We start from the raw sequence: 55,768 nt of genomic DNA, 5'->3' as shown, positions 1-55,768 counted from the left end.
GTTGCGCGCGAAGATCACCCGCCCGGTGACGCCGACCCGCTCGCCGGTCATGGTGTCCGGCTCGAGGTCGGGGTGGGCGGCACGGACCGCGGCCAGCGTCGTCGTCCGCGGGACGGTCACCGGGTAGGGATCGATCCCGGACTCGCGGAGGCGGTCGAGCTTGGCGCGGCGGACCCGCATCTGCTCGGGCAGCTCGTCGACGCCGCCGTCGGTCTCGTCGGGCTCGGAGGGGCCGTGGGGTCCGTCGGTCACGGGGTCCGAGCCTACGGGGAGGCGCCTACCGGCTGTGCTGCCGCTCGAAGGCCAGGCGCAGACCGTGCACGGTCAGGTCCGGCTCGCGCTCGGAGATCGTCCGGCAGTTGTCGGCCATCAGCGGCGCCAGCCCCCCGGTCGCGACGACGACCGGCGCGGTGCCGAACTGGGCGACGAGCTCGGCGGCGATCCGGCCGACCAGTCCGTCCACCAGGCCGGCGAACCCGAGCACGAGCCCGGACTGCAGCGCGGCGACGGTGTTCTTGCCGATGGCGTGCGCGGGCACGGTGAGCTCGACGGAGCGCAGCTGCGCGGCCCGGGAGGCCAGGGCGTCGTGGCTGACCTCGACCCCGGGGGCGAGCGCACCGCCCAGGAACTGCCCGTCGGGCCCCACGGCGTCGACGTTGGTGGAGGTGCCGAAGTCGACCACCACGACCGGCCGGCCGGAGCCGTCGGGCCGGCGGCCGAACATCTCGTGCGCGGCCAGCGCGGTGACCACGCGATCGGCCCCCACCTCGCGGGGGTTGTCGACGTGCAGCGGGACGCCGGTGCGCACTCCCGGGCCGATGAGGACCACCGGCACCTCGAGGGAGTCCAGCAGCTGGCGCAGCGCGGGCAGGAGCGCCGGCACCGCCGAGCAGACGGCCACGCCGGTGACCGTCGTGTCGCGGAGCAGGCCCCGCCACAGCATGCGCAGCTCGTCGGCCGTCGCCTTGGGCGCGGTGGTGACCCGCCAGCAGTCCCGGCGCCGCGGGCCGTCGAACGTGGCGAGGACGGTCTGGCTGTTGCCGACGTCGACCGTCAGCAGCGTCACCGGACGGGCATGCCCAGGTCGCTGCGCCGCTGCGGAAGGACCTCGTCCTCCCCTCCGCTCGCAAGCTCGCGAGGGGACCCGGGACGAGGCCGACTGCCAGTTGAGAGCGGGCTCCGCTCATGATCTTCCGCGCCCGGGACGGGGGCCGAGGGGTCGCCCCCGAGCTCGACGATCCGGTTGTCGGCGTCGACGTGGACGACGGTCGGGATGTAGCTCTTGGCCTCGGTCTCGTCCATCAGGCCGTAGCTGATCAGGATGACCAGGTCGCCGGGGTGCACCAGGTGCGCGGCGGCGCCGTTGATGCCAATGACGCCGGTGCCGCGCTCGCCGGGGATGACGTAGGTCTCCAGGCGGGCGCCGTTGGTGATGTCGACGATCGCGACCTGTTCGCCGGCGATGAGGTCGGCGGCGTCGAGGAGGTCCTCGTCGACGGTCACCGAGCCCACGTAGTGCAGGTCGGCCTGGGTGACCGTCGCGCGGTGGATCTTGGACTTGAGCATCGTGCGCATCATCGGGGCTCTCCCGTGGGCGTGGTCGGGTGGGCGAGTGTGATCGGGGCGTTGTCGAGGAGTCGGGTGCTGCCGGCGCGGACGGCGACCAGCAGGCGGGCGGGCCCGGCGGCGGGCGCCGGCCCCAGATCGGTATCGGTGAGTTCCAGGTAGTCCTGGAGCAGGTCGGGGCGGCCGTCGAGCACGGAGCGGGCGGCGGCCAGCACCGCATCGGCCCCCTGCGGTCCGGCCGCGGCGCCGGCACGCAGGGCGGCGGAGATCGCCGCGGCCGCGGCCCGCTGCTCCGGGTCGAGGTAGCGGTTGCGGCTGGACAGCGCCAGGCCGTCGTCCTCGCGGACGGTCGGGACGCCGACCACCTCGACGGGCAGCGCGAGCTCGCGGGCCATCGCCCGGACGAGGGTCAGCTGCTGGTAGTCCTTCTCCCCGAACAGCGCGACGTCGGGGCGGACCAGGCCGAACAGCTTGGCGACGACGGTCAGCACGCCGGCGAAGTGCCCCGGCCGGACGGCGCCTTCGAGGACAGAGCCCAGCGGGCCCGGGTCGACGGTCACCCCCACCGCACGCGGCGGGTAGACCTCGTCGACCGGCGGGTGGAAGACGACGTCGGCGCCCTCCTCCGCGAGCGCGGCGAGGTCGGCGTCCCAGGTGCGGGGGTACCGGTCGAAGTCCTCACCGGGCCCGAACTGGGTCGGGTTGACGAACACCGAGACGACGACGGTGGCCGCGCGCTCGCGGGCCGCGCGGACCAGCGTGCGGTGGCCCTCGTGCAGCGCACCCATGGTGGGCACCAGCGCGACCGGGCCGGGCAGGTCGGCGAGGACCTTCCGGAGGTCGGCGGCGGTGTCGGCGACGACCGGGCCGCCGGTCACAGCGAGCCCGCCTCGTCGCGGCTGGTGGCCAGCAGGTCCAGCAGCGGTGCACCTTCGTGCCGCTTCAGCCGCCCGGCGTCCAGGGCGCGCTCGGTGGTCCGGCGGGCCATCGCGACGTAGGCGGCCACCGACGCCGGCGCCCGCTCGGCGAGGGTCTCCAGGTGACGGCCGACGGTGCCGACGTCCCCGCGGCTCACCGGGCCGGTGAGGCCCCGGTCGCCGCGGCGCAGGCCGTTGTCCAGGGCGGCGGTGAGCAGCGGGGTGAGGATGCGGCCGGGCTCGGCGACGCCGGCGGTGCGCAGCAGGTCCGCGGCCTCCGCGACGAGGGTGACCAGGTGGTTGGCGCCGGTGACCAGCGCCGCGTGGTACAGCGTGCGGTCGGCCTCGGCGACGAAGAACGGCTCGCCGCCCATCTCCAGCACGAGGGTCTCGGCGACCGCCCGGTACGCCGGGGAGCTGGTCACCCCGAAGGGGCAGCCCACGAGGCGGTCGGCGTCCTCGGGTGCCCCGGTGAACGTCATGGCCGGGTGCAGCGCGAGCGGCAGGACACCGGCCCGCTCGGCCGGCGCCAGCACGGCCAGCCCGTGCGCACCGGAGGTGTGGAAGGTGAGCTGGCCGGCCCGCCAGGCGCCGGTCTCGGCCAGCCCCGCGACCAGTCCGGCCAGCGTGTCGTCCGGCACGGCGAGCACCACCAGGTCGGCTGCGGCGACCACCTGGTCGGCGGGCAGCAGGGGCACGCCCGGGAGCAGGCGGGCGGCGCGCTCGGCGGAGGCCGCGGAGAGGCCCGAGGCGGCGACGACGTCGTGACCTGCGGCGGAGAGTGCGGCGCCGAGGACGGCACCGACACGGCCGGCGCCGATGATCCCCACGCGCAGGCGGGCGGGCGCATCGGCGGCGACGGGGAGTCCGGCAGCGCGGACGGTCCTGCGGGCAGCAGGCATGGAGGGCACCTCTCGTTCCAGTCCCTGACGGGTACCGGACGTCGGTTCTCGGCTACCGGGTCGGGAGCCGGGGCGTGCGGGTCGTGCCGGTGGTGCGACGTGCTCCTGCTGCAACCGTCGGGTGTCGCGCAGGGAGAACGCCGAGGGCGAGTGTGGAACTCCCCCGACCGCCGTGCAACGCGCCGGCCGTGTGGCATGCCTCACCCGAGGTATGTGCCGACCGCGGGATAACCGCCCCTACCGTGACCGGGAACACCCCCGACATCGACAGGAGACGGCGTGGACAGCTTCGAGGGACGGACCGCACTGGTGACCGGCGGCAGCCGTGGGATCGGCCTCGGCATCGCCGAGAGCCTGGTGAAGCGGGGCGCCAAGGTGGTGCTGACGGCGCGGAAGCCCGAGGCGCTCGCCGAGGCGGTGGAGTCGCTGGGCGGCCCCGACGTCGCGGTCGCCGTCGCGGGCAACGCCGGCGACGCCGAGCACCGCGCCGAAGCGGTGCGCACCGCCGTGGAGACCTTCGGCAGCCTGGACGTGCTGGTCGGCAACGTCGGCATCAACCCGGTCTACGGGCCGATGATGGACCTCGACCTCGGCGCGTTCCGCAAGATCCTCGACACCAACGTCGTCTCCGCGCTGGACCTGGTCCAGCAGGCCTGGCGGGCCTGGATGTCCGAGCACGGCGGCTCGGTGCTGTTCGTGGCCTCGGTGGCCGGCCTGCGCTCCTCGCCGATGATCGGCGGCTACGGCGTGAGCAAGGCGGCCCTCATCAACCTGACGACGCAGCTCGCCGTGGAGATGGGCCCGAAGGTCCGGGTCAACGCCGTGGCGCCGGCCGTGGTGAAGACCCGCTTCGCCGAGGCGCTGTACGAGGGCCGCGAGGAGGAGGTCGCCGCCGGCTACCCGGCAGGCCGGCTCGGCGTCCCGGAGGACATCGGCGAGGCAGCGGCCTACCTGCTGGGCGACGGCGCCGGCTGGGTCACCGGCCAGACGCTGGTCCTCGACGGCGGGTCGGGCTCGCGCGGCCGCTAGTCCCGGCCGAGCACGCGGGAGAGGACGTCGTCGGACTCGTCGTCCTCCCGGTAGCGGCGGCGCCGACGGCCACCCGCCGCGGGGCTCACGCCGTTCTCGGCCAGGATCTCGGCCAGCCGGTCCCCGGTGGCCGGCGAGGCGGCGGGCGGGGGCGGCGGCGAGGGCGGCACGGCGGCCGGCGGGACCGGGGGCACCTCGGGCAGCGCGACCCGGTAGCCGCCGCGGTCCTCGATGCGGGTCCGCGGCGTCGGGCTCGGGCGCTCCGTCGTCCGAGCCTCCGCCGCGGGCACCGCAGGCGCCTCGGCGTTGTCCCCCCGGCGGCGGCGCGGCGCGGTCTGCGGCGGTTCCGGGGACGGCTCCCGGGACGGCGGGGCGACGGGGGCGTCCAGCAGCTCCCGGGCCACGAGCCAGTCCAGCGGGGACGGCGGCGGGGTGGGCGGCGGATCGGCTGGGGCAGGACCCGGCGCTGTGCCCGCCGGCGACGGGGGCGGCTCGAGGCGCGAGGGCTGAGGGCCGGTGAACGTCGTCGTCGGGGGCGCCGGCGGGGTCCACGACGCCGACGTGTGGGTCTCCCGCGGCTGGGGCGAAGGGCGGACGTCGGCCCGCTCCACCCGCACCTGCTCGACCTGGCGGGTTTCGCGGGGCTCGTCCAGGCGCACCGCCGGCCAGCCACCGGTGAGCTCGCGGGGCGTCTCGTCGTTCCAGACCGCGTCCAGGGTCCGGGTCGGCTCCCCCGGCACCCGGCTGGCCTGGGTGCGCATGACGATCCGCTCGATGAGCATCTCCGACGACAGCTGCTCGGTCAGCTCGGCGCGCAGCCGCCCCATGTCGTCGCGCAGGCCGTTCAGCTGGCCGAGCTCCTGGCGCAGCGACCCGAGCGCGGCGAGGTCCTCGCGCATCGCGGTCACGCGGGCCACCTCGTCGCGCAGCGTGGCCAGCGCCGCGATGTCGGAGCCCAGTGCCGCGACGCCGGCCACCTGCTCGCGCAGATCCGCCAGCGCGGCGAGCTCCGTGCGCAGGGCGTCGAGCTCCTCGCGCATGCCCTGCTCGGACTCGCGGCGCAGCTCGTTCTCCAGCTCCAGCTCGTACTCGCGCCGGGCGGCCACCTCGAGGTCGAGCTCGTGCTCGTAGGTACGGCGCAGCTGCGCCTCGCGGGCCGCGGCGGCTGCGCGGTCGCCGCCGCGGCGGCCCGCGGCGAAGGTCGCGAGCACGAACGCCCAAGCAACGGCGACGACGGCGACGCGGAGGTGCTGCGGGTTGTCGGTGAGGAACACCGCCAGGGTCGCGGCGGCGGCCAGCAGGAAGCCCGCCCCGGTCAGGAGGGAGCGCCGCGCGGGGACGTCGGGGCCGCCGGCGACGTCGTCGTCCTGGCGGCGGGGCATGCACCTAGCGTAGCCGCGCACAACCCCGTTGCTCATCCTCCGGCGGCGGTCATGCTTCTCGCGTTGCGCCCGGCTGCCACAGTGGGCCGGTGACCCTGACCCTGCTCGACTGGCGCCGCCGCACCGCCGCCCTGTACTCCGCCGCCCGCTCGGCGACCGACCCCGAGGCGGGCTGGCGGACGTGGCGGGACGGACGCGACGACCTGTTTGCCGGCCACCCCGACTCCCCGCTGGACGCGGCCGCGCGCGAGACGTTCCGCGGACTGCCGTTCGCGCCCTACGACCCCGCCCTGCGGTTCGAGCCCGTGCTGGAGCCGGCGGGGCCGGCGCGGCTGGAGGTGCCCACGGCCGCCGACGGGACCGTACCGCTGGAGCGGATCGGCGCCGTGACCCTGCCCGGCCTGGGCCGGCTGGACGTGTGGTGGGTCGCCCTCTACGGCGGCGGGGTGTTCCTGCCACTGCGCGACGGGACCGCTGGGCTCGGCACCTACGGCGGCGGCCGCTACCTGCTCGACACCGTCAAGGGCGCCGACCTCGGCGGCGGGGACGGCCGGCTGGTGGTCGACCTCAACCTCGCCTACCACCCGTCCTGCGCCTACGACCCGCGCTGGTCGTGCCCGCTGGCGCCCGAGGGCAACCGGCTCGAGGCGCCGGTCGCCGCCGGGGAGCAGGTGCCCCCCGGCGGCTGGTATTGACGCTCAGCCCTGCGCGAGGGCACCGTCGGAGCTGAACACCAGGCCGATCGAGACCTCGCCCTGCTGGATGGCGGCCTTGGTCAGCGGGCCGCCGGCGTCGTACTCCTGGAAGGAGTCGAACTCCAGCCCGTAGGTGTCCTCCAGCCCCGGCTGGCAGGCGGCGCGCGTCGGGCACTCGCCGGGCCCACCGAGGCTGAGCGAGCCGTCGCCGCACGCGTCGGCCAGCTCGGAGAGGGTGCTGACGCCGAGCTCGTCGGCGAACTCCTGGGTCACGGCGAAGGCGTTCTGGTCGGCGGCCTCGGCGGGCTCCCCGACCACCAGTCCGTAGCCCTCGGCCAGCGGCGTCAGCGCCTGGACCGTCTCGTCGACGTCGCCGGAGGCGACCTCCGTGTCCTCGTTGCCCTCGATGAACTCGGTGAGGGTCGCGAGGTACTCGGGGAAGGCCTGGATCTCGCCGCGCTGCAGCGCCGGCAGGTACAGCTCGCGGTTGCCGACCGTCTGCACGCTGGCGTCGAAGCCGGCCGCGGTGAGCACGTCGGCGTACACGTTCGCCAGCACCTGGGACTCGGTGAAGTCCGCGGCGCCGACGACGACCGCCCCGCTGCCGCCGCTGACCCCGGAGCCGAGGTCCTGCTCCTCGACGTAGGCCGACGCCACGTCCTCGGCCGGCTGGCGCTCGACGTCGACGGCGGCGTTCATCTCGATGAGGTCGTCGGTGGTGAGCACCTCGGAGACCGCGTTCAGCGTCTCCAGCAGCGCCGGGTTCGCCGCCGCGGCGTCGGCGTTGACCGCCGGGATGATGTTGTCCGCGTTCTGGAGCTGCTTGTCGTCCTCGAGGACGACGAGCTGGTCGCCCGCGACGGGCGCGCAGGCCTCGCCCGACGCCTGGGTGCTGTCGCCCTCGTCACCGCCCCCGGTGCCGGAGGAGCCGGACTCCCCGCAGGCCGTCGCCACCAGGGCAGCGAGGGCGAGGGGGAGGAGGAACGTGGTACGCGCGCGCATGCAGCCCGCCTTCTGTGTCCCGTGGTCTCTCTTCTGGACCACGCGTGTCTGGCGGGAGGACTCCCGCGTCCTCATCGAACTCTGCCGATCGGTGGTGCGCAATGCGTATGCGCGCCCGTCACCGAGTCGTGATCACCGGCTCAGAGCGGGACCCCCGCCGCCGTCGGTTCCGGCACCGGCGAGGCCCGCCGGGCGGTGAGGAACGGCAGCCGCTTCTGGCCCGGGGTCAGCGCCCACGACACCGCGACCAGCGCCACCTCGGTCAGCACGGCGAGGGCGGCCACGAGGATCGCCCCCGCGACGACGGCGCCGTAGTCCTGCTGGCGGAAGCCCAGCGTGATGATCCGGCCGAGCCCGCCGCCGGCCACGAGCGCGGCGAGGGTCGCCGTGGCGACCACCTGCACCGCCGCCGTCCGCACACCGGTCATGAGCAACGGCATCGCCAGCGGCAGCTCCACCCGCGTGGCCACCTGCCGCTCCGAGAAGCCCATGGCACGGGAGGCCTCGACGACGTCCCGGTCCACGCCGCGGAACCCGACGTAGGTGTTGGTCAGCATCGGCGGGACGGCGAAGACCGCGAGCGCGATCGTCGTCGCCGTGGGCCCGAAGCCGATGGGGGTGACCGCGAAGACGGTGAGCAGCGCCAGCGTCGGGACGGCGCGCGAGACGTTGGACAGCGCCACGGTGAACCCGCCGCCGCGCCCGGTGTGCCCGAGCAGCATGCCCACCGGGACGGCCACCACCATGGCCGCGAGCACCGCGAGCGCGGAGATCCGCAGGTGCTCGACGAGCAGGTCGAGGATGCCGTCCCGGCGGGTCCAGTTGAACGGGTCGTTGAGGTAGCGCAGAGCATCGCCGAGCCGGTTCACGCCCGCACCCCCCGTGCCCACGGCGTGAGCAGCCGTTCGATCCCGGACAGGAGCAGGTCGGCGAACAGGGCGAGGAGCACGCAGCCCAGGGCGCCGGTGACGATCTGCGCCCGGTAGAAGTTCGCGGCGAACCCTCCGGTGATGAGCTGCCCCAGCCCGCCGTGGCCGACGATCACCCCGACGGTGACCAGCGCGACGGTGGACACGGTCGCCACCCGGATGCCCGCCATGAACGCCGGCAGGGACAGCGGCAGGTCGACCTGCCAGAACAGCCGGGTCGGGCCGTAACCCATCCCGCGCGCGGCCTCGCGGACCTCGGCGGGCACCGCCTGGAGCCCGGCGAGGAAGTTCCGCACCAGGATCACCAGCGAGTAGAGCACCAGGCCGATCAGCACCGTCGTCGTGGTCAGCCCGGTGACCGGTGCGACGAAGGCGAACATGGCCAGGGAGGGGATCGTGTAGATCAGCGTCGAGGACACCAGGACCGGCCCGGCCAGCCACCGGCTGCGGCGGGCCAGCACGGCCAGCGGCAGGGCGATCAGCGCACCGAGGACGACCGCGCCCACCGTCAACCGGACGTGCTCGCCGAGGAGACGCAGGATGGACTCGCGGTTGTCGGTCACGTAGGAAAGGTCGAACCACGGATTCGGGGCTGCGTCCGCCGCCAGCACCGCACCGTCCACCGCGTTCAGCATCGAGCGCATGTCAGGAAGGCCACGTCGTGGACGCTACTGCTCCGAACCCACCCCTCGCAGCGTCCGGGGACGCGGAGGAGATCCGGCTCGAGGGCATCAGCAAGGTCTACGCCGACGGCACCGTCGGCGTCGCCGAGCTCGACCTCACCTTCGCGGCGGGCGAGCTGACGGTCCTGGTCGGGCCGTCGGGCTGCGGCAAGACGACGACCATGAAGATGATCAACCGGATCATCGAGCCCACCACCGGGCGGATCATGATCGGCGGGGAGGACGTCACCGGCGTGGACGCGGTGCAGCTCCGCCGCCGGATCGGCTACGTGATCCAGAACGTGGGGCTGTTCCCGCACCAGACGATCCGCGCCAACGTCGGCACGGTGCCGCGGCTGCTCGGCTGGGACCGCTCCCGCACCCGCGACCGGGTCGAGGAGCTGCTCTCCCTCGTCGGCCTCGACCCCGCCGTCCACGCCGACCGCTATCCCCACCAGCTCTCCGGCGGACAGCGGCAGCGGGCCGGTGTCGCCCGGGCCCTGGCCGCCGATCCCCCCGTCCTGCTCATGGACGAACCGTTCTCCGCCGTCGACCCGGTCGTGCGCGAGCGGCTGCAGTCGGAGTTCCTCCGCCTGCAGGAGCAGGTGCGCAAGACGATCGTCTTCGTCACCCACGACATCGAGGAGGCCGTCCGCCTCGGGGACCGCATCGCGGTCATGAGCACCGGCGGGACGGTCGAGCAGTTCGCCTCCCCCGCCGACCTCCTCGGCCGGCCGGCCAACGCCTTCGTCGCCGACTTCGTGGGCGCCGACCGGGGCCTCAAGCGGCTGGCCGTCACCGGCGTCGACGCCGCCGACCTCGAGCACCCGCCGGTCGTGCACGTCGAGGACGGGCTGGCCGACGCGCGCAGCGCCATGCAGCGGGCCGGAGCCCGGTGGGCCGTGGTGCTCGACGACGCGGACGCCCTGCACGGCTGGCTGTCGGTGGAGCGGGCCGCCGGCGCCGGCACGGTGGGCAGCGCGGCACGGCGGATGGAGGCCTGGGTGCCGGCGGACGCGAGCCTCAAGAGCGCGTTCGCCACGATGCTGCAGCACGAGGCCGGCTGGGTCGCGGTGCTCGACGGGGACCGGTTCCTCGGCGTCCTGACCCCGGAGTCGCTGCACGCCGCCCTGCGCCGGTCGGTGGAGGGCACCGTCCCCGAGACCGCGGGGGCCTCGCTGGTGTCGGGCGCGTCGCTCAGGCGCTGACGCCGGGTGCGGGCCCGTCCTCGTCGGGTGGGATGCGGCAGACGGACTCGAGCCAGAGCGCCGCAGCGACCAGGCCGATCGAGCAGACCACGCCGATCACCGCGGTGACGGTGTCGCCCCCGGCGGCCTGCACGCCGTCGGCGGCGGCGGGCCAGACGTGCGCCAGCACCCCGCCCCAGATGCCGGCGAAGACCGCGCCCACGTAGGCGCTGGCCTGGGCGAGCACCGCCAGCCGCGCGACCAGCAGGGGCTCGACCAGGCGCACCTCCCCGGCCTGCGGTGGCCGGCCGGCCCGCGCGGCGCGCTGGTCGGCCAGGCGCCCCCGCAGGGTGCGCGCGGCGAGCCCCTCGGCGACCGCCAGCACCGCCAGCGGCGCCGGCAGCCACCAGTCCAGCGACGGCAGCTCGCCGTACCAGGAACGGACCAGCAGCCAGGCGGCCAGGGCCAGGCCTGCGGCGAGGACGACGAGGTCGCGGCGGCGCACCGGGGTCATCGGCTCAGCCCACCGGGGCCCAGGGGACGACGGCGGCGACCTCCGCGGGGTCCAGGACGGCGACGAGGTCGCGCACCGGCCCGTGCCCGGGGAGCTCCGCGGCGGCGTCGACGGCCAGCCACGGCACCAGCACGAAGGCCCGCTCGTGCGCCCGCGGGTGCGGCAGCGTCAGCTCCGGATTCCCGGAGACGACGGGCCGGCCGTCGTCCCCGGTGACGGTGACGACGTCGACGTCGAGGGTGCGCGCACCCCAGCGGACCTCGCGGGTGCGCCCGGCTGCCTGTTCCAGCTCCCGCGCGCGGGCCAGCCAGCCCCGGGCGTCGCGGTCCCCGTCCAGCACCGCGACGGCGTTCAGGTACGGCGGCTGCTCGACCGGCCCCCACGGCGGGGTCTCGTACAGGCCGGAGGCGGTCACCGCGCCGTCCTCGGCCAGGGCGTCGAGGGCGGTGCGCAGGGTGCCCGCCCGGTCGCCCAGGTTGGCCCCCAGCGAGAGGACGACGCGGGTCACCGCTGGCGCCGGATGCTCACGGTGACGTCGTCGAACGGGACACCGAGCTCGGCCTGCGGCTTGTGCACGGTGATCTCGACGGCCTCCACCAGCGGGTCGGCCAGGCAGACGTCGGCCAGCCGCTGGCTCAGCGTCTCGAGCAGGTCGACGGGCTCCCCGGCGAGCACGGCGTGCAGCCGCTGGGCGAGATCGGCGTAGTTCACCGTCAGCGCGAGGTCGTCACCGGCCGCGGCGGGCGCGGTGTCCAGCTCCAGGACGGCGTCGACGGAGAAGATCTGCCCGCGCTCGCGCTCGAAGGCGTAGACGCCGTGGTGGGCGTGGGCGCGCACCCCGCGCAGCGCGATCCGGTCGGGCACCCGGCGCGGCTCAGCCACGACGCCCCCGCCCGGCCGCGCGGACGGCGTCCAGGGTGCGCAGGGCGTCCACCGAGGCGGCGGCGTCGTGCACCCGCACCCCCCAGGCGCCGGCCTGGGCGGCCAGCACCGTCGTCGCCAGGGTGGCGGCGTCGCGCTCCTCGGCGGGGCGCGGGGCCTCGTCGGGTCCGGCGAGCAGCCGGCCCAGGAAGGTCTTGCGGGAGGCGCCGACCAGGACGGGCAGGCCCAGCGCGGTCAGCCGGTCCAGGCCGGCCAGCAGCGCCCAGTTGTGCTCGGCGCGCTTGGCGAACCCCAGCCCGGGGTCCAGGACGAGCTGCTCGGGGGCCACCCCGGCGGCGACGACGTCCTCCACGCGGGCGGTGAGCTCGGCGCAGACCTCGGTGACCACGTCGCCGTACTGGGCCGCGGCGTACATCTCCCGGCTGTGGCCCCGCCAGTGCATGAGCACCCAGGGGACGCCGGCCTCGGCGACGAGGTCGGCCATGTTCTTGTCCGCGAGCCCGCCGCTGACGTCGTTGACCAGCTCGGCCCCGGCGCCCAGGGCCGCCTCGGCGACCTCGGCGCGGGTGGTGTCCACGCTGGTGCGCACCCCGGCGGCGGCCAGCTCGCGGATCACCGGGACCACCCGGCTGCACTCCTCCCCGGCGTCCACCCGGTCGGCGCCGGGCCGCGTAGACTCCCCGCCGACGTCGACGTAGTCGGCGCCGGCGGCGTGCATCGCGAGGCCGTGCGCGATCGCCGTCGCCGGGTCGGAGAAGCAGCCGCCGTCGGAGAAGGAGTCGGGGGTGACGTTGAGGACGCCCATCACCACGCAGTGACCCGGTCGCGGGAGGGCGGTGCTCACCTCGACGTCACCGACCGAGCACGAGGCTCATCGCCTCGCTGCGGGTCGCCGGGTTGTCCCGGAAGATGCCGCGCACCGCCGACGTGACGGTCGTCGCCCCCGGCTTGCGGATTCCGCGCATGGCCATGCACAGGTGCTCGGCCTCGATCACCACCAGCACCCCGCGGGGCCTGAGGATCTGGTCGAGGGAATCGGCGATCTGGCCGGTCATCCGCTCCTGCACCTGCGGACGGCGGGCGTAGACGTCGACCAACCGGGCCAGCTTCGAGAGCCCCGTGACCCGACCGTCCTCACCGGGGATGTAGCCGATGTGCGCGATGCCGTGGAACGGGACCAGGTGGTGCTCGCAGGTCGAGAACATCGAGATGTCCTTGACCAGCACGAGCTCGTCGTGGTTCTCGTCGAACGTCGTTGACAGGATCTCGCCGGGGTCCTGCCCGAGCCCGCCGAAGGTCTCGGCATAGGCACGGGCGACCCGATCGGGCGTCTCCTTCAGACCGGGCCGGTCGGGGTCCTCCCCCACCGCCAGCAGCAGTTCCCGCACGGCCGCGGCCGCGCGCGCCTGGTCGACCCGGCCGGGGCCGGGACGGAACGGGTCATCGGGCTCGGGCGGGTCCGGGGTCATCGCTGGGCCGGGGCCCCGACATCCCCGATCGGGTTCGGCCGGTCCTCGGTCAGGTGCCCGTTGCCGTTCTGCGCGGCGACCTCGGCCGGGGTGAGCACGGGAGGCTGGTCCGACGGCGTCCGCTTGCCGAAGCCGTTGTACGGGGCCAGCGAGGGACGCTTGGCGACCGGCGCGCAGATGCGGGCCATGTCCTCCTTGGACAGCGTCTCCTTCTCGATCAGCTCGAGCACGAGCTGGTCGAGGACGTGCCGGTACTCGACCAGGATCTCCCAGGCCTCGTCGTGCGCGGCCTCGATCAAGGCCCGGATCTCGGCGTCGATGTCGGCGGCCACGGCCTCGGAGTAGTCCGGACGGGAACCCATGTCGCGGCCCAGGAACGGCTCGGCGTCGGTGCTGCCGTACTTGACCGCGCCGAGCTTGGCGCTCATCCCGTACTGGGTGACCATCGCGCGGGCCATCGAGGTGGCCTTCTCGATGTCGTTGCCGGCGCCGGTGGTCGGCTCGTGGAAGACCAGCTCCTCGGCCGCCCGGCCCCCGAGGGCGTAGGCGAGGGTGTCGATCATCTCCGACCGGGTCTGGGTGTACTTGTCCTCGGTCGGCAGGACGAGGGTGTGCCCGAGCGACCGGCCGCGCGGCAGGATCGTCACCTTGTGCACCGGGTCGAGGTTCGGCAGCGCGTGCGCCACGAGAGCGTGCCCGCCCTCGTGGTAGGCGGTCACCTTCTTCTCCTTCTCGCTCATCGCCCGCGTCTTGCGCTCGGGGCCGGCGATGACGCGGTCGATCGCCTCCTCCAGCACGGCGTCGGTGATCAGCGAGTTGTTGGTCCGCGCGGTGAGCAGCGCGCCCTCGTTGAGCACGTTCGCGAGGTCGGCGCCGGTGAAGCCGGGGGTGCGGCGGGCGACGGTCTCCAGGTCGACGTCGGGGGCGAGCGGCTTGCCCTTGGCGTGGACGGCCAGGATCGCCTTGCGGCCGAGCAGGTCGGGCCGGTCGACGGCGATCTGGCGGTCGAAGCGGCCCGGCCGCAGCAGCGCCGGGTCGAGGATGTCGGGCCGGTTGGTCGCGGCGATCATGATGACGCCGCCCTTGACGTCGAAGCCGTCCATCTCGACCAGCATCTGGTTGAGGGTCTGCTCGCGCTCGTCGTGCCCGCCGCCCATGCCGGCGCCGCGGTGCCGGCCGACGGCGTCGATCTCGTCCACGAAGATGATCGCCGGGGCGTTCTCCTTGGCCTGGTTGAACAGGTCGCGGACGCGGCTGGCGCCGACGCCGACGAACATCTCGACGAAGTCCGAGCCGGAGATCGAGAAGAACGGGACGCCGGCCTCGCCGGCCACGGCGCGGGCCAGCAGCGTCTTGCCCGTCCCGGGCGGGCCGAACAGCAGCACGCCCTTGGGGATCTTCGCGCCGACGGCCTGGAACTTGACCGGGTTCTGCAGGAAGTCCTTGATCTCGTGCAGTTCCTCGATCGCCTCGTCGGCACCGGCGACGTCGGCGAACGTCGTCTTCGGGGTGTCCTTGGTGACCTGCTTGGCCTTGGACTTGCCGAAGGCCATGACCCCGCGGCCGCCGCCCTGCATGGAGTTGAACAGCCAGAACAGCAGCAGCAGGAGGATCAGGAACGGCAGGAAGCTCACCAGGAGGCTGACCAGCAGGCTGTCCTGGGTGACGTTGGTGTCGAAGTCCTCGGTGTCGTTCTCGCGCAGCAGCTCGACGATCGTGTCCTCGACCGCGAGCGGGTACGAGGCGGCCACCTCGGTGCTGCCGTCCACCTCGTCGCGGAGGACGAGGTCGAGGGTCTGCTCCTTGGTGTTGAGCGTCGCGGACTCGACGTTGCCGTCCTCGATCTGCGTCAGCGCCGTCGCGGTGGAGACCTCCTGGAGGTTCCCGCCGCCGCGGAACAGCGAGGAGAGCGTGAGGGCCAGGAGGACGACGATGACGACCCAGAACCACACGGAGCGGTAGAACTTCTTACGTTCCATACACCGATGCCGGGCACCGGCGGAGCCGGTCTGCCCGTCGACCCTCCTGCTCGTCCGGTGACACTGCCTGCGACCCGGGCAGGACCCCCGGCGCTCCGTGCAGCGTCGTCGGACCCGAAGGTACACCGGACGACCTGTGGAATCCCTGGCCGTGAGCCGGGATGCACCTATCGGGGGCACGCTGCCGCGAGCCGCCGGTCGATCATCGGCACATGGCTGTCGGACACGCCGACGGGCGCCGCCATCTGCCGATGATCACTGTCGCCTCAGGCGTAGACCTCGGGCTTGAGCGTGGCGATGTAGGGCAGGTCGCGGTAGCGCTCGGCGTAGTCGAGGCCGTAGCCGACGACGAACTCGTTGGGGATGTCGAAGCCGATGTACTTCACCGGCACGTCCACCTTGACCGCGTCGGGCTTGCGCAGCAGGGCGCACACCTCGAGCGAGGCCGGGGCGCGGCCGCCGAGGTTCTTCAGCAGCCAGGACAGGGTCAGCCCGGAGTCGATGATGTCCTCGAGCACGAGCACGTGCTTGTCGGTGATGTCGCGGTCGAGGTCCTTGAGGATGCGGACGACCCCGGAGGAGCTGGTGGCCGAGCCGTAGGAGGAGACGGCCATGAACTCCATCTGCGTCGGCAGCTGCAGCGCGCGGGCGAAGTCGCTCATGAACAGCACCGCGCCCTTGAGGACGCCGACGAGCAGCACTTCGCGGCCCGCGTAGTCACTGGCGATCTGGGCGGCCAGCTCAGCGATCTTGCCCTGGATCTGCTCCTCGCTGAGGAGCACGTGGTCGATGTCCGGTCCGTAGCCGTGGTCGGGGCCCAGGGCCCCGGGACTGGTCGCAGACTCGGTCACGCGTCGGGCTCCTCGCGGTCGTGTGGTGCTGGGGGCGGGCCGCCGCCGTCGCGCACGGGTTCCAGTCCCAGGGTGCCAGACGCCCGGACGACGCCTGCGCCACCGGGTAGGTCCACCCGGCCCTGCCCCCGCCAGCGCACGAGGAGGGCGTCGACGGCGTCCAGGTGCACCGCCTGCAGATCGGGCACCCCGGCGCCGCGCAGCCATCCGCGCAGCACCCGGGTGCGCAGTGCCGCGGGCAGCTCGGCCAGGGGCCGCACCGGCAGGCCGTCGTCGCAGCTCAGCGCGGCGAGGTGGCCCGCGGCGAGCTCGTCGAGGGCGTCCAGGTCGGCGCGCAGCAGGGCGGCGGTGCGGGCCAGGGCGGGCGCGACTCCGCCGCCGAGCACCTGCTCGAGCAGGGGCAGCACCTCGGTGCGCAGCCGCACGCGCGTGTAGGCGGGGTCGCCGTTCCACGGGTCGTCCCAGACGGGGAGGCCCTGGGCGGCGCAGGCGGCGCGCGTGGTCGTCCGGCGGATCCCCAGGAGCGGCCGCCACCATTCGGTGTCGCCCGTCGTCCGGTGCTCGACCATGCCGGCCACCGAGCGGGGGCCGGAGCCCCGTCCCAGGCCCAGCAGCACCGTCTCGGCCTGGTCGTCGAGGGTGTGCCCGAGGGCGACGCGCGCCCCGTGGTCGGCGGCGGCGCCGGACAGCGCCGCGTACCGGGCCGCGCGGGCCGCTCCCTCGGGGCCGCCGTCGGTGCCGACGGCCACCGGGACCACCAGCACCGGCGCCAGCCCGAGGTCCCGCAGCAGGACCGCGATGCGCTCCGCGCGGTCCCCCGACCCCGGCTGCAGGCCGTGGTCCACCGTGACGGCGCCGGCCCGGACGCCGGCTCGCGGGGCCTCGAAGGCGACCGCCGCGGCGAGCGCGAGGGAGTCCGCTCCCCCGCTGCAGGCGACGAGCACCGGCCGGTCGTCCCCGGTCAGCCCGGGCCGGACGGCGCTGCGGAGCTGCGCGACCGCCGGGTCGGGACCGGCCACGCTCAGGCGGGGATGGCCGGCCGGCCCAGCACCCGCTCGACCCAGCGCTCGGGGGCGGTGAGCTCCTCGATGAGCGGCAGGTTCTCCGGCTTGACCCACACCTGGTTGAAGCCCTCCATGCCGGCACGGTCGACGACGCCGCCGACGAACACCCGACCGTCGGCGTACTGCTTCATCTTCTGCTCCAGCCCGAGCAGGCGGCGCATCACGCGGTCGAACGGCCCGCGGCCCTTGCGGCGCTGCGCGAACCGCTTGCGCAGCGTGCGCACCGACGGGACGACGTCCGGCCCGACGCCGTCCATCACGTACTCGGCGTGCCCCTCGACCAGGCTCATCACCGCGGTGACCCGGTCGAGGACCTCGCGCTGGCGGGGGTCCTTGATCAGCGCCATGAGGCCCTCGGACCCGTCGTCGTCCCCGCGCACCGCACCGGCGACGCTGCGCAGGACGTCCTGCAGCCGCTCGCGCAGGACGTCGGCGGTCAGGTCGGTGGCGTCGACGAACTCGGCGATCTGGCTCTCGAGGTAGGGCCGCAGCCACGGCACCGCGGTGAACTGGAGCTGGTGGGTGACCTCGTGCAGGCACACCCAGAGCCGGAAATCCGACGGGTCCACGCCGAGCTTCTGCTCGGTGGCGACGATGTTCGGCGCGACCAGCAGCAGGCGGCCGCCGGTGCCGAAGACCTCGTACTGGCCCAGGACCCGGGAGCTGAGGAACGCCAGGATGCCGCCGGCCTGGACGCCGGTGGCGCGGGAGCCGATGGCCGTGGCCAGCGCACCCGGCCGGCTGCCGCTCCTCTCGGCCAGGGCGTCGACGAGCGGGTCGAGCAGCGCGGCCATGCCGCGGGCGTTGGCGTCGACCCAGCCCGGCCGGTCGACGACGGCGACCTCGGGGACCGGCCCGCCCGCGACGGGCGTCATGCCGGTGAGCTCCTCGACGTGGGCGACAGCGACCGCGGCGGCCTCGTGCAGCTCGCGGACGACGGCGGCGGCGTCCTCCCGGGTGGTCTGCGGGCCGGGTCCGACGAGCCGGCGGGCGGTGCGACCGGCGAGGTCCCAGTCCACCATCGAGGAGGCGCTGCTCATCGCCTCACCGTACCCGCGGCGGGGGAAGTGACCGGCTGTCGACTACCCGCAGCCGCAGGCGGCCAGGGCCGCGGCGACGTCGTCGAGGGCCGCCTCGGCGCTCGCCTCGCTGCCGGACTCGTCGGCGATGACGGCGAAGGCCAGCAGCCGCCCCTCGGCGGTGATCGCGGTCCCGGAGAGGGCGTGCACGCCCAGCAGCGTCCCGGTCTTGGCGCGGACGACGCCGGGTGCGGTGTCGGCGTCCCCGCGGTCGAAGAGGGTGCCGTCGTAGCCGGCCACGGGGAGACCGGACAGCAGCGCGGAGGCGCCCCGGAGGGAGCCGTCCGCCGCCCCGGCCACGATCTCGGCGAGCACGCTCGCGGGCACCTGGTCCAGCCGGGAGAGGCCGCTGCCGTCGGACAGCGTGACCCCGGTGGTGTCGATGCCGGCGTCGGCCAGGGCGCCGACGACCCCCTCGGCCGCCCCCTCGAAGGAGGCCGGCAGGTCGCGGCTGAGCGCCACCTGCCGGGCGAGGGCCTCGGCGAGCACGTTGTCCGACATGGACAGGGCCTGCTCCACCAGGCGGGCGATCGGCGCCGACCGGACCTCGGCCAGCTGCTCCGCGCCGGCGGGCGCCTCCCCGAGGGCGACGGTGGCGCCGGGTGCCCCGAGCGCGTCGGCGAGGGCGACGCCGGCGTCGATGCCGGGCTGGCCGCTGCGGGCTTGCGAGCGGGAGCTCACGCGGGCGCCGTCCACCGCGGTCGCGGTGACGGGAGCGGCGTAGCTGGACGGCGCGTCGGCCGGCCCCCAGCCCGGGGCGGTCAACGGACCGGTGAACAGCGAGCTGTCCACGACGACGCGGGTGACCGTGGTGCCGGGCAGCGCCGCGACGACCTGCGCGGCGAGGTCGGCCACGGTGGGCGCGCCGGGGTAGGTCTGCGACGGCGAGGTGCGGGACAGCGTCGGGTCGCCGCCGCCGACGAGCACCACCTCTCCGGGCGCGCTGCCGGCCACGACCGTCGTCGCCAGGGTCTGCGCGGGGTCCAGGGCGGTGAGCGCAGCGGCCGCGGTGAGGAGCTTGGCGGTGGACGCAGGGATGGCCGGCGAGTCGCCGTCGAGGTCGAGCAGGACCTCGCCGGTCTCGACGTCGACGACCTCGGCGGACACCCCGGACCCCAGGCCGGGTGCCTGCAGCAGCGGACCGACCGCGGCGGCGAGCGCGTCGGGGTCCGGCGCGGGGGCGGCGGAGTCGAGAGAGGCGAGCACGGGCGTGGCGTCGCCGAGGTCGGGCAGGACCGCGTCGGGGACGGTCACCGTCTCCGCGGACGCCGTGTCGTCGTCGCCGCCGAGCCCTCCGGCGAGGGCGACGCCCCCGCCGACCAGCAGCAGGACCAGGGCGATGACGGCCAGCGCGATACGCCTGCGGAAGCGCCCGGTCCTGGCTGTGACGATCGTCGAACCGCTCGACGCGATGGTGCCCACCCCCCAGAAATGGCGACCCGCCGATTGCTGCGGGCCGCCGTGGGTCACACTACGTCCGTGCAGTTCGACGTGACGGTAGAAATCCCGAAGGGCCAGCGGAACAAGTACGAGCTGGACCATGCCACCGGACGCATCCGCCTGGACCGGATGCTGTTCACCTCCACCCGCTACCCGGCGGACTACGGCTACATCGAGAGCACCCTGGGACAGGACGGCGACCCGCTCGACGCCCTGGTGCTGCTCGAGGAGCCGACGTTCCCCGGGTGCCTGATCACGTGCCGGGCGATCGGCATGTTCCGCATGACCGACGAGGCCGGCGGGGACGACAAGGTCCTCACCGTCCCGGCGACCGACCCGCGGATGTCCCACCTCAAGGACATCACCGACGTGTCGGAGTTCGACCGCCTGGAGATCCAGCACTTCTTCGAGACCTACAAGGACCTCGAGCCGGGCAAGTCGGTCGAGGGCGCCGAGTGGGTCGGCCGCGAAGAGGCCGAGGCGGAGATCCTCGCCTCGCTCGAGCGCGCCAAGAACGCGGCGCCGCACCACTAATCTTTGTCCCCGGCCCTCCGGGTCCCCGAGCGCACCGACGGCGGCTCACCTCTTCCGAGGTGGGCCGCCGTCAGCGTTCGTGGGGCGGCACGCGGCCGGGCCCGCACACGACCCCGGGAACGACGCAGCGGGCCCGTCCCTGAGGACGGACCCGCTGCGGTGAGGAGAGCCGCCTGTCGGAATCGAACCGACGACCTTCTCATTACGAGTGAGATGCTCTACCGACTGAGCTAAGGCGGCGGACGTGCCCGCACAGACTACGGCACCGCCCCAGCCGTCCGGCGCAGGGGCGGGGGTCGGCGAGGTGCGTCAGGCGGGCAGCCGCAGCGCCACGGTCAGCGCCTCCAGGGCGATCTGCGGCTTCACGTTCTGCTCCAGCGCCGTCCGGCAGTCGAGGATCGCGGTGATCCGCCGCAGCGCCCCCTCGGGGCCCAGCCGGCGGGACAGCTCGACGGCGTCGGTGCGCCGGTCGGGGTGGTTGAGCGGCAGCTCCGCCTCGGGCGCGGCGGCGAGCACCATCGCGTCCCGGTAGAGCCCGGCGAGGTCGACCAGCGCGCGGTCCAGGGCGTCCCGGCCGATGCGGGTGGCCCGCGACTTCTGCCGGCGCTCGAGCTCCTTGAGCTGGCCGGCGCTCCCCCGGCTGGCCGCGACGACCCCCGGACCCCGCGCGCCCACGCCGAGGCTGTTCTTCAGCGCATCCGTCTCCGCGCCGTCGAGCACCTCGGTGGCCGCCTCGGTCTCCTCCTTCGCCGCTCCGACGAGGTCGTCGGCGGCGTCCATGCACGCGGCCAGCGACACCAGCCGCAGCGGGACGTCGAGCACCGCCTTGCGGGCCAGCCGCGCCTCCTCGTCCCGCGCCAGGCGGCGGGCCCGGCCGACGTGCCCACCCGAGGCGGCGGCCGACCAGGCGGCCAGCGCCGGGTCCACGCCGTCGCCCACCAGCACGTCGGCGATCGCGGTGACCGCGGGCGTCCGCAGCGCGACCACCCGGCAGCGCGAGCGGATGGTGACCGGGACGTCGTCGGGGTGCAGGCTCGGCGCGCACAGCATCACGACGGTGCGCGGCGGGGGCTCCTCGATCATCTTGAGCACCGCGTTGGAGGCGGACTCGCTCATCCGGTCGGCGTCCTCGACGATGATCATCTGCCAGCGGCCCTGCGACGGTGAGCGGCCGGCGACCCGGACCAGCTCGCGCGCCTCGTTCACGCCGATCGAGAGACCGTCCGGGACGATCACGGTGACATCGGCGTGCGTGCCTGCCAGCACCGTCCGGCATTCGTGGCAGGTGCCGTCGCCGCCGTTCGGGCACTGCAACGCGGCCGCGAACGCCCGCGCGGCGACCGAGCGCCCCGACCCCGGCGGCCCGGTGAACAGCCACGCGTGAGTCATCGCGCCCGGGTCGTCGACGGCGGCGCGCAGCTCCTGCACCACCGCGGGCTGACCGATGACCCGCGCCCACACCCCGTCGTCCGCCGTGACCGTCATGGGTGCAGCTGGGGGGTCGCGCCGGTCTGGGCGTGCGGGTGGTGATGCTCCGGCGTCGTCGGCTCGGCGGCCGGTCCGGGCTGCTGCGGCAGCGTCTGCAGCGGCAGGCCGGAGAGCAGGTCGGTGATCCGCACCCGGATGGCGGCGGCGAGCTCGTCGGCCCCCTGCGTGGCGTCGAGCACCAGGTAGCGGTCGGGGTCGCTCTCGGCCAGCGCGCGGAAGGTCTGCCGCACCCGCTGGTGGAAGTCCAGGGACTCCGACTCCATCCGGTCGGCCACCGACCGGCCCCGGGCGCGGGCCAGCCCGGTCTCCGGTGGCAGGTCCAGCAGGATGGTGAGGTCGGGCTGCAGACCGCCGGTGGCCCACCGGGAGAGCATCCGGACGTCCTCGAGCGGGATCGTGCGGCCCGCGCCCTGGTAGGCCAGCGAACTGTCCACGAAGCGGTCCGTGATCACCACCTCGCCGGAGTCGAGGGCCGGCCGCAGGACGTCGTGCACGTGCTGGGCGCGGTCGGCGGCGTACAGCAGCGCCTCCGAGCGCGGGGAGATGGCCGTGTGCGAGCGGTCGAGCAGGATCGCCCGGATGCCCGCGCCCGACGGCGTCGCGCCGGGCTCGAACGTCGTCCGGGCGACCAGGCCCTCGTCGGTCAGCCACTCCTGCAGCCGCTTGACCTGGGTGGACTTGCCCGCGCCCTCGCCGCCCTCGAAGGCGATGAACACGCCGCCGCCGGCCAGCCGCCGCCGCGCCGTGGTGTCGCGGCGCAGCGCGGTGAGGACGTCGGCCAGCAGCGGGACGGGCCGGCCGTCGTCCATCTGCCGGTAGGCCAGCACGCCGACGCCCACCGCGAGCAGCCCGGCGGCGAGCAGCATGATCCGCTCGCCGGTGACCGGGACGGTCAGGCCGCCGACGTCGAACGAGTGCCGCCCGATGAGGCCCACCCCGAAGGGCACGACCGCCAGCGACAGGATCAGCGCCGCCCGGACCAGCGACTGCACGATGGCGAAGGTGCGGCCGCGCACCTCGTCCTGGACCTCGGTGCCCAGCAGCGTGAAGCCGGCCAGGTACGCGATGCCCGCGAAGAACCCCATGAGGACGACGAGGACCAGGGCGAACCACAGCGTGAGCGTCCAGGACATGATCACGACCATCACACCGGCGCCCACGATGGCCAGGCCGAAGATCCGCTCGCGGGCCAGGTCGTGGGCCACGCTCGGGCCCAGTGCGATGCCCAGGCCGAGGCCGATGAAGACGGCGCCGAACAGCAAGCCGTAGGCGGCCTCCCCGCCCCCGAGCGCGTTGGCGTACGCCTGCCCGGTCGCGATGATCACGCCCGCCGCGGCGAAGGCGCCGGTGATGCCGATGACCAGGCCGCGGACCAGCGGGGTGTGCCCGGCGAAGGAGAAGCCGTGCCGCAGCGAGCCGAGGAAGCTCTCGTGCCCGGCGCCGGCCCCCGGTGCCCGCCGGCCGCTGATCGAGGGCAGGGTCCAGATGACGGCCGCGGCCACGAGGAAGGTCAGGGCGTTCAGGTAGAGCGCGACGTCGACCTGGTCGACCGAGGGGAACAGCGACTGCAGGCGCCCGCCGGTGGAGTTGAGCAGTGCGAAGACGATCGCGGCCAGCACCGGGGTCAGGCCGTAGGTGGTGACCAGGGACAGCTGGTTGGCCGGTTCCAGCTGGTCCTTGCGCAGCATGTTGGGGACCGCGGCGTCCTTGGCCGGCATCCAGAACATGCTCAGTGCCTCGATGAGGAACTGGGCGACGAACAGCCAGATGAGGTTGTCGACGAGCGGGATCGAGGCGAAGAAGCCGAACCGCAGGACGTCGGTGACGACCATCGTCTTGCGCCGGTCGAACCGGTCGGCGAAGGCGCCGGCGAGCGGGCCCAGCACGATGGTGGGCAGCAGCCGGAACAGCAGGACGGCGCCCAGGGCGAAGTTCTTGCCCGCGAAGCTGTCGACCAGCGACGTCGCGGTCGCGGTGATGGCCAGCAGGCCCAGCCAGTCGCCGAAGCTGGACAGCGACATCGACAGCCACAGCTTGCGGAAGTCGCGCACCCGCAGCACGGCCCGCAGCTTGGCGCCCAGGCCCACCGACGCCATCCCGTCCGGCTGCGGGACGGCGCCGTCCCGCTCCGTGCCGGCGCCGTTCGGCGAGGGCCCGGGCCGGTCCGCGTCGACCTCGCCGAGCGGCACCGCGGCGTCCGCGGGCACCGGCGTGTTCGCCGGTGGCAGCCCGTCGGGCGGCGGCGTGGTCCGCTCGGCCGGTGCCGCCGGCTCCTCGCGCGGCGACACCGGAGGCGTCGGGTCGGACTGGATCTCGGCTCCCGGGGTCGTGGGAGGGGGACGGAGGCCGGTCCCCCAGCGGGCTCACGGTACCGGCCGGGGCCGACGATCCGGACCGGATTCCACCCGCAGGGCTACCGGTCGCCTCCACGTGGGATCGCGAGCCCCCGCCCGGCGACTAGCGTCCCGGTGATGAGCAGCAGCGGCGCCTGGGACCCAGCCGCGTACCTGCGGTTCGCCGGCGAGCGCGCCCGGCCCTTTCTCGACCTGGTGTCCCGGGTGGACGTGCCGTCGCCGGGCACGGTGGTCGACCTCGGGTGCGGGGACGGGTCGACCACGGCGCTGCTGGCCGACCGGTGGCCGGCGGCCCGCGTCACCGGCGTCGACTCCTCCCCCGAGATGCTCGCCGCCGCCCCCGCCCGGCCGGGGCTGGAGTTCCGGCTCGGCGACGTGCGGGACTGGCGGGCGCGGGAACCGGTCGACGTTCTGGTCTGCAACGCCGTCCTGCACTGGGTGCCCGGCCACGACCGGCTGCTGGCGTCCTGGGCGGAGCAGCTCGCCCCCGGCGGGGCGCTGGCCGTGCAGGTGCCGGGCAACTTCCGGGCGCCGACGCACGCACTCCTGGCCGCGCTGTGCCGGTCGCCGGCGTGGGCGCAGCGGCTGGCCGACGTGGCGCCCTCGCCGTCGGCGGTCCTGGAACCGACCGGCTACCTGGACGTGCTCACCGGTGCCGGGCTGACCGCCGACGTCTGGGAGACGACCTACCTGCACGTGCTGTCCGGGGAGGACCCGGTCCTGGCGTGGGTGCGCAGCACCGTGCTCCGGCCGGTCCTCGCCCGGCTGGACGGTCCGGCCGCGGCGGAGTTCACCGCGGAGTACGCGGCCGCGCTGCGCTCGGCCTACCCGCGGCGCCCCGACGGCAGCACCGTGCTCCCGTTCCGGCGGCTGTTCGCCGTCGGGGTCCGGGCGGGCGTCAGCCAGGCGTGAGGCGGTAGGCCATCGTCCGGTACGGCAGCTCCAGGACGTCGCGCCCCCGGGTGTCCGGGTGCTCGGCCAGCAGGTCGCGGACGCCGCCGAGGAAGGCCACGCGGGTGTCCTCGTCCATCACCGCCACGTAGCTGCGGGTGGCGACGCCGCGCACCACGTCCTCCGGGGACAGCCGCTGCACGATGCCCGATTCCGCCACCGCGACGTCGGCCCGCAGCGCCGTGGCGAAGGACCCGACGACGGCGGCGTCCGCCTCGTGCCCGCGGGCCTCGCCGGCCAGGAGCGCACCGAGTGCCGCCACCCACGGAACGCGCTCGTCGCGGGTGTTCCAGATCAGCCCGAGCGTCCCGCCGGGGCGCAGCACGCGGCGGAACTCGCGGGCGGCCGGTCCGGGATCGAACCAGTGGGCGGCCTGCCCCGCCACGATCGCGTCGACCGCCGCGTCGGTCAGGGGCACCGCTTCCGCGGTGCCGGCGACGGTGGGCACCCCGGGCAACCGCGCGGTCAGCTGGGCGAGCATCTCCGGAGCCGGGTCGACGGCCACGACCCGGTGGCCCGCGGCCACCACGACGTCCGTGAGCAGCCCGGTGCCGGCGCCGACGTCCAGCACCTCCCGCGGCCGACCTCCCCGGCCGAGGAGGTGGCTCACGGCGTCGGCCGGATAGCTGGGCCGCTGCGCCGCGTAGCCGGCCGCGACCGACCCGAACGAACGCCCCGGCGACCGTGCGCCGCCGTCGTCCGGGCCGGGCACGGTCAGCCCGCGGTGACCGGGTCGGCGGTCGTCTTGGCGGCGGTCTTCTTGGCCGTCGTCTTCTTGGCGGTGGCCTTCTTCGCCGTCGTCTTCTTGGCTGTCGTCTTCTTCGCGGCCTTCTTCTTCTTGGCCGGGCCGGCGGCGCGGCGGTCGGCCAGCAGCTCGGCGGCGCGCTCGAGGGTGATCGTCTCGACGTCGTCGCCCTTGCGCAGGCTGGCGTTGGTCTCGCCGTCGGTCACGTAGGGCCCGAACCGGCCCTCCCGCACCGTGATCGCACCTTCGGTCACCGGGTCGGGACCCAGCTCCTTGAGCGGCGCCTTGGCCGCCGCGCGCCCCCGCTGCTTGGGCTGGGCGAAGATCGCCAGCGCCTCGTCGAGGGTGATCGTGAAGAGCTTCTCCTCGCCCTCCAGCGAGCGGGAGTCGGTGCCCTTCTTGATGTAGGGCCCGTAGCGACCGTTGAGCGCCTGGATCTCCTCGCCGTCGGGCGCGGTGCCCACGGTGCGGGGCAGCGTCAGCAGCCGGAGCGCGTCCTCGAAGGTGACCGTCTCCGGCGACATGGACGAGAACAGGCTCGCGGTGCGGGGAGCCTCCTTGCTGCCCTCGGGGACGACGGTGGTGACGTAGGGGCCGTACCGGCCGGCCTTGACGACGACGGGGAGCCCGGACTCGGGGTCCGTGCCGAGCTCCCGGTCGCCGGACGGCGCGGCGAGCAGCTCGCGCACCTTCTCCTCGGTGAGCTCGTCCGGCGCCAGGTCCTCGGGGATGCTGACCCGGCCGCCGTCCTCGCCGGCCTGCAGGTAGGGGCCGTAGCGGCCCACCCGGGCCACGACCGGCTCCCCCTCGGGGCTGGTCGCCCGCAGCGGGATGGAGTTCACCCCGCGGGCGTCGATCTCCTCGAGCCGCTGCCCGATCACCGACTTGAGCCCGCCGGACTCCGCGATGGCTCCGGCGTGCCGGCCCTCGCCGCCGAAGTAGAACTCGGTGAGCCAGTCGACCCGGCCCAGGGTGCCGCCGGCGATCTCGTCGAGCTCGCTCTCCAGCGACGCGGTGAAGTCGTAGTCGACCAGCTGGGCGAAGTGCTGCTCCAGCAGGTTGGTGACGGCGAACGCGATGAAGGAGGGCACCAGCGCGTTGCCCTTCTTCCACACGTATCCGCGGTCCTGGATCGTCTGCATGATCGAGGCGAAGGTGGACGGCCGGCCGATGCCCAGCTCCTCGAGCCGAGCCACGAGGCTGGGCTCGGTGTACCGGGACGGCGGCTGCGTCGTGTGCCCCTTGGGCTCCAGCTCGCGGGTGTCCAGCTGCTGGCCGCGCTCCAGGCGGGGCAGCCGGCGCTCGGCGTCGTCGGTGCCGGGGTCGTCCTCGTTCGCGTTCTGGGCGCCCTCGTCGCGGGACTCCACGTACGCCCGGAGGAAGCCGGGGAAGGTGATGGTGCGGCCGCTGGCGGTGAACTCGACCGCCTCGTCCGTGGTGCTGCGGCCGGCCAGCCGGATGCTGACAGTCTGCCCGACGGCGTCGGCCATCTGCGAGGCGACCGTGCGCTGCCAGACCAGCTCGTAGAGCCGGAACTCGTCGCGGGCGAGCTCGGCGGCCAGCTGCCCCGGGGTGCGGAAGCTGTCACCGGCGGGACGGATCGCCTCGTGCGCCTCCTGCGCGCCCTTGGACTTCTTGCTGTAGCGGCGGGCCTCGGCCGGGACGTAGGCGTCGCCGTAGAGCTCGCGGGCCTGCTGCCGGGCGGCGTTGATGGCCTCCTCGGACAGGTTCGTCGAGTCGGTCCGCATGTAGGTGATGTGACCGTTCTCGTAGAGCCGCTGGGCCACCCGCATCGTCTGCGCCGAGGACCAGCCGAGCTTGCGACCGGCCTCCATCTGCAGCGTCGAGGTGGTGAACGGTGCGTAGGGACGGCGCCGGTAGGGCTTCTCGTCCACCCGGCTGACCGTGACCTGCCGGCCCTCGAGCCGTGCGGCCAGGCCTCGCGCGCCGGCCTCGTCGAGGTGCACGACCTCACCGGTGGTGCGGCCGGTGGCGGCGTCGAAGTCGCGCCCGGTGGCGACCCGGCTGTCGTCGACGCTGACCAGCTTCGCGCGGACCGTCGTCGGCTCGCCCTCGTCGGCGCCGGCGGCCCTGCCCGGGACGGCGAAGGTGCCCTCCAGCGACCAGTAGTCGGCGGCGTGGAAGTTCATCCGCTCGCGCTCGCGCTCGACCACGATCCGGGTGGCGACCGACTGCACGCGGCCGGCCGAGAGCTTGGGCAGCACCTTCTTCCACAGCACGGGGCTGACCTCGTAGCCGTAGAGGCGGTCGAGGATGCGGCGGGTCTCCTGGGCGTCGACCAGGTCGGTGTCCAGCTCGCGCGGGTTGGCCACGGCGCGGGCGATCGCCTCGGGGGTGATCTCGTGGAAGACCATCCGCCGGACCGGGACCCGCGGCTTGAGGGTGTCGACCAGGTGCCAGGCGATGGCCTCGCCCTCGCGGTCCTCGTCTGTCGCGAGGTAGACCTCGCTGGCGCTCTTGACCAGCTGCTTGAGCCGGGTGACCTGCTGTTTGCGGTCGGGGCTGACCACGTAGAGCGGCTCGAAGGAGTTGTCGACGTCGACGCCGAGGCGGGCCCAGGAGGCACCCTTGTGCTCGGCCGGGACGTCGGCGGCGTTGCGCGGCAGGTCGCGGATGTGCCCGACGCTGGCCTCGACGACGTAGCCGTTGCCCAGGTACCCGGCGATCTTGTTGGCCTTGGTCGGCGACTCCACGATGACCAGCGGCTTGCCACCGGCCGTCGCCGAGCTGCGCCGGGGCGGCTTGCTGCCCCCGGCGGTGGGCTCGGTGCTCCCACCTGCGGTGTTCGTGGTCTTCGTGGGCACGGTGCTCCTGTCGGTGGTGCCTGGGTCGTGCTGGCGCGGCGTGCGGGTGGTGCTCGACGTCGTGCCCGGGGGCCGGCGCCGGGCGACGCGGTGGCGATGAGGCCCCTCGGCGGGCCACGGTAGGCCACCTGGGCGACCGGAGCCCCGGGACGAGGTCGGATGGGCGTGCCGTCCCCTCACTGAACGTGCACGCGGCGCTGCTGTTCCCGAGGGCGCGAAGGGACCTCCCACGACCGGGTCAGCCGGTCCGGCGCCCCGCCACCACCTCTCCCATCGCCGCGAGCGTGGGCCGGTCCCGGTCGAAGTAGTCCGAGTGCCCCGTGCCGGCCTCGATGGGCAGGCCCGTGGAGCCGAACCGCTCCGCCCACGTGTCGGTGCCGAACCAGCCGGTCCACGAGATCGGGTCGGCCGGCGACGCCGCGTCGTACACCTCCGGCGCCTCGAGCTCCGCGGCGTCGTCCTCCATGCCGGGGCTGCCGAGCAGGACCACCGCGTCCGCGGCCAGCCGGCCGGGCCGGTCGGCGGCCTCGTCGATGACCACGGTCCCGTAGCTGTGCCCCACGACCGTCGTGCGCGGCAGCCCCGCACCGGCCGTGGTGCGTGCCCCGGCCAGGCCGGCCAGCGCCCCGGCCAGCAGGGCCCCTCCCCTGTCGGCCGCGCCGCGGGTGAGCGCCGCGGCCACGCTGTGCGGCGCCCGGTAGCCCAACCAGGCCATCGCGGCCACCGCGACCTCCGGGTCGGCCCGCGTCGCCTCAGCCGCGAGGTCACGGGCGTCGCCGGCGACGGCTGCGAGGTCGTCGGCCGGGGAGTTGCCCACCCCGGGGACGACCACCGCGACCGCCTCCGCATCGTCGAGGTCGCCGATGGAGACCGCCACCCGGTCTCCCGCCAGGTCGAGCAGGTGCAGCTGCGCGACGCGCCCGGCGGCGTCCTCGGCGGCGAGCACGTCGGCCACGGCCCGGGCCGTGGCGCGGTGGTCCTCGTCGGCCCGGGGATCAGCCAGCACCTGCTCGAGGAGGTGCCGGTTCGCGCGGTCCCTGGCCCAGCCGGGCACGCCGTCGGACGAGCCGACGACGTCGGGACGCGACCGGACAAGGGTCAGCTGGGCGGCCACCGGCAGCGCCGCCCACCAGCGCGCCGTCGCGGCCGGATCGCCGCCGGCGGGTGGGTCGACGTCGGGATCGACCGCGGCCAGAGCACCGAGCCACGCCGCCGGGCCGACGCCGACGTCGGGCGCCAGCACCTCCCGGGCCCGGTCGGCCGCCGCCTCCGCCGCGGCCGCGGCGTCCAGGGCGTCGCGGGCCAGGGCGACCGCCGGCGGCACCGAATCGGGGCCGAGCACGAGCCGGTCGACCAGGGCCCCGAGCGTGTCCTCGGCGGCGAGCGCGGCGTCGAGCGGTACCGGCAGCTCGCCGCTCAGGGCCAGCGCGGCGGCGGCGCTCTCGGCCGCGGTGGACGCCTCGCGCACCAGGAGGGCGCACTCCTCGCGCGAGGTCGCGAACCCATGGTCGGCAGCGGCCGCTGCCGCCGACAGGCGCAGCAGCAGGTCACCGGCACGGTCCGCGGCCGGACCGGACCAGGCGCCGCCGTCCTCGAGCTCCCGCACCACGGCGTCCAGCCGGCTCCGCCAGGCCGGGAAGCTTTCGTCCAGAGCGGCCACCGGACGCAGCCCGGCCCGCAGCGCGGCGACGTCCCAGCCGGCCACGGTCTGCAGGCGGGCCACCGGGTCGGGGTGCGTCACGGCCGCCCTCCCCCAGCTCCGCTCAGCACGACCCTGCCCCGCCCGGGAGGGCCGGCGGCCCGAACCACCCGGCCAGTTCCTCGTCCGTGCAGCGGTAGGCCGACGCCGCCGCGCGCACGGTCCCGGCAACCGCTGCCGTGCCGTCGGCGAGGACTCCGGCGAGGTCCGCCCAGGCGGTGGCGACGGCGCCCGCGGCCGCGCCCTCCCGGCCACCCAGCGCGGCGTCCAGCGCACCGGCCGCCGCGCGGCAGTGGTCGCCGTCGGTCGCCAGCGCGGAGGCCAGCCCGGCCAGCTCGTCGGCCAGCGCGTCCAGCGCCTCGGGCTGCACGGAGATCCTCGGGGCCACGGTTGCCTCCCGGTCGGTCGTCGCCCGTCCGGTGTGGACGGGAGGCGGCGACGCTAGGCAGGCGCGGCGACGGCGCGGGCGCGGGCGTCCACAACGGATGAGGGCGTCCACAGCACGCACATCGACCCTCCCGCCGGGGCGTGGCCGGCGGGAGGGTCGCGGTGTGCGCGGGTCAGGGAGCGGTGCGGGTGAGCGACCCGGGGTCCGGCTCGGTGGCGACCTCGCCGACCACCACGGAACGCCGCTTGGAGACCACGACCGCGGCCACGATGCCCACGGTCGCCACCAGCGCGATGGCCACCCGGAACCCGTCGTTGGCGTCCTCGCCCACCGAGAGGCTGACGACCGCCGGGGCGATGATCAGCGCGACCAGGTTCATCACCTTGATCAGCGGGTTGATCGCCGGGCCGGCGGTGTCCTTGAACGGGTCGCCGACGGTGTCGCCGATGACCGTGGCCGCGTGCGCCTCGCTGCCCTTCCCGCCGTAGGCGCCGTCCTCGACCATCTTCTTCGCGTTGTCCCAGGCACCGCCGGAGTTGGACAGGAAGACGGCCATCAGGGTGCCGGCCGCGATGGCGCCGACCAGGTAGGCGGCCAGCGGGCCGAAGCCCAGCCCGAAGCCGACCGCGACCGGGGCGAGCACCGCCAGCAGGCCGGGCGTCGCGAGCTCGCGCTGCGAGTCCTTGGTGCAGATGTCCACGACGGCGCCGTAGTCGGGCTTCTCGCTGAAGTCCATGATCCCGGGCCGGGTCCGGAACTGCTCGCGGACCTCGAACACCACCCGTCCGGCGGCCCGCGACACCGCGCTGATCGCCAGCCCGGAGAAGAAGAACACGACGGCCGCACCGATGACGGCGCCCACGATGTTGTTCGGGTTCACCAGGCCGAACGCGTCGCCGAGGGTGTCCCCCGCGTCCTCCAGCGCGATGTCGATCTGCGCGTTGTAGGAGCCGAAGAGCGCCGTCGCCGCCAGCACCGCCGTCGCGATCGCGATGCCCTTGGTGATCGCCTTGGTGGTGTTGCCGACGGCGTCGAGGTCGGTGAGGACGCGGGCGCCCTCCTCGTCGATGTCGCCGGACATCTCGGCGATGCCCTGCGCGTTGTCGCTCACCGGGCCGAAGGTGTCCATGGCGACGATGACCCCGGCGGTGGTCAGCAGCCCGCAGCCGGCCAGGGCGACGGCGTAGAGCGCCGCCCCGCCGCCGATGAGGAACGCGCCGTAGACCGCTCCGCCGATGAGCAGCGCCGCGTACACCGCGGACTCCAGGCCGAGCGAGATGCCGGAGAGGATGACCGTCGCCGGGCCGGTCAGCGAGCTGCGGCCGATGTCCTTGACCGGCTTGCGGCTGGTCTCGGTGAAGTAGCCGGTCAGCTGCTGGATGGTCGCGGCGAGCACGACACCGATGAGCACCGAGACGAACCCGAGGACCTGCGGGCTGACCTCCATGTCCACCCCGTCGGAGATCGAGGGCAGGTAGGAGAAGGCGGCCGCGGCGACCAGCACGAGGGACACCGCGGCCGAGGCGAAGAAGCCGCGGTTGATCGGCACCATGCCACTGGCGTCACCGGCGCCCGGACGGGTGGCGAGCACGCCCACCACCGAGGCGATGATCCCGATCGCGGCGATCATCAGCGGGAACACCATGCCGACGTTGCCGAAGAAGACCTGCCCGAGGATCAGTGCGGCGACCAGCGTGACGGCGTAGGACTCGAAGAGGTCCGCGGCCATGCCGGCGCAGTCGCCCACGTTGTCGCCGACGTTGTCCGCGATGGTCGCGGCATTGCGCGGGTCGTCCTCGGGGATGCCCGCCTCCACCTTGCCGACCAGGTCGGCGCCGACGTCGGCGGCCTTGGTGAAGATGCCGCCGCCCACGCGCATGAACATGGCCAGCAGCGCGCCGCCGAAGCCGAAGCCCTCGAGCACGACGGGGGCGGTGTCGTCGAAGAGCAGCAGCGCGAGCGAGGCGCCGAAGAGGCCGAGCCCGATGGTGATCATGCCGACGACACCACCGGTGCGGTACGCGATGCGGAAGGCCGGCTGATAGCCACCGGCACGGGCGGCCGCCGCCACGCGGACGTTCCCGCGGGTCGCGAGGGTCATCCCGATGAAGCCCACCGAGGCGGAGAACAGCGCACCGATCAGGAAGAACACGGCCCGCCCGGCCCGTGTCCCCCACCCGCCGTCGGCCACCGGCAGGACCAGGAGGAGCAGGAAGACGATGACGGCGAAGATGCCCAGCGTCCGGAACTGGCGGCGCAGGAAGGCTGCCGCCCCCTCCTGGACCGCCAGCGCGATCTCGCGCATCTTCGTCGTGCCCTGATCGGCGGCCATGACGGCCTTGATCAGGTAGGCGGCGAAGGCCAGGGCGGCCAGGGAGATGACGAGGATGACGGCGACCAGCGCCGCATCCCCGCCGGACAGCGAATCGTCGGGCATGTGGGCCTCCCAGCTTCGGCTGCCGCCGGAGGGCGCCGGTGCTCCCCGGTGCGGCGGAGGTACCGCTGCGGTGCGGACGGGTCCGCACCGTAACGGGCGGAAGTGTAAGGGAGATCACACTTTGTGCATCCCCCTTGAACGCTGCGTTCGTCCTGGGCCCGAGCAGGCCGGACGACCGTCGGCAGCGGGTTGCCCGGAGGTGTGACAGTGGAGGTGCGGGGAGCGAGGCGGCTCCCCCGGAGTGGATGCAGTCAGCAGCCGGCACGGAACCGGCCGGCACCAGCGAGGAGGTCCGGTGACCACGCTCTCCCCGGGCCGCCCGGGCGCCCCGGCAGCGACCGACGGGACTCCCCGGACCGGGAACGCCGGCGGGCCCCCGCCGGGTGCCGAGCTGCTGGAGTCGCTCCTGGCCGCCACCGCGGAGGAGGACCGCCCGGTCACGCACGTCCACTCGGTCCCGGTGCGCGAGCGTCGCGTCCTGCCCTGGCCGGAGTGGGTCGGCGCTCCCCTGCGCGAGCGGCTGCAGGAGCGCGGTGTCGCCTCCCCCTACGCCCACCAGGTGGAGGCCGCGCAGCTCGCGCACGACGGCCGGCACGTCGTCGTCGCCACGGGGACGGCGTCGGGCAAGTCGCTGGCGTACCAGCTGCCCGCGCTGAGCCGCCTGGCCGAGGACCCGAGGGCCTGCGTCCTCTACCTCGCCCCCACGAAGGCGCTGGCGCGCGACCAGCTGGCCGCGGTGGCCGAGCTCGCCGACCCCTCGGTGCGGCCGGCCGCCTACGACGGCGACACCCCCGGCGAGGAGCGCGACTGGGTCCGCCGCCACTCGCGGTGGATCGTGACCAACCCCGACATGCTGCACCGCGGGATCCTGCCGGCCCACCAGAAGTGGTCGAGCACGCTGCGCCGGGTCGCCTACGTCGTCATCGACGAGTGCCACGCCTACCGCGGGGTCTTCGGCTCCCACGTCGGCCACGTCCTGCGCCGGCTCCGCCGGATCTGCCGGCGGTATGGCGCGGAGCCCGTGTTCGTGCTCGCCTCGGCGACCGTCGCCGAGCCCGCCGAGGCCGCCTCGCGGCTGGTCGGCGAGCCGGTGGTCGCCGTGACCGACGACGGGTCGCCGCGGCCGGGGGCGACCTTCGCGCTGTGGGAGCCGCCGCTGACCGAGCACACGGGAGAGCGCGGCGCCCCGCTGCGCCGGTCCGCCGCCGCCGACGCCGCGGGCCTGCTGGCCGACCTCGTGGAACGCGGCGCCCGCACGCTGGCGTTCGTGCGCTCCCGGCGCAGCGCGGAGTCCGTGGCCGACCAGGCCCGGCGGCTGCTGCGCGACCGCGGACGGGACGACCTGGTGCGGCGGGTGGACTCCTACCGCGGCGGCTACCTGCCCGAGGAGCGGCGGGAGTTGGAGCGGTCGCTGTCCGAGGGCGACCTGCTCGGCGTCGCGACCACGAACGCCCTCGAGCTCGGCATCGACATCGCCGGGCTGGACGCGGTCGTCCTCGCCGGCTACCCGGGCACCCTGGCCTCGCTGTGGCAGCAGGCCGGGCGCGCGGGCCGGGCGCAGCGGGAGTCGCTGGTGGTCTTCGTGGCCCGCGACGACCCGCTGGACCACTACCTCGCCCACCATCCCCGGGCGGTCTTCGGCCGGGCCATCGAGGCGACGGTGACCGATCCGGCCAACCCCTACGTCCTGGGTCCCCAGCTGTGCTGCGCCGCGGCCGAGCTGCCGCTGGTGCCCGCGGACCTGCCGGACTTCGGCGGCCCCGCCGCGGAGGCGGCCCTCGAGCAGCTCGTCGCCGACGGCCAGCTGCGCAAGCGTCCCGCGGGCTGGTACTGGGCCGGACGCGGTCGGCCCGACGTCGACATCCGCGGCAGCGGCGGGGAGCCGGTGGCCATCATCGAGGGGGCGACCGGCCGGCTGCTGGGCACCGTGGACGGCGGCGCCGCGCATGCGACGGTCCACGAGGGCGCCCTGTACGTGCACCGTGGCGAGACCTTCGTCGTGGACGAGTTCGACGTCGAGGACGCCTGCGCCGCGGTGCACCCGGAGAGCCCGGAGTGGACCACCGTCGCCCAAGACGTCACCGACCTCTCGATCGTCTCGTCGGACCGCAGCCAGCGACTGGGCACGGTCACCGCGCACACCGGCGTCGTCGACGTGACCAATCAGGTCGTGGCCTACCAGCGCCGGCGGCTGGGCACCGGCGAGGTGCTCGCCGAGTTCCCGCTCGACCTGCCGGCCCGCCAGCTGCGCACCCGGGCGGTGTGGCTGACCCTGAGCGACCGCGCGGTGGAGCGGGCGGAGCTCGACGAGGTGGCGCTGCCCGGCTCGCTGCACGCCGCCGAGCACGCCGCGATCGGCATCCTCCCGCTGCTGGCGACCTGCGACCGCTGGGATCTCGGCGGGCTCTCGACCGCGCTGCACCCGGACACCGGGACCGCGGCGATCTTCGTCTACGACGGCCACCCGGGAGGTGCGGGCTTCTCCGACCGTGGCTTCGACGTGCTGCGCGAGTGGCTGCAGGCCACCCGGGCCACCGTCGCGAGCTGCGAGTGCGAGAGCGGCTGCCCCTCGTGCGTCCAGTCGCCCAAGTGCGGCAACGGCAACGACCCGCTGGACAAGGCGGGCGCCGTCCGTGTCCTGGACGTGGTTCTCGACGAGCTCGCCGCCGCCGGCGACCGGCCGGCCGCCAGCGAGGCCGTCCTCGATGGCAGGGACGCGGCCGACCCGCCCGAGCCCGACCTCGTCTTCTGACGCCGCCGCTCTCGAGGCCGCCGCCGGCGCCGCGCCCACGGGGCCGGCCCGCGCCCGCGCGGTCGCGGTCCGCTGACCCACGGGGCCCAGGCGCACCCGCACGCTGACCCCCACCTCCACCACGCCGCCGGGTTCCCGGAGGCAGTCCTCCAGGCGCGCTCCGTTCGCTGCGGCGATCTCGGCGGCCACGTCGCAGGCACGCGGGTCGGCGAGCACCGCCTGGCCCGCCGCGGCGAGGGCGGCGAGGTCGGCAGCGCCACCCGCCCGGTGCCTCGCCACCGCGGCCGCGCCCACGAGGACGCCCGCCAGGCCCACCAGCGCGAGGACGCCGGCCAGCGCCAGCACCCACACTGTCGCCGAACCGCGCTCGCCCTCCCGCGTCACGGCGGCCCGCCCGGTTCGCGCTGCGCGACCGCCTCGGCCGACACCCGGGTGCGCAGCGGGACCGGGCCCAGCGGCGACACCTCGACGCTCACCGTGACCCGCATCTGGTCCCCGGACGGCTGCACGCCGGTGACCGCGCCGTCGGGTGCCACGGCGCCGGCGAGCTCGGCCACCACGCCGGCGGTCTCACCGCGCGCGGCGGCGCGGGCGCCCTCCCGCGCCGCGTCCACGCAGCGCAGCTGGGCACCGACCACGGTCACCGCCGCGACGGCGCAGACCAGCACGAGGAGGAGCACCGGCAGGACGACCGCGGTCTCGGCGGTCACCATGCCCGCCTCGCCGTCGGCGTCCCGCCGGGCGCTCGCAGCACGCCGCACGTCAGGCGAGCGTGGCCAGTGCGCGGTCGACGAGGTCGGTCAACCCGTCGACCACGGAGTCCCCGGTGACGACCCGGTACAGGACGGCCGCGAAGGCGCAGGCGGCCACCGTGCCGACGGCGTACTCGGCGGTGCTCATGCCGGCCTCGGCCTCCTCGCGCAGGGCCACCAGCCGCCGGTGCAGCGCGGCGCGCGCCCGGGTGGTCGGAGGAGGCGCCGGAGCATCCGCACTCGGTTCGGTCGGGTCGGGCAGGGCTCCGGAAGTGGTGGGCACGGCGGCCTCCTGGCGTCGAGGGCCCGCGGATCGGGCCGTGCACCGAGCCTCGGCCCGCGCGGCCGGTCGTCCCACGGGTCGACGGCATCTGTGGACGGCGATCCCGGCTGTGGACGCCGTGTTCGGCGGGCCCAAGCGCACCACCAGCGCGCCCCAAGTCGTCCGCGGCAACGTTGGCGGCGACCGCACCACGCCACCACCACAGGACGCCCCGATGGACACCGACGTGCTGGACGACGGCAACCTCCGACTGGAGTTCACGATCACCGGCGAGGACAGCCAGGGCCGGTTGCACGAGATGCGGGCCACGTACCGGCCCGGCTCGACGCTGCCGATCGCACACCTGCACCCGAACCAGACCGAGCACTTCACCGTCGAGAAGGGCCAGATGTGGTGCCGGGTGGACGGCGTGGAGACCGTCCTGCGCGCCGGCGACACCCTCGACGTCCCGGCGGGCAGCGTGCACCAGATGCGCAACCCCGGCGTGGAGGACGCCGTCGTCACCTGGCAGACCCGGCCGGCGCTCCGCACGGGTGAGTTCCACCGCCGGCTCGCCGACGCCCGCCGCACCGGGGACATCGCCGCGGTGCTCGAGGTCGTCGCCGAGTACGCCGACGTCTTCGTGGTGGCACGCCAGGAGCCCTGACGGGGGCCACCCTTGTCATCGGCTCGCGCCGGTCCGTCACTCCGCCGCACGGTCAGCCCAGGACGTCCTCCGCGATCCCGAGCACCAGCGGAGCGACCCCGAGGCAGAGGAAGGCGGGCAGGAAGCAGGCGCCGAGCGGCGCCAGCACCCAGACCCCGGCGCGCTGCACCGCCGCCTGCGTTGCGGCCCGGGCCGTCGCGCGGCTCTCGGCGGCCAGCGTCCGCAGGGAGCCGGCGACCGTCGCCCCGGACTCGCCCGCACGCACGAGGACACGGCCCAGCCCGGCCAGTTCCACCGGCACCTCCGCCCAGGCGCGGCGCGGGTCGGCCCCCAGCCGGGACAGCGCGGCCACCGACCGCAACTGCTCGCCCAGCGGTCCCCCCACGGCACCGCCGACCGCCTCCAGCGCGCCCTCGACGGGCAGTCCGGCGGACAGGCAGACGCCGAGGAGGTCGCAGGCAGCGGGCAGGTCGCGGACCAGGAGCACCCGGTCGGCGGCCTCCTCGTCCGGTGCCCGGGCGCGCAGCACGCGCTCGACGCCGACGGCCAGCACCCCTCCGACGACCACGCCGGCGGTCCCACCGGTCAGCAGCGCGCCTGCTCCGCCCAGGGCCGCCGCGAGGACCCACCGGCGGAGCCGCTCCCGCCCGGCGTCCGGAGCGGGTCCCGGTGCCGGGAGGCGTGCGGCGCCCGGCTCGGCCGTCGCGCGCAGCGCCGCCCACCGGGCGGCGCCTGCTCCGACTCCCCGGGGCCACAGGGCCACCGCGGCGGCGAGGACCAGCAGGGCCGCCCAGGTCCGGTCCGGTGTCACAGCCGGCGGCCGGGGCGGCTCACCGCAGCGCCCGCTCGACCAGGCGGTGCGACCAGACCAGCCCGGCGGCCTCGAGCGCGACGCCGCCGACCAGCAGCACCTGGCCGGTTCCGGTGGTCGTGAGCACCCGCCACGGGTCGGCGCCCACCCCGCTGCCCATGAGCAGCCCGAGCACCGGCAGCCCGGCGAGCACGGCGGCGCTCGCCCGGGGCCCTGCGGTCGCGGCCCGCAGCTCCGCGCGGTGCCGCGCCCGGGCGCGCAGGTCGTCCTCCACCGCGGTGGCCACCGCCGCCAGCGAGCACCCCGTGCGCGTGCTGAGCCGGGTGGCGGCCGCGATCCTGCCCAGGGCGTCGGCGATCTCGCGGGGCTCCTCGGCCGGGGTCACCTCGGGCGTGCGCACCGCGCGGACCAGCGAACGGCCGGCCGCCGGGTCCCCGCAGGCGTGCTCGGCGGTCGACACGGCGGCGACCAGCGAGCGACCGCTGCGCAGGTCGGCCGCCAGGGCACCGAGCCCGTCGGCCAGCCCGCGGATCGCGGCCTCCACCTGCGCCGTGGCCCGCCGCCGGGTCCATGCGCGCACGCCGGCCGCCGCGGCCGCCGCACCCAGTGCCGCCACGAGCGGCGTGCTCAGGATCGCGCCGGCCGCCGCGGCGGACGCGGCGGCCAGGACCACCGGCCTCCCCGCGGCCCCGCCCCCCACGGCCCCACCCCGACGCGGGGTCGCAGCGGGCAACCGGGCGCCCGCCCACCGGCCCGGCCAGAGGAGCAGCGCCACCGCGGCGAGCAGGAGCGCGGCGCTCACCGGGGCGCAGTCCCATCGAGCAGTGCGTGCAACCGGTCCGCGGCCGGGCACGGCCCTCCGTCGGCGCGCCAGCCCGGCTCCACAGCCACCAGCTCTCCCGCACGGCGCAGGACCCCGATCTCGTCGACCCGGCGGCCGGCCGGGGTGCGGCGCAGGTGCACGACGACGTGCAGCGCGGCGGCCGACAGGCTGTGCACCGCGGCGCGGTCGAGCCCCGCGGCGACCCCCAGCGCCTCCAACCGGGCCGGCACCTCGGCCGGCGAGTTGGCGTGCAGGGTCCCGCAGCCGCCCTCATGGCCGGTGTTGAGGGCGGCCAGCAGGTCGCCCACCTCCGCGCCACGGACCTCGCCCACGACCAGCCGGTCGGGTCGCATCCGCAGCGCCTGGCGCACCAGGTCGCGCAGCGTCACCTCTCCGACGCCCTCCACGTTGGGCGGGCGGGTGAGCAGCGCGACGACGTGTGGGTGGGCCGGCGCGAGTTCCGCGGCGTCCTCGCACGTCAGCACCCGCTCGGTGGGCCCGACCTCCCCCAGCAGCGCGGAGAGCACCGTCGTCTTGCCCGATCCGGTACCTCCGGTGACCAGGAACGCCAGCCGTCGCTGCACCACGGCCCGGAGCAGCCGCGCGCTGTCGCCGGGCAACGCGCCGAGGGCCTCGAGGTCGGCGAGGCTCCGCGAGCAGCGCCGCAGCACCCGCAGGGAGAGGCAGGTGCTGCCGGCCACCGGCGCGAGCACCGCGTGCAGCCGGGTGCCGTCGGGCAGCCCGACGTCCACCCAGGGGGCGGCGTCGTCCAGCCGCCGCCCCGCGGCCCCGGCCAGCCGCACCGCGAGCCGGCGGACCGCGTCGTCGTCGGGGAAGCGCACGGCGCTGAGCTCCAGCCCCTCCCCCCGGTCGATCCACACCCGGTCGGGGGCGGCCACCAGCACGTCGGTGACGTCGGGCAGCCGGAGCAGCGCCTCGAGCGGGCCGGCTCCGGCCAGCTCGTCGACCGCGTCCCGCACGGCCCGGAGCACGTCGTCGTCCCCGAGCAGCCCGCCGCTCTCCTGGCGGACCACGGCGGCGACGTCCGCCTGCGTCGGCATCCCCGGCTCCAGGGCCAGCCGGGCCCGCACGCGCTCGAGCAGGCCCGCGGTCATGCGGCAGCACCCCGCAGCCGGGTCAGCGCCCGGCGCGCGACGCCGCCCAGCGGGGTCCGCGGCGCGACGGCGGGCACCTCGCCCCGCTCGCTGCGCGCGACGGCGCTGCGGTCGTGCGGCAGTTCGGCGAGCAGGGGCCGGCCGACCACGTCGGCGACCTCGGCGGTGGACAGGCCACCGGGCACCGGACGGACGACCAGCTGCGCCGCCGCCCACGGCGACCCGGGGCCGGCCACGAGCACCCGGGCCGCGGTGGCCGCCCGCAGCCGCGCCGGCACGACGAGCAGCGCGAGGTCCGCCTCGCTCAGCACCGCGTGCGTCGTGGCGCAGAACCCGTCCGGCCCGGGGCGCGGCAGATCGACGACGACGGGCGCACCGTCGGAGCGGGCCGCCTCGACCACCGCCCGCACGGCCTCCTCCGGCAGCGGCGCGTGCGCGGAGCGCGAGGCCGCGAGGACGTGCACGCCCGCCACCTCGGGCAGGCAGGCGCGCAGTGCATCCCCCGAGACGCGCCCCCGGAGCCCGGTCAGCTCGGGCCAGCGCAGGCCCTCGGCCCGTTCGGCGCCCAGCAGCAGGTCCAGTCCGGCACCCCAGCCGTCGACGTCGACCAGGACCGCACCGGGTGCCGCCGCCACGGCGAGGGCGGCGGCCACGGTGCTGGCACCGGCACCCCCGCAGCCGCCCCCGACGGCGAGCAGCCAGCCGCGCGCGACCGGGGTCCGGACCGCCGCGACGGCGCGGGACAGCAGCCAGCCCTCGTCGGCCGGCAGCACCGCCACCCGCTCGGCCCCCACCTCCACCGCCGCCGCCCACTCCTGCGCCGGCAGCTCGTCGCGGGCGACGACCACCACACCGGGCCGGCGTCCCAGCTCCCGCACGACGGACGTCGCGAGCACGTCGGCACCGAGCAGGACCAGCGGCGCGGACCGGTGCGCGCGGCGCAACGGCGCGCCGCCGACGGCGATCTCGGGTTCGGCGCCGGCGGCGGCCAGCACGCGCAGCAGGTCGTCGAGGAGCTGCTCGTCGCGGCTGACGACCAGCGGCCGGGAGGACGGATCAGAGGGCGAAGGGGCGGCAACCACCGGGCCAGCCCAGCCGAGCGTGGGCGAACAGTGCCAGATCGGCGGCCGAACTGTGGATGACTCGTTCGGGTGTGGACGGCGCGCGTGATCTGTCACACCCGTCCAGCACTACTAGCCTCATGCCTCGTGACCCGCGCCGCGGCGTTCTTCGACCTGGACAAGACGATCATCGCCAAGTCCAGCACCCTGGCCTTCGGCCGCCCCTTCTTCCAGGGCGGGCTGATCAACCGGCGCACGGTCCTCAAGACCGCCTACGCCCAGTTCGTGTTCTCGATGGCCGGCGCCGACGCCCAGCAGATGGAGCGGCTGCGTGCGCAGATGACCGCGATGGTCACCGGCTGGGACGCCGCCGCGGTGCACGAGATCGTCCGCGAGACGCTGCACGAGATCGTCGACCCGCTGGTGTACGCCGAGGCGGCCGACCTCATCGAGGAGCACCGCGCCGCCGGTCGCGAGATCGTCATCGTCTCCAGCAGTGGGGCGGAGATGGTCGAGCCGATCGGCGAGATGCTGGGGGCCGACCGCGTCGTCGCCACGCGGATGGTTGTCCAGGACGGCCGGTACACCGGCGAGATCGACTTCTACGCCTACGCGGAGAACAAGGCCGCCGCGATGCGCGAGGTCGCGGCCGAGGGCGGCTACGACCTGGCCGACTGCTGGGCCTACAGCGACTCGATCACCGACCTGCCCATGCTGGCGGCCGTCGGGCACCCCACGGCCGTCAACCCCGACCGCGGCCTCCGGAAGGCCGCGCTGCAGAACGGCTGGCCGGTGCTGCGCTTCGAGCGGCCGGTGAGCATGCGCGCGCGGTTCTCCACGACGGCGACGCCCATGGTCACCGGCGCGGCGGCGATGGGCGTGGGCGCGGCGGTGGTCGGCCTGGCCTGGTACGCCCGGCACCGGAACGGGCGGGCCGTCCTCCCGGCCCCCGCCGGCCCGCCGAGCGGCCGCTGGCGGCGCCGAGGGGCCTGACCCCGCACCTCCGCGGAACGCGCCTCCCGGCGCCGGTCCGCGGCGAGGCGCCGGGCGCACCGCCGGCCCGTCGGTCATCCTGCGGACGTGCTCACCGCGGTCCTCGCCTGGCTCGCGGCCTTCGCCGTGTGCGTGGCCGCGGTGCTCGTCGGCCAGTCCGTGCGCGCCGCCCCCCGCCGGCGCCGCCGCCGGCCGCTGGCCCGGATCGGGCTGTTCCTCTCGCTGTCGGGCCCCTGGCTGTCGGTGCTCGCCGCCCTCGGCTACGGGGCGCGCACCGGTGCCTGGGTGCCGGCCGCGGCGGCGGCTGCGATCGCGGTGACCGTCGTGGCGCTGGCCGGACTGCTGCTGGCCCCCGCCTGACCTGCAGGGTCGCGGCAACCGGCGCGCGCTCAGCCGCGCAGCAGGCTCTCGCAGATGGCCAGGCCCTCCAGCGCGCCGTGCTCGGTCGCCTGGCAGCAGTGCACGAGCCAGCGCGCGACGCCCGCGGGCTCCCCGGAGGCGTAGCCGGCCAGCGCCTCGGCGTAGGCGGCAGCGCCCAGCTCCGCGAACCCGACCTCGGGGGCCGAGACCGCCTTGGGGTCCAGGCCGCGGGTGATGCCGGTGAGCCGGGCGGCCGCGCGGGCGACCAGCCCGTCGGCGACCCCGAAGGGAGCCAGCGCGGCGATCTCGCCGTGCACGAGCGCGGCCACGATCACCGCCGGGGCGGCCGTCCGCCCGGTGACGAGCGAGAACAGCCCGGACAGCCGCGGACCGGCATGCGGGGCCGGCCGGCCGAGGTGGGCGTTCGCGACGCGGTCGCTCGCGGCCAGCACGTGCATGCGGGCGAGCACCTGACCGGGCGCCTTGGGCCAGGTGTCGATCATGCCGCCGAGGCCCGCGGACAACCGCAGGGAGCCCTGCACCACCGGGTCGTCGACGGCGCCGGCCCGCAGGTCGGCCAGGGGCACGTCGACGCCCTCGAGGGCCGCCGAGGCCCGGGCGCCGCGGAGCGCGGACTCGGTGCTCACCCCGGCGGACTCCCGGCGCAGCACCTTGTGGCCCAGCAGCCGGTCCACCCCTGCGCGCGCGGAGTCGGCGGCCGCCCGGACCCCGGGCAGGTCGAGCAGCGGCAGCAGGGGGTCGGGCGCGCCCGGGCGGGCGGTGGCGCGGGCGGCGCCGGGACGGACGGGGATGCTCACGTGCTCTCCTCGCTGCGCCGGCCGGTCGCCGGCCCGCGTCGCTGTGCTGGTGCGCGACCGCCTCGGAACGGCCGCGACGACGACGGTACGAGGCGCGCCGCCCTGCGCCGCCGCCCAGGTGGTTACGCTTTCATCCACCATGGCCCACCCCCTGACCCTGCTGCTCGTCCGCCACGGGCAGAGCGAGTGGAACGCGGCGGGCCTGATGCAGGGCCAGACCCCCCACATCCCGCTCACCGACCTGGGACGCAGCCAGGCCGAGGCGGCGGCCGAGGAACTGGCGGGGCTCGCGCCCGGCGTGCTCATCAGCAGCGACCTGCTGCGCGCCGTCCAGACGGCCGAGCCGTGCGCGCGGACCACAGGGCTGCCCATCGTGACGACGCCGGCCCTGCGCGAACAGGGGTACGGCGTGCTCGAGGGCCGCCCCTCGCGCGAGCTGTGGGACGTCGTCGACTGGAGCGACGCCCGGTGGTCGGCGGAGGGCGGCGAGAGCCTGGCCGAGCTGCACGGGCGGGTCGAGGCCTACCTCAAGGACCTCTGCGCCGAGCCGCCGGCCGACGTGATCGCCCTGGTCACCCACGGCGACACGATCCGCGCGATCCAGGCCGTGGTCGCCGGCCTCGGCCCGGACGCGATGCCGGCGGTCACCCCGCACAACGGCAGCATCACCCGCCTGGAGTTCTGCCCGTGAGGCCGGCGCACCGGCCCGGGGTCCTCGTCGCCGGGCGTGCCCAGCAGCCTCGATGAGGCTCACCGGCCCGCTGGAGTCGGCGGCGCTGCTCACCGCCCTGCCGGTGCCGGCCCGCGCGGCGACGTCGACCCGCGGCGTGCTGCCGTGGGCGCCGCTGGTCGGGCTGGTCCTGGGCGGGATCGCCGCGGGCGTCGCCGAGGCCGGCACCCGCACGGTGTCGCCGCTGACCGGTGCGGTGCTCGCCGTCGTGGCGCTCGCCCTCCTCACCCGGGGCCTGCACCTCGACGGGCTCGCCGACACCGCTGACGGCCTCGGCCCGCTGCGTGGCCGTGAGCGCGCCCTGCAGGTCATGCGGCAGAGCGACGTCGGCCCGTTCGGCGTGGCCACGCTGGTGCTCACCCTGCTGCTCCAGGTCGCCTGCCTGGCAGCGCTGCTGCCGCAGGACGGGGGCTGGCTGGCGCTCTGGACGGCGGTGATCGCGGCGCGGCTGGTGATGAGCCGCACCGGGCTGCCCGGCGTGGCCGTCGCGGAGGGGTCGTCCCTGGGTCGCACCGTCGCGGGCACCGTGTCCGCCGCCTGGCTCAGCGGCGCGGCCGTGCTGACCCTCGTCGTCGGCGGCCTGGCCGCGGCCGCGGTCCGGGGCCCCGAGCACGCGGCGGTGCTGGTCGGCGCGGTCGCGGCCGGCGTGCTGGCCGCCGAGGCCCTGCACCGTCGGGCCCTGCGCCGCCTGGGCGGTACCACCGGCGACGTCATGGGAGCGATGGGCGAGACGGCGACGGCGGCGACCCTGTTGGTCGCCGCCGCCCTCTGGTAGTTCCCCGGCTACCGGGGCGCGCTCACCGGGCGCCGAGGGCGTCGGCCATCCGGTGGTGCGCCGCGGCCTCGTCGTGCCGGCTCTGCCGCTCCAGCGTCCGGGCCAGCGCCCGCCGGGCCCACCCGTTGGCCGGGGCCAGCTGCACCAGCCGGACGAGGGCGTCCTCGGCGCGGGTGAGCTGGGCCGAGCCGAAGTAGGCGCGCGCCAGCGCCTCGAGCGCGGCTTCGTTGGTGGGTTCGCCCTCGACGACGGTTTCCAAGATCCGGGCGGCCTCGGCCGGCTGGCCCATGGCGAGGAAGAGGTCGGCACGCAGGAACTCGGAGTGCAGGTCGATCTCGAACGGCTGGCTCACGTCGTCGTCAACGCACCGGGCCGCGCCGGCCTTCGCCCCCGGGGACACGCGGACCCGGCGCATCCGGACGCGCACGGAGAGCGGAAGAGCGGGCATCCACCCCGACCGAGGAGCTTCCATGCAGCGTCGCCCCCTCAGCGGTGGGACGCGTCCCGCCGTCGCCACGGACGAGCACGGCCGCCGCTACGACACGCGGGTGTACGCCGTCCAGCGGATCGGCGCGCTCGCCGTCGCCGCGGTGATCCTGGTCTTCGGTGTACTGGGGTTTGCCGGCGGCCTGGACTTCTTCTCGACCGACGGCGAGCAGATCCTCGGGCTGTCGTCGAACGGCCTGCTCTCCACCGTCTCCGTGCTCACCGCCGGCGTGCTGGTCCTCGCCGCGCTGCGCAGCCCGCGCACCGCCTCGACGCTGATGATCGTCGTGGGCATCCTGTTCCTGCTGTCCGGCCTGGGCAGCCTGGCGGTGCTGCGCACCGAGGCGAACCTGCTGGCGTTCCAGATCGAGAACGTGGTGTTCGCCGAGGTGACCGGGCTGGTCCTGCTGCTCCTGGGCGCCTACGGCCGGGTGAGCGGCAACCTCCCGGCCGACAGCCCCTACGCCCGGCCGCGCGCCGACGCGGTCGACAACCCCGACGGCGTCCCCTCGACCCCGGCGAAGTTCGCCGCCGAGCGGGCCATGCGGGAGGCCGAGATCGCCGTGGTCAACCACACCCCGACGGCCGACCAGCGCCGCCGCGTCGAGGCCATGGCCCAGGTCCACACCCGGGCCGACCGGCGCCGGGTCTGGATGTCCTTCGACTGAGCTCAGTCGTCCTCGGGCTCGGGGAGGCGGGCGCCGGCGGCCAGGTGGGCGCCGGCGTCCACGGCGGCCCGGCGGCCCACCAGCGTGATGTCGCCGTCGCCGCCGACCGTGGCCGACTCCCCGATCTCGACGCAGTCGTCGAGCACGGAGCGGGTGACCGTCGCCCCGGCGCGCACCCGGGCCCCGGGCAGCAGCACGGAGTCCACGACCGTCGCGCCCTTCTCGACGACGACGCCCGGCGACAGGACCGAACCGCGCACCTCGCCGCCCACCCGGGTGCCGCCGGAGACGAGGCTGTCCTCCACCACCGCCCCGCGCAGCAGCCGCGCCGCGCTGTGCCGGCCCCCACGGGTGCGGATCGCCCACGACGGGTCGTCGAGGTCCAGCGGCGGCTGCTCCTGGATGAAGTCGCGGTGCGCCTCCCAGTAGGCGGGCACGGTGCCGACGTCGCGCCAGTAGCCCTCGAGCGCGTGCGCCCGGGCGAGGCCGTCGGCGGTGATCGCGGGCAGGAGCTTCGTGCCCAGGTCCTCGAGCCCGTCCTCCCCCGCATCCCGGGCCAGCGCCTCCAGGCGGTCGAGGGTCGGCGTGGGCGTGAAGACGAACACCTCGTTGGTCGCCGTCGTCGTCGCCGGCTCGTCGGGCTTGTAGGCGTAGTCGGTGACTTTCCCGCCCTCGCCGACCTGCACGATCCCGTAGCGCGAGGCGTCGTCCGGAGCGACCTCGGTGGTCACCATGGTCACCTCGGCGCCCGAGCCGAGGTGGGCCTCGGCGACCTCGCGGTAGTCCAGCTTGTAGACGGCGTCGGAGCTGACCACGACGAGCGCGTCGGGGTCGAACGCCCGGACCAGGTCGGCCTGGCGCCACAGCGAGTCCGCGGTACCGGTGTTCCAGCCGCCCCGGTCGGTGCCCTGGAACGGCGGGAGGGTGAGCAGGCCGCCGGTGGTCCGGTCGAGGTCCCAGGGACGACCGTTGGCCAGGTGCTCGGTCAGCGACGTGGGGTGGAACTGGATGGAGACCCACACGTCGGCGATGTCCGAGTGCAGGCAGTTGCTCAGCGGGAAGTCGATCAGCCGGTAGACCCCGGCGAACGGGACGGCCGGCTTGGCCCGCTGGTCGGTGAGCAGTTCGAGCCGGCCACCCGCGCCGCCGGCCAGGACGAGGACGAGGATGCGGGGAAGCGCCATGACCGGGCTCTACCCGGAACCGCACCGTCCCGACACGCTTCCCGGGAATCTGCACCGGGCGACGGGACTTCGTGTCTGTCGTGCCCGAGTCGCGACGTCTGCCCCGGGCCCCCGCCTTCTGGTCGGTGGCCGTCCTGCTCGTCCTGATGCTCGCGGCCTCCGGCGTCCCCTCGCCGCTGTACCGGGTCTACCAGGAGGAGTTCGGCTTCGGCCCCGGAGTGCTGACGACGATCTTCGGCATCTACGCCTTCGCGCTGCTCGCCTCCCTGCTCGTGGTCGGCGGTCTCTCCGACCACGTGGGCCGGCGCCCGGTGCTGATCGCGGCGCTCCTGCTCGAGGCCGTGGCGATGGTGCTGTTCCTGGCCGCCGACGGCGTGGGGTGGCTGCTGGCCGCGCGCATCGTGCAGGGGCTGGCGACCGGAGCGCTCACGAGCACCCTCGGCGCGGCGCTGCTGGACCTGCAGCACCGCGACCGGCCGATGGGGGCCGTCATCAACAGCGCCTCCCCGGGTCTCGGCCTCTCCATCGGGGCGGTCGGCGCCGGCCTGCTGGTGCAGTCGGTGGCCGCACCGGACACCTGGGTGTTCGCGGTGCTCACCGTCGTCTTCGTGCTCGCCGCCGTGGGCGCGCTGCTGCTGCCCGAGAGCTCGCCCCGCCTCCCCGGCGCCGTCGCGTCGCTGCGCCCGCGGGTCCACGTGCCCGCCGCCCACCGGCCGGCCTTCGTCGGGGCGCTGCCGCTGCTGCTCGCCTGCTGGGCCGTCGGTGGCCTCTACGCCTCGCTCGGCCCCTCCCTGGTGGCCGAGGTGTTCGACATCGACAACCACCTCGTGGGCGGGCTGCTCATCCTGGCCCTCAACGGCACGGGCATCCTCGGGTCGCTGGCGCTGCGCACCGCCGCGCCCGAGCGGGCCATGCTGGTCGGTGCGCTGGTCTTCACCGCCGGCGGCCTGGGCACGCTCGCCGCGCTGACGACCACGTCGGCCCCGCTGCTGTTCGGTGCGGCCGTCGTCACCGGCTTCGGCTTCGGCGCCGCGTTCCTCGGCGCCGTCGCCACGATCACCGCCGGCGTCGCCCCGGGACACCGGGCCGGGCTGCTGGCCGCGGTCTTCGTCGTCGGCTACCTCGCGTTCAGCATCCCGGCGATCGCCGCGGGCATCGCCGCCGGGCACGCGGGGCTCACCCGCACGACCGAGGTCTACGGGGTCGCCGTCGTCGTCCTCGCGCTGGTGGCCGTCGCCGGGCTGCTGCGGGCACGGCGCCGGGCCGGCTCGCTCGCCGCCGGGCGGGCGGCGGTCGAGCGCGACGACCGGCCCGTCTCCGCTCAGCTGCCCGGGTAGGAGCTCGCCTTCAGCAGGCGAGCCAGGTGGGCGGCGTTCTCCGCCAGCGTGGCGGTGGTGGAGGCGACCGCCTCGGGGGTCTCGTCGAGGTCCTGGTAGTCGCGGCTGCCCATCGCCTCGTCGTTCCAGTAGGTGCCGCCCTGCGACGGGATCGTGAAGCCGATGTCGTTGAGGCCCTGGAACAGGTCGGCGGTGATCTTGTGGGCGCCGTCCTCGTTGCCGACGACGGCGGTCACCGCCACCTTGCCGGCGACCAGCGGCCGCCCTGAGTCGTCGGTCTCGGACAGCTCGCCGTCCAGGCGCTCCAGCACCCGCTGGGCGACGCTGCTCATGTGCCCGACCCAGGTGGGCGTGGACACGATCAGGATGTCGGCGGCCATCATCCGCTCGCGGATCGCCGGCCAGGCGTCGCCGTCGCCCATGTCGACCTCGACGCCGGGCTTCACGTCGTGGTCCACGACGCGGACGACGTCGCCGGTGACCCCGTGCTTGCCCAGCTCCTCGAGGATCTGGCGGGCCATGAGGTCACTGCTGGACGGCGCCGGCGAGGCCTTGAGGCTGCAGACGAGGGCGAGGGCGGAGAGCGGGGTGGGCGCGGTGTCTGTCATGCGCCATCAGATGCCCCGCCATCGACCGCTCCCACACATCGGCGGTGGTCAGGCGGGCAGATCCCCCGCGGGGCCGGCCGCCTCGGCGAGCAGACGGTCCCGCTCCTCCTCGGGCAACCGGTCCACGTAGACGATGCCGTCGAGGTGGTCGACCTCGTGCTGCAGGCAGCGGGCGGCCATGCCCGTCGCCTCGATCCGCACCGGGTCGCCGTGGACGTCGACGCCGTCGACCCGGGCGCGGAAGGTCCGCGCCAGCTCGGCGTAGGGGCCCGGCACCGACAGGCAGCCCTCCTCGGTGACCTCCTCGGCGGGCTCGCCGTCGGCGGGCTCCAGGAGCGTGAGCGTCGGGTTGACGACGTAGCCGACCACGTCCTCCCCGGCGGCGTCGGGGCAGTCGATGACGAAGATCCGGGCGTCCACGCCGATCTGGTTGGCCGCGAGACCCACGCCGTCGGCGGCCTCCATGGAGGCGAACATGTCCAGCACCAGGCGCCGCAGGTCCCGGTCGAACACGGTGACCGGCGTGCAGGGACGGTGCAGGACGGGGTCGCTGCCGTAGGTGACGATGGGCCGGGCGACGCCGTCGTAACGGCCGGGCAGGCGCATGTCGACCGATCCTAGGGAGGGCGGTTCCGGGCGAGCGGGCACCATGTCGCCCGTGGACGTCCCGACCGCCGCCGGCCTGGCCCTCGGCTCGGCCGCCGATCTGCTGCTGGGCGATCCGCGGCGCGGGCACCCGGTGGCGGGGTTCGGCACGGCCGCGGCCGCGCTGGAGCGCCGGACCTGGCGGGACGACCGGCGCGCCGGCGTCGGCCACGTCCTCGTGCTGACGACGGCGGCGGGTGCGGTCGGGGCGGCGCTGCGGCGGGCCACGGCGGGACGGCCGCTCGCGCGCACGCTGGTCACCGCGGCCGCGACGTGGACGGTGCTCGGCGGCACCTCGCTGTCCCGCACGGCCGGGCGCATGGCCGACGCCCTCGACGACGGCGACCTCCCCCGGGCCCGCGCGGTGCTGCCCTCGCTCGCCGGCCGCGACCCGAGCGGGCTCGACGCCGCCGAGCTCTCGCGCGCGACGGTCGAGTCGGTCGCGGAGAACACCTCCGACGCCGCCGTCGCCCCGCTGTTCTGGGGCGCGGTCGCGGGGATCCCGGGCCTGCTCGTGTACCGGGCGGTGAACACGCTGGACGCGATGGTGGGGCACCGCTCGCCGCGGTACGAGCGCTTCGGCTGGGCGGCCGCGCGCCTGGACGACGTCGCGAACTGGGCGCCGGCACGGGTGACCGCCGCGCTGACGGTCGCCTGCGCCCCGCTGGCCGGCGGCTCCGGGGCCGGGGCGCTGCGGGCCTGGCGCGCGGACGGCGCGGCGCACCCGAGCCCGAACGCCGGGCGGTGCGAGGCGGCGCTCGCCGGCGCCCTGGGACTGCGGCTGGGCGGGCGCAACGTCTACGGCTCCCGGGTGGAGGACCGCCCGGTGCTGGGCTCCGGGCGGCCTCCGGGGGTGGGCGACATCCGCCGCGCGACGCGACTGTCGGCCGCGGTGTGGACGACGACAACGGCCCTCGCCGCCGGTGCCCGTCTGCTGCGGGGAACCTGGCGCGGCTGAACCGACCGCTTGCGGTGCGTGACGGCGCGTCGGTCCGGGCGGCTCCGCTCGGCTTCCGGCTGCGGATCGCCCGGCACAGACGTACGGTCCACCGCATCGGAGCGGCCGCCCCTGTGCGGGCGGTGGATCCGCGCGAGTCGAGACAGCGGCTGCGTGGTCCCACCGGGGATGCCGGTGCGCCTTCCGCATGGAGCGAACGCCATGTCCTCTCCCACGCTGCCCCGTCACCGGCTGCGGTCCCGCCGGCCCCTGACCACTCCTGATCCCCTCCCCCAGCCGGGGCTCCCCGCCGGCGGGCACGCCGACGCCGAGCGCGCGGCCGCGCTGGAGCTGGAGGTGGCACAGCTGCGCACAGCCATGGCCAGTCGCGCCGGCATCGAGCAGGCCAAGGGCATCCTCATGCTGCTCACCGGCTGCACCGACCAGGTGGCCTTCGACCTCCTGTCGCACATCTCCGGGCACACCCACCGGAAGCTGCGCGACGTGGCCTCGGCCATCACCGCGTCGGCCACCGGTGGGGCCGGGCTCCCGGCCGACATCCGGGGGATCCTGCGCGACGCCTGCCCGCCGGGCACCGCCCGCACCTGACTCCCGGCGCGGCGGGGCGACCTGCGCGGAGCCGGGCCGGGCCGTCCGCGAGAATGCGGACGCGCCCGTGCCGTGCGCTCCTGCCGGCGGTCGACGGCGGGCCGAGGAGGGGAGCACCCGGTGTTCTACGTCGTCGCCCGCTTCGTCATCCGCCCGCTGCTCTGGGTGCTGCTCCGCCCCCGGGTCACCGGTCGGGAGAACGTGCCCCTCGACGGGCCGGTGATCCTGGCCAGCAACCACCTGTCCTTCATCGACAGCATCGTCATCCCGACCGTGGCCCCGCGGCGGGTCGCGCTGCTGGCCAAGGCCGAGTACTTCACCGGGCGCGGCATCTCCGGCTGGTTCACCCGCACGCTGTTCACCGCGCTGGGTGCGCACCCGGTGGAGCGGGAGACGCACCGGGCCGCGCAGGCCGCGCTCGACACGGCGCTGGGCGTGCTCCACAGCGGGCTGGCCTTCGGCCTCTACCCCGAGGGCACCCGCTCGCGGGACGGGCGCTTGGCCCGCGGCAAGACCGGCGTGGCCTGGCTGGCCCTCACCGCCGACTGCCCGGTCGTCCCCGTCGCGGTGCGGGGCACCGACCGGGTCCAGCCGGTCGACGCCCGCTGGCCGCGCCCCCACCGCGTGGCGGTGACGTTCGGGCGGCCGATGACCTTCCCCGCGCACCGCGGCCAGGCCGGCAAGGGCCGGGCCCGGCGCGAGGTGACCGACGCGATCATGCTGGAGATCGCCGCGCTGTCCGGCCAGGAGAAGGCCGGCTGGGGCGCCACCCCGGGTGCGCCCGGGTGAGCGGAGCGCTGCTGGTCGCGGGGACGACGTCCGACGCCGGCAAGTCCCTCGTCACCGCGGGGATCTGCCGGTGGCTCGTGCGCCAGGGGGTCTCCGTGGCGCCGTTCAAGGCCCAGAACATGAGCAACAACTCGATGGTCACCGCCGACGGCGCGGAGATCGGCCGCGCCCAGGTCATGCAGGCGGCCGCGGCCCGCGTGGCCCCCGAGGCGGCGATGAATCCGGTGCTGCTCAAGCCGGGCGCTGAGAACTCGAGCCAGGTCGTCGTCCTCGGCCGCGCGGTCGGCGAGGTGACGGCGCTGTCCTACCGGCCGCGGAAGGCCGCGCTGATGGAGCAGGTGCTGGCCAGCCTGACCGACCTGCGGGCCCGCTTCGACGTCGTCGTCTGCGAGGGCGCCGGCTCCCCCACGGAGATCAACCTGCGCGCCGACGACATCGCCAACATGGGCCTGGCGACCGCGGCCCGGCTGCCGGTGGTGGTGGTGGGCGACATCGACCGCGGTGGGGTCTTCGCCGCGCTGCACGGGACCGTGGCGCTCATGCCGCCGGAGGACCAGCGGCTGGTCGCGGGCTTCCTGGTCAACAAGTTCCGCGGCGACGTCCGGTTGCTGCGCCCCGGGCTGGACCGGCTCACCGAGCTCACCGGCCGGCCGACGCTCGGCGTGCTGCCCTGGCTGGCCGACCTGGAGCTCGACGTGGAGGACTCGCTGGGCCTGGCCGCGCCGCGCCCGCCCGCCGGGCCGGCGCACGGGGAGGACGTGCTGCGGGTGGCGGTCGCCCGCCTGCCCCGCATCTCCAACTTCACCGACCTCGACGCGCTGGCCGCCGAACCCGGCGTGCTGCTGCGCTACGCCACCCGTCCCGAGGAGCTCGCCGACGCCGACCTGGTGGTGCTGCCGGGCACCCGGGCCACCGTCGCCGACCTCGGCTGGCTGCGCGCGTCGGGGCTCGCCGACGCGGTGTGCCGCCGCGCCGCCGACGGCGTCCCCGTGCTGGGCATCTGCGGCGGGTTCCAGATGCTGGCCCGCAGCATCGACGACGACGTCGAGTCGCGCGCCGGGCTCGTCCCCGGACTCGGCCTGCTGCCCACCGAGGTGCGGTTCGCGCCGGAGAAGACGCTGGGCCGCCCGGTCGGCTCCGCGCTCGGCGAGCCGGTGACCGGCTACGAGATCCACCACGGCGTCACCACCGTGGACGACGGCGCGGAACCGTTCCTCGACGGCGCCCGCGCGGGCTCGGTCTTCGGGACGACGTGGCACGGCGCGCTGGAGAACGACGGCTTCCGCCGGGCCTTCCTGCGCGAGGTGGCCGCGCGCACCGGCCGGCGCTTCGTGCCCGCCCCCGGTACGGACTTCGCCGCGATCCGGGAGGCGCGGCTGGACCGGCTGGGTGACCTGGTGGCCGAGCACGCCGACACCGACGCGCTGTGGCGGCTGATCGAGCAGGGGGCGCCCGGCGGGCTGCCGCTCCTGCCCCCGGGCTCGGGCTTCTAACCGGTCGGCCCCGGGCGCGGTCTACCGTCGTCGCGTGGCTGCCGTTCCCGCCCCTGCCGACCGCGCCGTCGTCGCGGGGTACCGCACGCCGGGCGGCCTCGTGCTCGACAAGGTGATCGACCACCTCGACCCGCACTGCCGGGAGTTCATCGCGCACTCCCCCTTCGCCACGCTGGCCACCGCCGACCCCGACGGCTGGCCGGAGATCTCGCCGCGCGGCGGCGACCGCGGGTTCGTGCACGTGCTGGACGAGCACCGGCTCGCGCTGCCCGACCGCCCGGGCAACAACCGCGTGGACAGCCTGCGCAATGTCGCGGCGAACCCGCGGGCGGCGCTGATGTTCTTCGTCCCCGGCGTCGACCAGACGCTGCGCGTGTACGGGACGACGTCGCTGGTGCGGCCCGAGGACCTCGACGTGGACCTCACCGAGTTCGGCCGGGCGCCGCTGTCGGTGCTGCTGGTGCAGGTCCGCAAGGCCTACTTCCAGTGCCCGAAGTCGGTGATGCGCTCGGGCCTGTGGGACCCGGCGCAGCGGGTGGCACCGGGCACGCTGACGCCGTTCGGGCGGGTGCTGAAGGACCACTGCGCGCTGGAGTCCGACCTCCCCGACGACGCGACCATCTGGGCCGACCTCGCCCAGGAGCTCTGACGCGGAGCAGGAGCCCCCGGATCGTCGGTGGTCGCCCGTACGGTCCCGGCCATGGCGTTCGATCTCCAGGTGGTCGTGGACTCCACCGCCCCGCACGAGCTCGCCGACTGGTGGGCGGAGGCGCTGGGCTGGCAGGTGGAGCCGCAGGACGAGGCGTTCATCACCCGCATGGTGCAGGCGGGTGCGGCGAGCGAGGCGGACACGATGCGGCACCGCGGTGCGCTCGTGTGGGCTCTCGGCGCCGCGATCACCTCCCCCGAGCCGGGGCGGCCGCGGGTCCTCTTCCAGCGGGTCCCCGAGGAGAAGACGGTCAAGAACCGGCTGCACCTCGACGTCCGCGTGGGCCCGGAGCGCCGGGAGGAGGAGGTGACCCGGCTGCTCTCCCTGGGCGCCACCGAGCTCTGGCGCGGCGCGCAGGGCCCGATGTCGTGGGTGACGCTGGCCGACCCGCAGGGCAACGAGTTCTGCGTCGCCTGAGTCAGCTGTCGGGCAGGTCGCGTTCGAGCTTGCGATCGGCCACCGCGCGCTCGGCTCGGGCGCGGACCAGCTCGGCACGCCGACGGCGGCCGCTGCGCTCGTACCGGGCGTCCTCGACGAGCTGGAAGGCGGCCAGCACGCTGGCCTGCACCTCACCGGTGCGCGGTGCGGCGGGGCGGACCGGCTCGGCCGATGTCATAGGGACCCCTCTTCCACCGGGGAACCGCCGCGAACACGCCGTCACCGCCCGACCCCGTGCGGCCAGGGTTCCCCGCGAGACGGCGTCCTAACCACTCCGTGATGAACCGATCCCGATCTGTCACGCAGAACACATCTCCGCCGTCGGACCGGGCCGCCCGCCCGTAGCGTGCCGGGCATGGCAGCGCACCGGGGTCTCCGTTCGGCGGCACGGTCGGTCCTCGGCCTGTTGCGCAGGGTCGGCTCCCCCGGCCCGGCGTCACCGCGGCGAGCGGGCTCCTCGGGACCCGACGTGGAGTACCGGCCGCGGCAGGACGGCGCGGCCGACCCCGGGGAGATCGTCTGGGCCTGGGTGCCCTACGACGAGGGCGACGGGCGCGGCAAGGACCGCCCGGTGCTGGTCATCGGCCGGCGCGGGTCCGACCTGCTCGGGCTGATGCTGAGCAGCCAGGACCACGACCGCGACGCCGCCGACGAGGCGCGGCACGGCCGGGTGTGGACCGACCTGGGCAGCGGCGCCTGGGACGCGCGGGGACGGCCGAGCGAGGTGCGCCTGGACCGGCTGCTGCAGCTGGCGCCGGGGGACGTGCGCCGGGAGGGCGCGGCGCTGGACCGGGCGCGCTTCGACCGCGTCGTCGCCGCGGCCCGCCGCGTCCAGGGGTGGTGACCGTCGGATGCTCCTATGGATCGTCAAGAGGTCTTGGGTGAGGTGAGCAGGTAGTAGAGCTCGCGGGCCATCAGGCGCTTGAGGCAGCGGATGATGTCTTTCTTGGAAAGTCCTTCGGCGGTGCGTCGTTGC

The 55,768-nt window shown here is 75.5% G+C and carries 58 protein-coding genes and 1 tRNA gene (1 of these 59 cut by a window edge); 20 read left to right on the top strand and 39 right to left on the bottom strand.

Translation table 11 applies throughout. The annotated features are described in order from the left end of the window. The 5 genes in view from lysX to DQ239_RS09135 are tightly spaced (at most 25 nt apart) and all read right to left on the bottom strand, a layout consistent with a single transcriptional unit that may run on beyond the window. A protein-coding gene (gene lysX, locus DQ239_RS09155) for a bifunctional lysylphosphatidylglycerol synthetase/lysine--tRNA ligase LysX (RefSeq protein ID WP_113834113.1) crosses the window boundary here: on the bottom strand, window positions 1-252 show its start. 1,278 nt of this gene lie to the left of the window's left edge; 252 of the gene's 1,530 nt are visible here — the first part of the coding sequence; it begins with the start codon at window positions 250-252; the stop codon falls past the left edge of the window. A 25-nt stretch (window positions 253-277) separates the two neighbouring features. Then, a complete protein-coding gene (locus DQ239_RS09150; RefSeq protein ID WP_233488987.1) occupies window positions 278-1,066 on the bottom strand; it encodes a type III pantothenate kinase in 789 nt (262 codons plus the stop codon). Beyond that, window positions 1,063-1,566: an aspartate 1-decarboxylase gene (panD, locus tag DQ239_RS09145; RefSeq protein WP_304542492.1), complete on the bottom strand. Its 504-nt coding sequence runs from the start codon at window positions 1,564-1,566 to the stop codon at window positions 1,063-1,065. The genes DQ239_RS09150 and panD overlap by 4 nt, the downstream gene beginning before the upstream one ends. A gap of 8 nt (window positions 1,567-1,574) precedes the next feature. Continuing rightward, window positions 1,575-2,444: a pantoate--beta-alanine ligase gene (gene panC / locus DQ239_RS09140; protein WP_113834112.1), complete on the bottom strand. Its 870-nt coding sequence runs from the start codon at window positions 2,442-2,444 to the stop codon at window positions 1,575-1,577. Next, a complete protein-coding gene (locus DQ239_RS09135) occupies window positions 2,441-3,385 on the bottom strand; it encodes a DUF2520 domain-containing protein (protein WP_113834111.1) in 945 nt (314 codons plus the stop codon). The genes panC and DQ239_RS09135 overlap by 4 nt, the downstream gene beginning before the upstream one ends. Window positions 3,386-3,664: 279 nt before the next feature. On the opposite strand from DQ239_RS09135, the gene DQ239_RS09130 reads away from it, so the two are divergent. Beyond that, window positions 3,665-4,414: an SDR family oxidoreductase gene (locus DQ239_RS09130; protein WP_113834110.1), complete on the top strand. Its 750-nt coding sequence runs from the start codon at window positions 3,665-3,667 to the stop codon at window positions 4,412-4,414. Here the strand turns inward: DQ239_RS09130 and DQ239_RS20115 are convergent. Further along, on the bottom strand, window positions 4,411-5,796 hold the full coding sequence (locus DQ239_RS20115) for a DUF6779 domain-containing protein (protein WP_147252057.1): 1,386 nt from the start codon (window positions 5,794-5,796) through the stop codon (window positions 4,411-4,413). The genes DQ239_RS09130 and DQ239_RS20115 overlap by 4 nt on opposite strands. Window positions 5,797-5,885: 89 nt before the next feature. Here DQ239_RS20115 and DQ239_RS09120 point away from each other — a divergent pair, with 89 nt between their 5' ends. Beyond that, window positions 5,886-6,491: a DUF1684 domain-containing protein gene (locus DQ239_RS09120; RefSeq protein ID WP_113834109.1), complete on the top strand. Its 606-nt coding sequence runs from the start codon at window positions 5,886-5,888 to the stop codon at window positions 6,489-6,491. A gap of 3 nt (window positions 6,492-6,494) precedes the next feature. Here DQ239_RS09120 and DQ239_RS09115 read toward each other — a convergent pair whose 3' ends face one another. From DQ239_RS09115 to DQ239_RS09105, 3 genes are all read right to left on the bottom strand, one after another. Then, a complete protein-coding gene (locus DQ239_RS09115; RefSeq protein WP_113834108.1) occupies window positions 6,495-7,493 on the bottom strand; it encodes a glycine betaine ABC transporter substrate-binding protein in 999 nt (332 codons plus the stop codon). Between the two features lie 140 nt (window positions 7,494-7,633). Further along, entirely contained in the window at window positions 7,634-8,362 is a 729-nt protein-coding gene (locus DQ239_RS09110) for an ABC transporter permease (protein ID WP_113834308.1), read from the bottom strand. Beyond that, window positions 8,359-9,066: an ABC transporter permease gene (locus DQ239_RS09105; RefSeq protein ID WP_233488985.1), complete on the bottom strand. Its 708-nt coding sequence runs from the start codon at window positions 9,064-9,066 to the stop codon at window positions 8,359-8,361. The genes DQ239_RS09110 and DQ239_RS09105 overlap by 4 nt, the downstream gene beginning before the upstream one ends. Window positions 9,067-9,083: 17 nt before the next feature. Here DQ239_RS09105 and DQ239_RS09100 point away from each other — a divergent pair, with 17 nt between their 5' ends. Next, entirely contained in the window at window positions 9,084-10,292 is a 1,209-nt protein-coding gene (locus DQ239_RS09100) for a betaine/proline/choline family ABC transporter ATP-binding protein (protein WP_113834107.1), read from the top strand. On the opposite strand, the gene DQ239_RS09095 is transcribed toward DQ239_RS09100, so the two are convergent. The 10 genes from DQ239_RS09095 to dacB form a co-directional block, all read right to left on the bottom strand. Beyond that, window positions 10,282-10,785: a DUF3180 domain-containing protein gene (locus DQ239_RS09095; protein ID WP_113834106.1), complete on the bottom strand. Its 504-nt coding sequence runs from the start codon at window positions 10,783-10,785 to the stop codon at window positions 10,282-10,284. The two genes, DQ239_RS09100 and DQ239_RS09095, sit on opposite strands and share 11 nt — an antisense overlap. Window positions 10,786-10,789: 4 nt before the next feature. Continuing rightward, window positions 10,790-11,293, bottom strand: coding sequence for a 2-amino-4-hydroxy-6-hydroxymethyldihydropteridine diphosphokinase (folK, locus tag DQ239_RS09090; protein ID WP_113834105.1), 504 nt, complete (start codon window positions 11,291-11,293; stop codon window positions 10,790-10,792). After that, window positions 11,290-11,667 carry a dihydroneopterin aldolase gene (gene folB, locus DQ239_RS09085; RefSeq protein ID WP_233488983.1) on the bottom strand — a complete coding sequence of 126 codons (378 nt, stop codon included), beginning with the start codon at window positions 11,665-11,667 and terminating at the stop codon, window positions 11,290-11,292. Before folB ends, folK begins: the two co-directional genes overlap by 4 nt. Further along, window positions 11,660-12,511, bottom strand: a complete 852-nt coding sequence (gene folP / locus DQ239_RS09080) for a dihydropteroate synthase (RefSeq protein ID WP_233488981.1) — start codon at window positions 12,509-12,511, stop codon at window positions 11,660-11,662. Before folP ends, folB begins: the two co-directional genes overlap by 8 nt. 7 nt (window positions 12,512-12,518) lie before the next feature. Beyond that, complete coding sequence (folE, locus tag DQ239_RS09075) at window positions 12,519-13,136, bottom strand: GTP cyclohydrolase I FolE (protein WP_113834104.1); 618 nt, start codon at window positions 13,134-13,136, stop codon at window positions 12,519-12,521. Next, complete coding sequence (gene ftsH / locus DQ239_RS09070; protein ID WP_113834103.1) at window positions 13,133-15,115, bottom strand: ATP-dependent zinc metalloprotease FtsH; 1,983 nt, start codon at window positions 15,113-15,115, stop codon at window positions 13,133-13,135. The genes folE and ftsH overlap by 4 nt, the downstream gene beginning before the upstream one ends. A 266-nt stretch (window positions 15,116-15,381) precedes the next feature. Further along, complete coding sequence (gene hpt, locus DQ239_RS09065) at window positions 15,382-15,966, bottom strand: hypoxanthine phosphoribosyltransferase (protein WP_348519326.1); 585 nt, start codon at window positions 15,964-15,966, stop codon at window positions 15,382-15,384. Further along, entirely contained in the window at window positions 15,963-16,985 is a 1,023-nt protein-coding gene (tilS, locus tag DQ239_RS09060; protein WP_113834102.1) for a tRNA lysidine(34) synthetase TilS, read from the bottom strand. Before tilS ends, hpt begins: the two co-directional genes overlap by 4 nt. 2 nt (window positions 16,986-16,987) lie before the next feature. Then, the gene (locus DQ239_RS09055) at window positions 16,988-18,070 is read right to left on the bottom strand and encodes a zinc-dependent metalloprotease (protein WP_113834101.1); all 1,083 of its coding nucleotides are present in this window, start codon (window positions 18,068-18,070) and stop codon (window positions 16,988-16,990) included. Between the two features lie 42 nt (window positions 18,071-18,112). Next, window positions 18,113-19,531: a D-alanyl-D-alanine carboxypeptidase/D-alanyl-D-alanine-endopeptidase gene (dacB, locus tag DQ239_RS09050; RefSeq protein ID WP_199582811.1), complete on the bottom strand. Its 1,419-nt coding sequence runs from the start codon at window positions 19,529-19,531 to the stop codon at window positions 18,113-18,115. Between the two features lie 57 nt (window positions 19,532-19,588). Between dacB and DQ239_RS09045 the strand changes: the two genes are divergently transcribed. Further along, a complete protein-coding gene (locus DQ239_RS09045; protein ID WP_113834303.1) occupies window positions 19,589-20,083 on the top strand; it encodes an inorganic diphosphatase in 495 nt (164 codons plus the stop codon). A gap of 167 nt (window positions 20,084-20,250) precedes the next feature. Here DQ239_RS09045 and DQ239_RS09040 read toward each other — a convergent pair. The 3 genes from DQ239_RS09040 to tmk form a co-directional block, all read right to left on the bottom strand. Then, window positions 20,251-20,323: transfer RNA gene (locus DQ239_RS09040), tRNA-Thr, on the bottom strand. A gap of 69 nt (window positions 20,324-20,392) precedes the next feature. Further along, complete coding sequence (locus DQ239_RS09035; protein ID WP_113834099.1) at window positions 20,393-21,568, bottom strand: DNA polymerase III subunit delta'; 1,176 nt, start codon at window positions 21,566-21,568, stop codon at window positions 20,393-20,395. Continuing rightward, window positions 21,565-23,859, bottom strand: a complete 2,295-nt coding sequence (gene tmk / locus DQ239_RS09030; RefSeq protein ID WP_113834098.1) for a dTMP kinase — start codon at window positions 23,857-23,859, stop codon at window positions 21,565-21,567. The genes DQ239_RS09035 and tmk overlap by 4 nt, the downstream gene beginning before the upstream one ends. Before the next feature lie 183 nt (window positions 23,860-24,042). On the opposite strand from tmk, the gene DQ239_RS09025 reads away from it, so the two are divergent. After that, window positions 24,043-24,837: a trans-aconitate 2-methyltransferase gene (locus DQ239_RS09025; protein WP_113834097.1), complete on the top strand. Its 795-nt coding sequence runs from the start codon at window positions 24,043-24,045 to the stop codon at window positions 24,835-24,837. Here the strand turns inward: DQ239_RS09025 and DQ239_RS09020 are convergent. From DQ239_RS09020 to DQ239_RS09005, 5 genes are all read right to left on the bottom strand, one after another. After that, window positions 24,824-25,588: a class I SAM-dependent methyltransferase gene (locus tag DQ239_RS09020; RefSeq protein WP_233488978.1), complete on the bottom strand. Its 765-nt coding sequence runs from the start codon at window positions 25,586-25,588 to the stop codon at window positions 24,824-24,826. The genes DQ239_RS09025 and DQ239_RS09020 overlap by 14 nt on opposite strands. Window positions 25,589-25,590: 2 nt before the next feature. Beyond that, a complete protein-coding gene (gene topA, locus DQ239_RS09015) occupies window positions 25,591-28,446 on the bottom strand; it encodes a type I DNA topoisomerase (RefSeq protein WP_113834096.1) in 2,856 nt (951 codons plus the stop codon). A gap of 238 nt (window positions 28,447-28,684) precedes the next feature. After that, a complete protein-coding gene (locus tag DQ239_RS09010) occupies window positions 28,685-30,187 on the bottom strand; it encodes an alpha/beta hydrolase (RefSeq protein ID WP_158544815.1) in 1,503 nt (500 codons plus the stop codon). Window positions 30,188-30,209: 22 nt separating this feature from the next. Continuing rightward, window positions 30,210-30,533, bottom strand: a complete 324-nt coding sequence (locus DQ239_RS20320; RefSeq protein ID WP_158544814.1) for a WXG100 family type VII secretion target — start codon at window positions 30,531-30,533, stop codon at window positions 30,210-30,212. 172 nt (window positions 30,534-30,705) lie between these two features. Continuing rightward, a complete protein-coding gene (locus tag DQ239_RS09005; RefSeq protein ID WP_113834094.1) occupies window positions 30,706-32,970 on the bottom strand; it encodes a sodium-translocating pyrophosphatase in 2,265 nt (754 codons plus the stop codon). Window positions 32,971-33,265: 295 nt separating this feature from the next. On the opposite strand from DQ239_RS09005, the gene DQ239_RS09000 reads away from it, so the two are divergent. After that, window positions 33,266-35,722 carry a DEAD/DEAH box helicase gene (locus DQ239_RS09000; protein ID WP_113834093.1) on the top strand — a complete coding sequence of 819 codons (2,457 nt, stop codon included), beginning with the start codon at window positions 33,266-33,268 and terminating at the stop codon, window positions 35,720-35,722. Window positions 35,723-36,102: 380 nt separating this feature from the next. Here DQ239_RS09000 and DQ239_RS08990 read toward each other — a convergent pair whose 3' ends face one another. Both DQ239_RS08990 and DQ239_RS20870 read right to left on the bottom strand, forming a co-directional pair. Then, window positions 36,103-36,483: a TadE family type IV pilus minor pilin gene (locus DQ239_RS08990; protein ID WP_233488976.1), complete on the bottom strand. Its 381-nt coding sequence runs from the start codon at window positions 36,481-36,483 to the stop codon at window positions 36,103-36,105. Window position 36,484: 1 nt separating this feature from the next. Further along, window positions 36,485-36,757, bottom strand: a complete 273-nt coding sequence (locus DQ239_RS20870) for a DUF4244 domain-containing protein (RefSeq protein WP_233488974.1) — start codon at window positions 36,755-36,757, stop codon at window positions 36,485-36,487. Between the two features lie 109 nt (window positions 36,758-36,866). On the opposite strand from DQ239_RS20870, the gene DQ239_RS08980 reads away from it, so the two are divergent. Beyond that, complete coding sequence (locus tag DQ239_RS08980) at window positions 36,867-37,403, top strand: cupin domain-containing protein (protein ID WP_158544813.1); 537 nt, start codon at window positions 36,867-36,869, stop codon at window positions 37,401-37,403. Between the two features lie 52 nt (window positions 37,404-37,455). Here DQ239_RS08980 and DQ239_RS08975 read toward each other — a convergent pair whose 3' ends face one another. The 4 genes from DQ239_RS08975 to ssd are packed head-to-tail and all read right to left on the bottom strand — an operon-like array spanning window position 37,456 to window position 41,234. Beyond that, the gene (locus DQ239_RS08975; protein WP_233488973.1) at window positions 37,456-38,214 is read right to left on the bottom strand and encodes a type II secretion system F family protein; all 759 of its coding nucleotides are present in this window, start codon (window positions 38,212-38,214) and stop codon (window positions 37,456-37,458) included. 19 nt (window positions 38,215-38,233) lie between these two features. Beyond that, the gene (locus DQ239_RS08970; protein ID WP_113834090.1) at window positions 38,234-39,016 is read right to left on the bottom strand and encodes a pilus assembly protein TadB; all 783 of its coding nucleotides are present in this window, start codon (window positions 39,014-39,016) and stop codon (window positions 38,234-38,236) included. Beyond that, on the bottom strand, window positions 39,013-40,152 hold the full coding sequence (locus DQ239_RS08965) for a TadA family conjugal transfer-associated ATPase (protein ID WP_113834089.1): 1,140 nt from the start codon (window positions 40,150-40,152) through the stop codon (window positions 39,013-39,015). Before DQ239_RS08965 ends, DQ239_RS08970 begins: the two co-directional genes overlap by 4 nt. Then, on the bottom strand, window positions 40,149-41,234 hold the full coding sequence (gene ssd / locus DQ239_RS08960) for a septum site-determining protein Ssd (RefSeq protein WP_113834088.1): 1,086 nt from the start codon (window positions 41,232-41,234) through the stop codon (window positions 40,149-40,151). The genes DQ239_RS08965 and ssd overlap by 4 nt, the downstream gene beginning before the upstream one ends. Before the next feature lie 126 nt (window positions 41,235-41,360). On the opposite strand from ssd, the gene DQ239_RS08955 reads away from it, so the two are divergent. Next, entirely contained in the window at window positions 41,361-42,206 is an 846-nt protein-coding gene (locus DQ239_RS08955; protein WP_113834087.1) for an HAD family hydrolase, read from the top strand. Window positions 42,207-42,293: 87 nt separating this feature from the next. Further along, complete coding sequence (locus DQ239_RS08950) at window positions 42,294-42,566, top strand: hypothetical protein (RefSeq protein ID WP_113834086.1); 273 nt, start codon at window positions 42,294-42,296, stop codon at window positions 42,564-42,566. 29 nt (window positions 42,567-42,595) lie between these two features. Here DQ239_RS08950 and DQ239_RS08945 read toward each other — a convergent pair whose 3' ends face one another. Next, entirely contained in the window at window positions 42,596-43,384 is a 789-nt protein-coding gene (locus DQ239_RS08945) for an oxidoreductase (RefSeq protein ID WP_113834085.1), read from the bottom strand. Window positions 43,385-43,523: 139 nt separating this feature from the next. On the opposite strand from DQ239_RS08945, the gene DQ239_RS08940 reads away from it, so the two are divergent. Together DQ239_RS08940 and DQ239_RS08935 are read left to right on the top strand one after the other, a co-directional pair. Next, window positions 43,524-44,075: a histidine phosphatase family protein gene (locus DQ239_RS08940; RefSeq protein WP_113834084.1), complete on the top strand. Its 552-nt coding sequence runs from the start codon at window positions 43,524-43,526 to the stop codon at window positions 44,073-44,075. 52 nt (window positions 44,076-44,127) lie between these two features. Continuing rightward, window positions 44,128-44,889: an adenosylcobinamide-GDP ribazoletransferase gene (locus tag DQ239_RS08935; RefSeq protein WP_113834083.1), complete on the top strand. Its 762-nt coding sequence runs from the start codon at window positions 44,128-44,130 to the stop codon at window positions 44,887-44,889. A gap of 22 nt (window positions 44,890-44,911) precedes the next feature. On the opposite strand, the gene DQ239_RS08930 is transcribed toward DQ239_RS08935, so the two are convergent. After that, window positions 44,912-45,241 carry a tetratricopeptide repeat protein gene (locus DQ239_RS08930; RefSeq protein WP_233488971.1) on the bottom strand — a complete coding sequence of 110 codons (330 nt, stop codon included), beginning with the start codon at window positions 45,239-45,241 and terminating at the stop codon, window positions 44,912-44,914. Between the two features lie 118 nt (window positions 45,242-45,359). Here DQ239_RS08930 and DQ239_RS08925 point away from each other — a divergent pair, with 118 nt between their 5' ends. After that, entirely contained in the window at window positions 45,360-46,043 is a 684-nt protein-coding gene (locus DQ239_RS08925; protein ID WP_113834081.1) for a DUF4383 domain-containing protein, read from the top strand. Window positions 46,044-46,045: 2 nt separating this feature from the next. On the opposite strand, the gene DQ239_RS08920 is transcribed toward DQ239_RS08925, so the two are convergent. After that, window positions 46,046-47,227 (bottom strand): sugar phosphate nucleotidyltransferase, encoded by a 1,182-nt coding sequence (locus DQ239_RS08920; RefSeq protein ID WP_113834080.1) that lies wholly within the window; start codon window positions 47,225-47,227, stop codon window positions 46,046-46,048. A gap of 80 nt (window positions 47,228-47,307) precedes the next feature. Here DQ239_RS08920 and DQ239_RS08915 point away from each other — a divergent pair, with 80 nt between their 5' ends. Next, window positions 47,308-48,564 carry an MFS transporter gene (locus tag DQ239_RS08915; protein ID WP_113834079.1) on the top strand — a complete coding sequence of 419 codons (1,257 nt, stop codon included), beginning with the start codon at window positions 47,308-47,310 and terminating at the stop codon, window positions 48,562-48,564. Here DQ239_RS08915 and DQ239_RS08910 read toward each other — a convergent pair. After that, complete coding sequence (locus DQ239_RS08910; protein ID WP_113834078.1) at window positions 48,549-49,172, bottom strand: NAD(P)H-dependent oxidoreductase; 624 nt, start codon at window positions 49,170-49,172, stop codon at window positions 48,549-48,551. The two genes, DQ239_RS08915 and DQ239_RS08910, sit on opposite strands and share 16 nt — an antisense overlap. Window positions 49,173-49,220: 48 nt before the next feature. Next, a complete protein-coding gene (gene def / locus DQ239_RS08905) occupies window positions 49,221-49,778 on the bottom strand; it encodes a peptide deformylase (protein ID WP_113834077.1) in 558 nt (185 codons plus the stop codon). Window positions 49,779-49,830: 52 nt separating this feature from the next. Here def and DQ239_RS08900 point away from each other — a divergent pair, with 52 nt between their 5' ends. The 6 genes from DQ239_RS08900 to DQ239_RS08875 all read left to right on the top strand — a co-directional run bounded on the left by DQ239_RS08900 (window position 49,831) and on the right by DQ239_RS08875 (window position 54,771). After that, window positions 49,831-50,775, top strand: coding sequence for a cobalamin biosynthesis protein (locus DQ239_RS08900; protein ID WP_233488969.1), 945 nt, complete (start codon window positions 49,831-49,833; stop codon window positions 50,773-50,775). Window positions 50,776-50,976: 201 nt separating this feature from the next. Next, window positions 50,977-51,363, top strand: coding sequence for an ANTAR domain-containing protein (locus DQ239_RS08895; RefSeq protein ID WP_158544812.1), 387 nt, complete (start codon window positions 50,977-50,979; stop codon window positions 51,361-51,363). A 120-nt stretch (window positions 51,364-51,483) separates the two neighbouring features. Further along, complete coding sequence (locus DQ239_RS08890) at window positions 51,484-52,152, top strand: lysophospholipid acyltransferase family protein (protein WP_113834074.1); 669 nt, start codon at window positions 51,484-51,486, stop codon at window positions 52,150-52,152. Beyond that, window positions 52,149-53,645, top strand: a complete 1,497-nt coding sequence (locus tag DQ239_RS08885; RefSeq protein WP_113834073.1) for a cobyric acid synthase — start codon at window positions 52,149-52,151, stop codon at window positions 53,643-53,645. The genes DQ239_RS08890 and DQ239_RS08885 overlap by 4 nt, the downstream gene beginning before the upstream one ends. A gap of 34 nt (window positions 53,646-53,679) precedes the next feature. Then, window positions 53,680-54,294 carry an MSMEG_1061 family FMN-dependent PPOX-type flavoprotein gene (locus DQ239_RS08880; RefSeq protein ID WP_113834072.1) on the top strand — a complete coding sequence of 205 codons (615 nt, stop codon included), beginning with the start codon at window positions 53,680-53,682 and terminating at the stop codon, window positions 54,292-54,294. Window positions 54,295-54,345: 51 nt separating this feature from the next. Further along, on the top strand, window positions 54,346-54,771 hold the full coding sequence (locus DQ239_RS08875; RefSeq protein WP_113834299.1) for a VOC family protein: 426 nt from the start codon (window positions 54,346-54,348) through the stop codon (window positions 54,769-54,771). A 1-nt stretch (window position 54,772) separates the two neighbouring features. Here DQ239_RS08875 and DQ239_RS08870 read toward each other — a convergent pair whose 3' ends face one another. Then, window positions 54,773-54,970: a hypothetical protein gene (locus DQ239_RS08870; protein ID WP_113834071.1), complete on the bottom strand. Its 198-nt coding sequence runs from the start codon at window positions 54,968-54,970 to the stop codon at window positions 54,773-54,775. A gap of 291 nt (window positions 54,971-55,261) precedes the next feature. Here DQ239_RS08870 and DQ239_RS08865 point away from each other — a divergent pair, with 291 nt between their 5' ends. Next, a complete protein-coding gene (locus tag DQ239_RS08865; RefSeq protein WP_233488967.1) occupies window positions 55,262-55,636 on the top strand; it encodes a type II toxin-antitoxin system PemK/MazF family toxin in 375 nt (124 codons plus the stop codon). Window positions 55,637-55,768 lie beyond the last annotated feature (132 nt).

The organism is Blastococcus sp. TF02-09, assembly GCF_003319105.1.
Taxonomy (GTDB): Bacteria; Actinomycetota; Actinomycetes; order Mycobacteriales; family Geodermatophilaceae; genus Blastococcus.
This window is presented reverse-complemented; position numbering and strand designations above follow the sequence as displayed.

Excerpts from the sequence above, each read along its gene's own strand:
- DQ239_RS08910 (WP_113834078.1), bottom strand. The coding sequence starts at position 49,172 with ATGACAGACACCGCGCCCACCCCGCTCTCCGCCCTCGCCCTCGTCTGC.
- DQ239_RS09135 (WP_113834111.1), bottom strand. The coding sequence starts at position 3,385 with ATGCCTGCTGCCCGCAGGACCGTCCGCGCTGCCGGACTCCCCGTCGCC.
- ftsH (WP_113834103.1), bottom strand. The coding sequence starts at position 15,115 with ATGGAACGTAAGAAGTTCTACCGCTCCGTGTGGTTCTGGGTCGTCATC.
- DQ239_RS09025 (WP_113834097.1), top strand. The coding sequence starts at position 24,043 with ATGAGCAGCAGCGGCGCCTGGGACCCAGCCGCGTACCTGCGGTTCGCC.
- DQ239_RS09055 (WP_113834101.1), bottom strand. The coding sequence starts at position 18,070 with ATGAGCAGCGCCTCCTCGATGGTGGACTGGGACCTCGCCGGTCGCACC.
- DQ239_RS08895 (WP_158544812.1), top strand. The coding sequence starts at position 50,977 with ATGTCCTCTCCCACGCTGCCCCGTCACCGGCTGCGGTCCCGCCGGCCC.
- DQ239_RS08870 (WP_113834071.1), bottom strand. The coding sequence starts at position 54,970 with ATGACATCGGCCGAGCCGGTCCGCCCCGCCGCACCGCGCACCGGTGAG.
- DQ239_RS08935 (WP_113834083.1), top strand. The coding sequence starts at position 44,128 with ATGAGGCTCACCGGCCCGCTGGAGTCGGCGGCGCTGCTCACCGCCCTG.
- DQ239_RS08875 (WP_113834299.1), top strand. The coding sequence starts at position 54,346 with ATGGCGTTCGATCTCCAGGTGGTCGTGGACTCCACCGCCCCGCACGAG.
- DQ239_RS09115 (WP_113834108.1), bottom strand. The coding sequence starts at position 7,493 with ATGCGCGCGCGTACCACGTTCCTCCTCCCCCTCGCCCTCGCTGCCCTG.
- DQ239_RS08920 (WP_113834080.1), bottom strand. The coding sequence starts at position 47,227 with ATGGCGCTTCCCCGCATCCTCGTCCTCGTCCTGGCCGGCGGCGCGGGT.
- DQ239_RS09005 (WP_113834094.1), bottom strand. The coding sequence starts at position 32,970 with ATGCCCGACGATTCGCTGTCCGGCGGGGATGCGGCGCTGGTCGCCGTC.
- DQ239_RS09095 (WP_113834106.1), bottom strand. The coding sequence starts at position 10,785 with ATGACCCCGGTGCGCCGCCGCGACCTCGTCGTCCTCGCCGCAGGCCTG.
- DQ239_RS08965 (WP_113834089.1), bottom strand. The coding sequence starts at position 40,152 with ATGACCGCGGGCCTGCTCGAGCGCGTGCGGGCCCGGCTGGCCCTGGAG.
- folE (WP_113834104.1), bottom strand. The coding sequence starts at position 13,136 with ATGACCCCGGACCCGCCCGAGCCCGATGACCCGTTCCGTCCCGGCCCC.
- panD (WP_304542492.1), bottom strand. The coding sequence starts at position 1,566 with ATGCTCAAGTCCAAGATCCACCGCGCGACGGTCACCCAGGCCGACCTG.
- DQ239_RS08940 (WP_113834084.1), top strand. The coding sequence starts at position 43,524 with ATGGCCCACCCCCTGACCCTGCTGCTCGTCCGCCACGGGCAGAGCGAG.
- DQ239_RS09105 (WP_233488985.1), bottom strand. The coding sequence starts at position 9,066 with ATGCGCTCGATGCTGAACGCGGTGGACGGTGCGGTGCTGGCGGCGGAC.
- def (WP_113834077.1), bottom strand. The coding sequence starts at position 49,778 with ATGCGCCTGCCCGGCCGTTACGACGGCGTCGCCCGGCCCATCGTCACC.
- DQ239_RS08925 (WP_113834081.1), top strand. The coding sequence starts at position 45,360 with ATGCAGCGTCGCCCCCTCAGCGGTGGGACGCGTCCCGCCGTCGCCACG.
- DQ239_RS20115 (WP_147252057.1), bottom strand. The coding sequence starts at position 5,796 with ATGCCCCGCCGCCAGGACGACGACGTCGCCGGCGGCCCCGACGTCCCC.
- DQ239_RS09035 (WP_113834099.1), bottom strand. The coding sequence starts at position 21,568 with ATGACGGTCACGGCGGACGACGGGGTGTGGGCGCGGGTCATCGGTCAG.